The 51082-nt window shown below is 46.1% G+C and carries 31 protein-coding genes; 8 read left to right on the top strand and 23 right to left on the bottom strand.

The genetic code is table 11. The annotated features are described in order from the left end of the window. Positions 1–121: 121 nt before the first annotated feature. A complete protein-coding gene (locus QUF61_RS12165; RefSeq protein WP_289681919.1) occupies positions 122–1399 on the bottom strand; it encodes a cytochrome c3 family protein in 1278 nt (425 codons plus the stop codon). Between the two features lie 328 nt (positions 1400–1727). Beyond that, a complete protein-coding gene (locus tag QUF61_RS12160; RefSeq protein WP_289681917.1) occupies positions 1728–2690 on the bottom strand; it encodes a hydrogenase small subunit in 963 nt (320 codons plus the stop codon). A gap of 108 nt (positions 2691–2798) precedes the next feature. Between QUF61_RS12160 and QUF61_RS12155 the strand changes: the two genes are divergently transcribed. Further along, a complete protein-coding gene (locus tag QUF61_RS12155; RefSeq protein ID WP_289681916.1) occupies positions 2799–3317 on the top strand; it encodes a hypothetical protein in 519 nt (172 codons plus the stop codon). Between the two features lie 92 nt (positions 3318–3409). On the opposite strand, the gene glyS is transcribed toward QUF61_RS12155, so the two are convergent. The 9 genes from glyS to ubiH form a co-directional block, all read right to left on the bottom strand. Beyond that, positions 3410–5500, bottom strand: a complete 2091-nt coding sequence (gene glyS, locus QUF61_RS12150) for a glycine--tRNA ligase subunit beta (protein ID WP_289681915.1) — start codon at positions 5498–5500, stop codon at positions 3410–3412. Beyond that, positions 5497–6450 (bottom strand): glycine--tRNA ligase subunit alpha, encoded by a 954-nt coding sequence (glyQ, locus tag QUF61_RS12145; RefSeq protein WP_289681914.1) that lies wholly within the window; start codon positions 6448–6450, stop codon positions 5497–5499. The genes glyS and glyQ overlap by 4 nt, the downstream gene beginning before the upstream one ends. Before the next feature lie 341 nt (positions 6451–6791). Continuing rightward, entirely contained in the window at positions 6792–7904 is a 1113-nt protein-coding gene (gene thiO / locus QUF61_RS12140) for a glycine oxidase ThiO (RefSeq protein ID WP_289681912.1), read from the bottom strand. A gap of 47 nt (positions 7905–7951) precedes the next feature. Further along, positions 7952–9490 carry an exopolyphosphatase gene (gene ppx / locus QUF61_RS12135; protein WP_103919154.1) on the bottom strand — a complete coding sequence of 513 codons (1539 nt, stop codon included), beginning with the start codon at positions 9488–9490 and terminating at the stop codon, positions 7952–7954. Positions 9491–9766: 276 nt separating this feature from the next. Next, the gene (gene pap, locus QUF61_RS12130; protein ID WP_103919090.1) at positions 9767–11299 is read right to left on the bottom strand and encodes a polyphosphate:AMP phosphotransferase; all 1533 of its coding nucleotides are present in this window, start codon (positions 11297–11299) and stop codon (positions 9767–9769) included. 88 nt (positions 11300–11387) lie between these two features. Further along, on the bottom strand, positions 11388–18326 hold the full coding sequence (locus tag QUF61_RS12125; protein ID WP_289681910.1) for a beta-propeller fold lactonase family protein: 6939 nt from the start codon (positions 18324–18326) through the stop codon (positions 11388–11390). 127 nt (positions 18327–18453) lie between these two features. Next, complete coding sequence (locus QUF61_RS12120) at positions 18454–19068, bottom strand: hypothetical protein (protein WP_289681909.1); 615 nt, start codon at positions 19066–19068, stop codon at positions 18454–18456. A 13-nt stretch (positions 19069–19081) separates the two neighbouring features. Beyond that, positions 19082–20962 (bottom strand): MFS transporter, encoded by a 1881-nt coding sequence (locus QUF61_RS12115; protein ID WP_289681908.1) that lies wholly within the window; start codon positions 20960–20962, stop codon positions 19082–19084. Beyond that, positions 20962–22170: a 2-octaprenyl-6-methoxyphenyl hydroxylase gene (ubiH, locus tag QUF61_RS12110; RefSeq protein WP_289681906.1), complete on the bottom strand. Its 1209-nt coding sequence runs from the start codon at positions 22168–22170 to the stop codon at positions 20962–20964. The genes QUF61_RS12115 and ubiH overlap by 1 nt, the downstream gene beginning before the upstream one ends. A gap of 78 nt (positions 22171–22248) precedes the next feature. Here ubiH and hflD point away from each other — a divergent pair, with 78 nt between their 5' ends. Next, positions 22249–23028, top strand: coding sequence for a high frequency lysogenization protein HflD (gene hflD, locus QUF61_RS12105; protein WP_289681905.1), 780 nt, complete (start codon positions 22249–22251; stop codon positions 23026–23028). An 86-nt stretch (positions 23029–23114) separates the two neighbouring features. Continuing rightward, positions 23115–23492, top strand: coding sequence for a DUF7836 family putative zinc-binding protein (locus QUF61_RS12100; RefSeq protein WP_289681903.1), 378 nt, complete (start codon positions 23115–23117; stop codon positions 23490–23492). 4 nt (positions 23493–23496) lie between these two features. Here QUF61_RS12100 and QUF61_RS12095 read toward each other — a convergent pair whose 3' ends face one another. Further along, the gene (locus QUF61_RS12095) at positions 23497–23823 is read right to left on the bottom strand and encodes an ArsR/SmtB family transcription factor (RefSeq protein WP_103919049.1); all 327 of its coding nucleotides are present in this window, start codon (positions 23821–23823) and stop codon (positions 23497–23499) included. Positions 23824–24005: 182 nt separating this feature from the next. Between QUF61_RS12095 and recJ the strand changes: the two genes are divergently transcribed. Next, positions 24006–25742, top strand: a complete 1737-nt coding sequence (gene recJ / locus QUF61_RS12090) for a single-stranded-DNA-specific exonuclease RecJ (protein WP_289681900.1) — start codon at positions 24006–24008, stop codon at positions 25740–25742. Between the two features lie 167 nt (positions 25743–25909). After that, on the top strand, positions 25910–26416 hold the full coding sequence (locus QUF61_RS12085; RefSeq protein ID WP_289681899.1) for an LPS-assembly lipoprotein LptE: 507 nt from the start codon (positions 25910–25912) through the stop codon (positions 26414–26416). A 71-nt stretch (positions 26417–26487) separates the two neighbouring features. On the opposite strand, the gene QUF61_RS12080 is transcribed toward QUF61_RS12085, so the two are convergent. From QUF61_RS12080 to QUF61_RS12070, 3 genes are all read right to left on the bottom strand, one after another. Then, positions 26488–26700 carry a hypothetical protein gene (locus QUF61_RS12080; protein WP_103919052.1) on the bottom strand — a complete coding sequence of 71 codons (213 nt, stop codon included), beginning with the start codon at positions 26698–26700 and terminating at the stop codon, positions 26488–26490. 146 nt (positions 26701–26846) lie between these two features. Next, entirely contained in the window at positions 26847–27302 is a 456-nt protein-coding gene (locus QUF61_RS12075; RefSeq protein ID WP_103919053.1) for a YaiI/YqxD family protein, read from the bottom strand. 142 nt (positions 27303–27444) lie between these two features. After that, positions 27445–29022: an SEC-C metal-binding domain-containing protein gene (locus tag QUF61_RS12070; protein ID WP_289681898.1), complete on the bottom strand. Its 1578-nt coding sequence runs from the start codon at positions 29020–29022 to the stop codon at positions 27445–27447. Between the two features lie 222 nt (positions 29023–29244). Here QUF61_RS12070 and QUF61_RS12065 point away from each other — a divergent pair, with 222 nt between their 5' ends. Next, complete coding sequence (locus QUF61_RS12065) at positions 29245–30195, top strand: patatin-like phospholipase family protein (protein WP_103919055.1); 951 nt, start codon at positions 29245–29247, stop codon at positions 30193–30195. Between the two features lie 236 nt (positions 30196–30431). Then, positions 30432–32192: an AAA family ATPase gene (locus QUF61_RS12060; protein WP_289681896.1), complete on the top strand. Its 1761-nt coding sequence runs from the start codon at positions 30432–30434 to the stop codon at positions 32190–32192. Positions 32193–32631: 439 nt separating this feature from the next. On the opposite strand, the gene tssH is transcribed toward QUF61_RS12060, so the two are convergent. Continuing rightward, positions 32632–35400, bottom strand: a complete 2769-nt coding sequence (tssH, locus tag QUF61_RS12055) for a type VI secretion system ATPase TssH (RefSeq protein ID WP_289681895.1) — start codon at positions 35398–35400, stop codon at positions 32632–32634. Positions 35401–35557: 157 nt separating this feature from the next. Next, positions 35558–36430, bottom strand: a complete 873-nt coding sequence (locus QUF61_RS12050) for a metal ABC transporter solute-binding protein, Zn/Mn family (RefSeq protein ID WP_103919058.1) — start codon at positions 36428–36430, stop codon at positions 35558–35560. An 80-nt stretch (positions 36431–36510) separates the two neighbouring features. Here QUF61_RS12050 and pheA point away from each other — a divergent pair, with 80 nt between their 5' ends. Continuing rightward, complete coding sequence (pheA, locus tag QUF61_RS12045; RefSeq protein ID WP_103919059.1) at positions 36511–37608, top strand: prephenate dehydratase; 1098 nt, start codon at positions 36511–36513, stop codon at positions 37606–37608. 272 nt (positions 37609–37880) lie between these two features. Here the strand turns inward: pheA and QUF61_RS12040 are convergent, their stop codons facing one another. The 6 genes from QUF61_RS12040 to QUF61_RS12015 all read right to left on the bottom strand — a co-directional run. Next, a complete protein-coding gene (locus QUF61_RS12040) occupies positions 37881–39404 on the bottom strand; it encodes a class I SAM-dependent DNA methyltransferase (protein ID WP_289681893.1) in 1524 nt (507 codons plus the stop codon). A 453-nt stretch (positions 39405–39857) separates the two neighbouring features. Then, positions 39858–41267, bottom strand: coding sequence for a restriction endonuclease subunit S (locus QUF61_RS12035; RefSeq protein ID WP_289681891.1), 1410 nt, complete (start codon positions 41265–41267; stop codon positions 39858–39860). Continuing rightward, positions 41264–44068, bottom strand: a complete 2805-nt coding sequence (locus tag QUF61_RS12030; RefSeq protein WP_289681890.1) for a type I restriction endonuclease subunit R — start codon at positions 44066–44068, stop codon at positions 41264–41266. Before QUF61_RS12030 ends, QUF61_RS12035 begins: the two co-directional genes overlap by 4 nt. Positions 44069–44336: 268 nt before the next feature. Next, positions 44337–46856, bottom strand: a complete 2520-nt coding sequence (locus QUF61_RS12025; RefSeq protein ID WP_289681889.1) for a two-partner secretion domain-containing protein — start codon at positions 46854–46856, stop codon at positions 44337–44339. 15 nt (positions 46857–46871) lie between these two features. Beyond that, the gene (locus QUF61_RS12020; protein WP_289681888.1) at positions 46872–50822 is read right to left on the bottom strand and encodes a two-partner secretion domain-containing protein; all 3951 of its coding nucleotides are present in this window, start codon (positions 50820–50822) and stop codon (positions 46872–46874) included. Between the two features lie 15 nt (positions 50823–50837). Further along, positions 50838–51082 (bottom strand): hypothetical protein (locus QUF61_RS12015; protein ID WP_289681886.1); only part of this gene is annotated, 245 nt, incomplete at its 5' end.

The following is a 51082-nucleotide window of genomic DNA, read 5'->3' as shown; positions in this document are numbered from 1 at the left end:
GCGTTGCCCTTGGCTATATTAATGCGCCCCGTTGGGGCTAAACAACAGGGCTTGTCCGCCCTGTATCTCGGCTTTCAGCCGCCAAATGCTCTAACCCACCCGTCTTTTAGCGGGTGGTTGTTTAGTTATGAGGCAGTTCCTTGCCCGGTGAAACTTTAGGGGGGACAGCTTGTGGTTTGGAAGTAAAACCAGACTTGAGTCCGGGTAGATCTATACCCCGCCGTTTCAGTACATTTTGCTTGGTCAGGGGCAGTTTATCTGCTGGTACCCGCAGTTTATCGAGTTGCGTATTAGTCAGCGGGTAAACAAAATCTGGGAACATCTGCATCAGATCCGCACCTTTCTTGAGAAATTTCCACTTATCCTTTTGTCCTGGTTTGTTAAAGTTACCCGTGAAATCTGCAAAATCAAACTGTAAAGCACGTTGCCAGTCTGGAGGAATCGGGATCATGCCCTTGCTGACCAGAGGTTTATTTTTCTCTTTACTCCATTTGCTGACAGTAATTTTTCCGCTGTCATCATATTCCTTGAGGGCTTGACTATCATGGCAATATTTACATTCATGGGCTTCTTGCATGACGGTATGTGAGAAAAATGGCGCAATGGTATAAAAACTTTTACCCTGATACACCACTGATTGATAAGTAGCGGGGTGTACCTGATCATTACCGCGTGGACCGTAGCCACGCCGATTCACCAGCATGATAAAGTCACGCTCTTTGCCAGTGGCGCGTTTGAATTTACCTTGTACCGCAAGTTCAGTATCAAAATGACAGTTATTACAAGTAAATACCGACTTGATATGACAAGTCGCACAGGCAACCCGATCACCGTGCAAAGCATGGTTATCAGGCGTTAATCGATCCGGTTCGTGGCAATCCTCGCAGCGGGCATCATTACCGCGAGGATCTAACATGGAAAGCTGATTATCGGCACTGTCATGAAGCTGATCACCGGTATGGCAGGAAATGCAGGTCATGCCTTCACGAAAATGCACATCCTGCCAGTCCAGATCTTTGGGTTCAGGTAATTGTTTGAAATAGGCTAATTCTGAACGCTGTCGACTATGGCACTCCAGGCATACATCCGGTGATTTTACACTGGGATTTTCATAAAAATTATGGCAATCCTCGCAACTTGATTTATAGGCATAGGGCAAAGGCTTGCCATTAGGCAGCTTACCGGACTTATGATGACAGTTTTTGCATTGTAAATCCTCATAAGGTACGCCCGTTAATAATTCCATGCCACCATGTTCTTTATGATAAAACACCCCCATTCCATCACGGCTGCTATGGTGGGTGGTGGGCAGTGGCACATAGCTGATACCGGGACTGGCCCAGGCACTGCCAAAACTGATAAATATCATAATTAACCCCAATCTTGGTAAATATTTCATAACAATCTCCAGAAGTATAAAAATAAAAATGCTGTAGACAGCGTTTTATAAGGAATGAGGATGAAATAAGAACTGAAACTGGGCGCAGGATTTTTATTCATTTTCAAGGCGTGAAAACAGGCGCATAGCAAGCTATGTAACTGTTTTCACAACACAGAAAATGGAGAAAAAGACCAGCCAAGTTGCTGAAGTTATAAAATTCTCGCTCCTAAGTACAGAAATACAATAGAAAATTGTGCTCAAGCATCATTAGCAATATTTCCCTGATTTTACAAAATGTACTGAAAACCCAGTTTTCCAGTATTTCTGCGGTTTTAAATATTATGCTTTAGCTGTGAAGCGGAACATTGCCGCGAATGGGTTGATAAAACCCCTTGCTATCCCAGAAACCCGGTTCACTGCAACCAATGCAGGGATGCCCACTGTCAATGGGAAAACTTACGCCACCGTTCCATTTACAACTGGCGCAGGCATTATGTGTAGATGGCCCTTTGCAACCCAGCTTAAACAGGCACCAGCCTTTACGCGCACCTTCATCATCAAAACTTTCAGCAAATTGCCCATGCAGGAAAAAAGACAAACGTGAACAACGCGCATGAATCGTATTACCATAAAAAGCAAGTGGGCGATTTTCTCCATCCAGTTCAGGTAATTTACCAAATACAATAAAATGAGCCAGGGTGGCGCTTATCACAACAGGCAGTGGCGGACAGCCGGGCAGATTAATCAGTGGCTTTTTCATAATCTGACCATCTTGCATAAGCTCGGCAACACTGCGCGCCCCGGTAGGATCGGGTACAGCGCGGGCAAGTCCGCCAAAGCTGGCACAACTACCAATTGCTACAATCGCCGCCGCGCCTTTTGCCGCCTTGCTGAGTTGCTCCAGGCTGCTAAGCCCGTTACAAACCGAATATGCGCCCTTGGCACCCAACGGAATTGAGCCTTCAACCACCAGTACATAGCGCCCGTGATGTTCACGCATGGATTGCTCACAGGCTTGTTCCGCAGCTTCACCGGAGGCGGCCTGTAATACATCGTGGAAATCAAGCGAGAGATAATTAAAAATCAGGTCTTCCAGTGTTGGCGCATGTGCCCGACTCAAAGATTCCGTGCAACCGCTGCATGATTGGAAGGAATACCAGATCACCGGCAAGCGGGGTTTACGTTCTAATGCTGCGGCGATTTTAGGCACCAGCGAAGCGGGCAGTGCCAGGGCAGAAGCAATATAACTGCAAAACTTAATAAACCCCCGCCGACTGGTTTTGTTGCTGAACATAGATGATATGGACATTATTAACTCCTTTGTTCATCCTGATGTTGCATACTTAACAGCAATTCATGGTGGTAGATTTTTTAAAAGTTATCTTTGTCCTAATAAAATTAGACCATGCTAAAGTACTTGTCAAAATTCAAAAATAATGGCTATCACACGATTTTGAAGGAGAAAACCTACTTGAAGGCCACAGCAGGACAGGAATACGGTAGTCTGGATGCAGCGCGTGAACGCATATTAGAATTGCTGCATTATGAGGCGCACCGCAAAGCTTATCGAAAAATCACTGAGATAGCCGTTGATGTTGTGCGTCAAATTGAAGATGAAGGACATTTTCCAGATGCTGAATCTGGAAAGTTTGATTTTGCAGAAGGGCAAGTCACGCAAGGTCAACGGGAACGAAAGGTTGTCAAAGAAGTATTATCGGGTGTTATCGCTTTTGCGCAACAGGCATTGAATACCGGGAAGACCCAGATGGAGACTCTGGACATGCTCAGGCCACCGCTAAACGACATGCTGGGGCCGAAAAAGAAGCCTAAGGAGCGAGAATTTTATAACTTCAGCAACTTGGCTGGTCTTTTTCTCCATTTTCTGCGTTCTGAAAACAGTTACATAGCTTGCTATGCGCCTGTTTTCACGCCTTGAAAATGAATAAAAATCCTGCGCCCAGTTTCTGTATTTATTTTATCCTCACTCCTAAGCATGTCGATATAGGTGTGCAATGAGGCTTTAAATTATCACATTTGCAAGCGTGAAACATCCGCAATCTGTAAAAATACGGTGCTCAGATTCTGCAACAGTGCCAGACGATTATGACGCACTTGCATATCCTCATCCATGACCATCACTTCATCAAAGAAATTATCCACCACATCGCGTAAGCCTGAGAGTATACCCAGTGCCGCCTGATAATCATTGGCATCAATTTCATTTTGCACCTGCTGCGTAACATTTTGCAGGGCATCATAGAGATTGCGTTCCTGTGCAGTTTTAAACCAGGTGGGATCGGCCTGCTCAGGAATCGGATCCGTTACTTTTTTGAGGATGTTGTGAATGCGTTTATTTGCTGCTGCCAGACTGGTGGCTTCGGGTTTTTGGCGGAAATCCTCAACCGCGATAATACGCAGGTTTGCATCCAGCAAATTGCTGGGCAGACAGGATAAAACTGCATCAATACTGTCAGCGCCAGCCCCTTGCTCCTGATAATAACCACGCAGTCGATCCAGAATATACCTATACACCTGATCATCAACATCTGCGTGTAGACTGCCTTCGGCATAACTGGCAACTGCGCTGTCCAGCAGTTCCCGCAAATCCAAAGGCAGACCGCATTCAATCAGAATGCGCAGTACGCCAATCGCAGCGCGGCGCAGGCCAAAGGGATCTTTATCACCGGTTGGTGCTTTGCCAATGCCAAAAATACCCACCAGGGTATCCAGGCGATCTGCCAGGGCTACGGCTTGTCCCAGCCCACTTTCCGGCAGCGTATCACCCCAGTGGCGCGGCATATAATGCTGAGCAATGGCATTGGCAACGCGAGGGTTTTCCTGATCATGATGGGCATAATATTCGCCCATGATACCTTGTAATTCCGGGAATTCCCCCACCATTTCCGTCAGTAGATCACATTTACAGAGTTGTCCGGCGCGTATGCCCAGCAATTCATCCAGTTCCAGATGTTTGCTGATATAACCAGATAATTCTGCAATCCGCAAGGATTTGTCATACAGCGTGCCGAGTTTGTTTTCAAATACCACGGTTTTGAGTTTTTCCAGACGGCTTTCCAGACTGTTGGCGCAATCCTGTTGCCAGAAAAAACGCGCATCGGCAAGACGTGGGCGAATCACACGCTCGTTGCCTGATTGCACCACTTCCGGTTGCTGACTTTCAATATTACTGATGGCAATAAAATAAGGTAATAACTTTTGATTTTCATCGACCACATGGAAATATTTCTGATGGCCTTTCATCGCCGCAATCAAAGCTTCTGACGGCACTTCCAGAAATTCTTCAGAAAACTGTCCGGTGACGGCAACCGGCCATTCCACCAAACTGGTGACCTCGGTTAGCAAGTCTTCATCAATCACCGCAAAACCGCCGACTAATTCTGCGGCTTCCTGCACTAAAATACTGATTTTAGCCTGACGGGTGGAGAACACGGCCTGCACATGGGCTTCTCGTTCCAGTACCCGGTTATAATCGCTGGCATTATCCAGGGATATGGCTTGTGGATGATGGAAACGATGTCCAAAGGTTTCCCGCCCTGCTTTAATACCCATGATTTCGGTTTCAATGACCGTATCTCCGAGTAATAAAACAATCCAGTGTACCGGGCGTATAAATTCAAAATCATTACTGCCCCAGCGCATCCGTTTGGGAATAGGCAGTATTGCCAGGGCATCTTCAACCACGCCGGGAATCAGCTCTGCTGTGGCCTTGCCTGCCTCAACGCTGCGAAAAACCAGCCATTCACCCTTATCGGTTTTGATGGTTTCCAACGCTGCAACCTCCACGCCGCAGGAACGCGCAAAACCGGATGCCGCTTTGGTGGGTGCGCCATTGGCATCAAATGCTGCTCTGATGGCTGGGCCACGGCGCTCAATATCACGCGCCGCCTGCTGGCAATCAATACCTTTAATAATCACTGCCAAGCGCCTTGGCGTTGCAAACGGCGTTGCCATGCGGTAATTGATTTTCAGGTTTTCAAGACCGGTGCAAATCCCGTCAACAAAAGCTTCAGATAAATTTTTCAATGCTTTTGGCGGCAGTTCTTCGGTGCCGATTTCAATCAATAAATCCGTTTGTTGTTCGCTGCTATCATGCTTCATGCTTTTGCTTCCTGTTGCGAAGTCGTGGCTTGATTTTTTTGGCACATGGGAAAACCCAGCGTTTCCCGGCGGTCATAATAGGCCTGTGCTACGGCGCGCGACAAGGTGCGTACCCGTAAAATAAAACGCTGGCGCTCAGTAACGGAAATGGCATGACGCGCATCTAACAAATTAAAAGTATGTGAGGCTTTTAACATCATTTCATAAGCGGGCAGTGGTAAATCTGCTACGATTAATTTCTTGCTTTCAGATTCACAAGTATCAAACCAATTAAACAGGGCGGCGGTGTCAGCATGTTCAAAATTGTAGGTAGACATTTCCACTTCATTTTGATGGAACACATCACCATAAGTAATACGATTACCAATGCCGGAATCAGATTCATCGGTCCAGACCAGATCAAACACGCTTTCCACGCCTTGCAGATACATGGCGATGCGCTCCAGACCATAGGTGATTTCCCCGGTCACCGGGCGGCATTCCAGGCCGCCAACCTGTTGAAAATAGGTAAACTGGGTGACTTCCATGCCGTTAAGCCAGACTTCCCAACCCAAACCCCAGGCACCCAGCGTAGGTGATTCCCAGTTATCTTCAACAAAACGAATATCATGCACTGTCGTATCCAGACCCAGTGCAGAAAGCGATTGTAGATACAAATCCTGAATATTCAGCGGTGAGGGTTTCAGCACCACCTGAAACTGATAATAATGTTGCAGACGGTTGGGATTTTCCCCATAACGTCCGTCAGTGGGGCGGCGTGAAGGCTGCACATAGGCGGCGCTCCAAGGCTCTGGGCCAATTGCGCGTAAAAAAGTTGCGGGGTGAAAGGTTCCTGCCCCCACTTCCATGTCATAGGGCTGGACAATCACGCAGCCTTGCTTGGCCCAGAATTCCTGTAGGGCAAGAATCAAGCCCTGAAAAGTTTTTGGTGAGGTATTATCAGAAGTCAAAACACTATTCGCTTTAATTATGAGAAAGTATAAAAATACCCGTTTATAAGGTTTTCTGTTGATACAACGAAATAAGGCCCAAGACAACATTCTTAGCTGGGTATATCATTCATCACGCCTTGCAGGGACGAAATAAACAGAATCCATTAGAAACAGTAAAATAGGAATTATAAAGAATGCGCGCCATCTGTGCCAGTTTGAAACCATATTAAAGTTTAGCTATGAGTCTGACAGACTCCTGTTCCTTATGAGTAAACTTAAGCACTAATGCGCCTCAATGCTATGGGAATTCTACCGGCTTTGTCTCGATTAATTAATTTCTCACGGAAACCTGTCAGGTTTTAATAATGCTCGGAACGCACCACTCTGGGAGCCTCTAAAGCGTATGGCGCGGGGTCTAATATCGGTGGACGTTGCAAAATCATATCTGCCAGCAGACGGACGGAGGCCAGACTCAGCACCACGCCATTACGAAAATGCCCACTATTGACATACAGCCCCTGACAATGCGGATGTTCCCCGATATAAGGCACGCTGTTCGGCGAACTTGGGCGCAAACCGGCCCATTGATGTTCAATCGGATATTGGACTAACTCAGGCACCAGTTGTGCGGCAATTTGTTGTAATTTTGCTCTGGCATGGCTGGTGGTTTGTTTTTCAAAGCCCGCTTTTTCCAGAGTGCTGCCCACCAGTACCCGACCATCTTTACGGGGGATGACATAATGGTTTTCATGCAAAATAATATGGGAAATCAAACCGGCTGGGGCTTTATATAAAATTATCTGCCCACGCACCGGCTCCACTTTGATTGCGATACCCATTTCTGCCAATAACTGCCCGCTCCATGCCCCGGAAGCCACCACTACACAAGAACAAGACAGTTGTGCAGTCTCGGTTTTTACCCCTTCAATTTTTCCATTTTTATGCGTAAAACCAATGACCCTGGCATTTTCCTGAGTATTGATATTGGCATGTTCCAGTACCGCTTTACGCAGTGCTTTCACCAGTCGTGGATTTCTGGCCTGTCCGATTTCCGGCATCCACATTGCCTGCTGAAAATCAGAATTTAATTGTGGTTCACAATCTTTTAACCCCGATGCCTGTAATCGTTCCAGAGTGTATTGAAATTGATTGGCCCAGGTTGCAGCATCTGTAAATTCCCGTTCATCTAATATCAATAAACCACTGGGAATAAATTCGGGATCAATGCCCGTTGTTTCTGCCAGTGCCTGCAAGCGTTGTGGAAATCGTGCCTGTCCCCATTGTGCCAAAGCGGTAATTTCTACGGGATAACGCCAGGGATACAGGGGTGAGAGTATGCCGCCACCGGCCCAGGAAGACTCGCGTCCGATCTGTTGGCGTTCCAGCAAAACAACCTGTTGTCCGGCTTCTGCCAGTTCCAGAGCAGTCAGCATACCAATAACGCCAGCACCCACAATTACACAGTCTGTCATTATTCTATTCCTGTTATTTTAATGAACCTGAAGCCAACATAAGGTTTTTAAAGAAAATACTGATAGCTCTCTATAACTAATTCAATACCCGTATTACTCAAATAATGCTGCTCATTTTCCAATTCATCCTGCGTCAATGGATGCGCTTGCAGCCAGTCTTCTGGAAAGGCCAGATTGAGTTGTGATTTTTTGGCGGTTAAGTGAAATTCCGGCATGGGTGCATGACTGCGATTACGATTGAGCAATACCGCAATACGCAACAAAATACATAAGCGTAATGCCGTTAATTGGTCATTTTCCGGCAGGCTGTTAAAAGAATCAGTGGGAAGCTTACGGCGGTGCGCGCGTACCAGGGTTGCCAATAAGGTCTGTTCCTGACGTGAAAAACCGGCTAAATCAGAATGCAGCAACAAGTATTCACCGTGTTTATGATACTGGTTATGCGCTACGATCAAACCCATTTCATGCAATTGCGCAGCCCAGCATAATAAACGCTGTGGTGCTTCAATTTCCAGGTTCCAGTCTTCAGCGGCTTTTTCCAGCAATAAACGCGCAGTATCAGAAACGGCTTTAGCCTGTTCCGTATCGATATTATAGCGTTTCTGAAGGTGTTTAATGGTATGTGTACGAATGTCTTCCTGACGAAAACGCCCCAGCATTTCATAAACCAGACCTTCGCGCAAGGCACTGTCAGAAACCGTCATGTGTTCAATTTTTAAAGCTTCAAACGCACCGGATAAGACCGCAACACCACCGGGAAATACGGGGAAACGCTCAGATTTTAAATCTTTCAGGGAAATTTTATCAATCTCCCCCATATCAACTAAAGCTTCACGCAGTTTTTTTAATGCTTTTGGGGTAATGCCCTCATCACTCCAACCTTCCGCTTCCACCACCTTGCCAATGGCTTTAATCGTACCCGATGCGCCAATGACCCGCTGCCAGCCGCGCGCGCGATATTCTGCGGCAATCGGTTGCAGTTCTGACAGCGCGGAAATTTCTGCACGGCGCATATTTTTGGCTGTAATTTTGCCATTGCCAAACCAGCGTTGGCTCATGGTGACACAGCCCATGTACAAACTCTCACGCCGCCGCGTCTCAAAGCCTTCACCGATAATAAACTCGGTACTGCCGCCGCCAATATCCATCACCAGACACTGTTCTTGCGGCGGTGAGTCCATGCCATGCGCCACCCCCAGATAAATCAGACGCGCTTCCTCACGTCCGGCAATAATATCAATCGGGTGGCCTAAGGCGGCTTCAGCGCGGTTAAGAAATTCTTCAGCATTATGCGCGCTGCGCAATGTATTGGTGCCCACTGCACGCACACTGCCTGCTGGCATGGCGCGCAAACGCTGTCCAAAACGCTCCAGGCAGGCAATTGCTCTATCCTGGGCTTCCTGAGAAATATTTTTCTGTTCATCCAGACCCGCAGCAAGGCGCACCATTTCGCGTAATTTATCCACCACATGAATATTGCCATCACTGACATTGGCAACGATCATATGAAAGCTGTTAGAGCCTAAATCAACCGTTGCAACGGTTTCCAATGAGGCAGAACGGGGGGTGAATAAACGACTTAGCATAATAATCCTTTATATTTAGCGGTTATAGTTACATCGTTAATTAGTTTTCATCTAATTTTATTGTTTTGTTTTGTTTTGTTTTGTTTTGTTTTGTTTTGTTTTGGGAGTGCCTGTCAGGGATTTCCTGGAGCAAATTTGGAAAATATACCACCAGTTCATCGGGTAGGGTTATACTTAGTTGCATGATATGTCCTTCCAAGGGGTAACACCCATTTAAAGGGGTGTTATCCCTGAATCACGACTTATAGAGGACTATCCTATTACCTGGATAGTTTGCTATATTTCCCCATCCAGGCGTTTTTCCAGTTGCTTACAAACGCTTTTCAGTACCTTGATACGGGCATAATATTTATTATTACCGGGAATCAAAAACCAGGGTGCGTAATTGGTGCTGGTTCTGGCGACCATATCATTCACTGCCAGGGCGTAATCATCCCATTTTTCGCGGTTGCGCCAGTCTTCATCAGTAATTTTATGCTGTTTATAGGGTACTTTTTCACGCTCCTTAAAGCGGTACAACTGCTCTTCCTTGCTGATATGCAGCCAGAATTTCATCACTAATGTACCGTGTTCGACCAGCATTTCTTCAAAATTATTGATTTCCAGATAAGCACGCGCCCATTCTTCTTCGGTGGCAAAACCTTCCACACGCTCAACCAGCACGCGACCATACCAGGAACGATCATAAATCGTAATTGTGCCATCTAAAGGTACATGTCGCCAGAAACGCCATAAATAATGGTGGGCGCGTTCTTCATCGGTGGGTGCGGCAGTAGAAATCACCTGCGCCAGACGTGCGTCCGTGGCCTGGGTCATGCGCCGAATTGCGCCACCCTTGCCGCCTGCGTCAGAGCCTTCAAACACAAACACGCTGGAGATTTTGGCCTTATTCGCCGCCCATGACAAGCGGTTGAAATTACCCTGCCAGGTTTCCAGTTGTTTACGATATTCTTTTTTGTCCAGTGATTGGCTTAAATCCACTGTATCCAGCACGGTGCGCCGTGCATCTTCAGGCAGTTCCGAGCCGGTGGTACCGGCATCTTCAGTGACAGATTCCGTAATCAGTGCCTCGGCTTCCTTGGCTGCCGCAAGTGTCGCATCAGCGTCCAGATGTTTACGTAATACACTGAGTACGGTACGCCCGATTTCCAGGTTGCGATAGCGTTTATCCGTTGCATCAATCAAATTCCAGGGGGCTTCCCCGGTATCGGTATGACGAATGGTGCGCTCTGCGGCATGGCTGAATTCTTTATGCAGTTCAACATGCTTCCAGTCGCGTTTAGACACGCGGCGCATGGTGTTGGGGTCTTTTTCCATTTTTTTCAGACGCGATACCTGTTCTTTATAAGACAGGTGCATCCAGAACTTGATGATAATAGCATCATCATGTACCAGCATGGATTCAAAACGCCGCGCTTGCGACATCAATTCATCCATTTTGGCCTGGTCAATATTTTTATAGGCATAATCACGAATGGGATCGACATACCAGGCACCAAAAAAGACACCGATATGCCCACGCGCGGGCATTTTCTGCCAGTATTTCCAGAATTTTGGACGCTCGCGGTTATCTTCAGTAATACGTTCAAAAGAAACTGTTTTCATCAAACGCGGATCCAGCCATTCATTCAACACATTCACCACATCGCCGCGTCCCGCGCCATCAGTGCCGGATATGAGAATAATGACCGGGCGATTGGTTTTACTCAGTGCAAATTGTGCTTGTAATAAATCAGCGCGTAGCGCGGGTAACTGCGCTTTATAGTCTTCCTTGGCAATTTTTCTGCCCAACTCCAGTGCTTCAAACATCTTTTTATCCTTATTTGTGAACCAGAAAATTTTTTGAATTTAGCATATCATGAGCAATAAAGCGAGCGCAGCGCACACTGAAAGCTTTTTAGTTGAGACGATACAGTATCTGGGTACTGCCATCCAGATAATGAATCACAAAGTCCGCAATCGTATCACCATTGACATCGGGAATCGGGGTTAACTGCATGGCTCCCGGTGTACCGCTTTGGTTGACGGCATAGGTCAGCATGCCATTAACCGAACTGCTGCCGTTGATTTGCACTTGACCGTTGAGGATGAAATTAACCTCCGTCACGCCAGCCTGGGCGCTGAGGAAATCGGCTAGAGCTGTGGGGTTGTCTGAGGCCGGGAATATCAGTTGCTGGCGCAGGTGGCCTTGTTCATCGGCAAAAACCAGTTGCATGTTTTCTATGCCGGGAATGCCGCTGGGTTGCAAGGATAAGCCTGCGGCGCTGCCAACCGGTGCCAGAGTGGATACCAGAGTGGATAAGGGATCGGGGCGCGCCATCTGCCGATTGACCACGCCATCAGCAATTCTTAAGTTACCATTGCTGTCCAGCGTTGCCGGGCCTAAGTTTAAGCCACTCAGTGCCTGATTGAATAGGGTCAGGTTCTGCACCACGGGTTGCGCGCTGAATTGTTTCAGTGCGGGCGTGATAAAAAATAAACTGCCATCAAGGTTAATGGTCATATTCGGCACGCTGCCAGCGGGCGCATCAACCCGTGGGCCGGGGTTGAGCATATAACGATTGCCCGTGGCGGGGTGATCCAGTTGCAGATAGTTTTCCGCAGTGCGACTCACCTGCAAACCTAATTGCTGTACCACAGGAATGGCCTGCACTTCATCGGCTAAATCCGGTGGTGGCAGATAAAACAATATTTGTTGATCGCCATTGGGATAAATCACCATAAGGTCTGCCACGCCATCAGCATTGCGGTCGGTGATTGGCTGCAAGTCCACATAGGGTGAACCAGTGGCAACACCGGGCAAAATGGTGTAATCGAGTATGCCGCCGTGGCTGTCCGCGCCTAATAATACACTGAGACTGCCATTGAGATTCAAGGTCACGGCATCAATGCCGGGAATGGCTTCCAGGGCTGTCCAGGCATTATTGTCGATTGCGCTGCTGTATAAATTCTGTTGCCAGCGCGTACCGGCTTCATCGTTAAACAGCAAGGCATATAAAGGCACATTCGGCAGGGCGCTGGGCAGTATGGCGAATTCCCCCGGCATGATGCCGTTATCCGGTGCGGAAGGCGGCAATATCACTAAGTCCGGGCGCATGTGTAAGCGACTGCCCAGCACTGCTAAGGGAATATCAATGCTGCCATCAAACTGTGCCTGCATGGTCAGGCCAAACGGCGTGATTAAGGCAGACATGACTTCCGGGGAACGTAATGCGGATAATGCCAGCACGCTGCGTCCGGTGGGCGTGGTGAATATTACGCTGCCATCGCTGTTCACTTCAACCCCGGCAGGCGTACCAATGGGCATCTGGCTGACCAGTAAAGGAATCATGCTGACTGCGCCTGGTGGCAGGCTGGTGAGTAAATGCCCGTAAGGAAATTGTCCCAGCACCATGCCGTTACCGCTGAGCATGGGCAGCGCATTTATGGCATCCAGCAAAGGGGGATCGCTGAGGGTGACATCCTGGTTTAAATTCACTGACCAGGCCTGGGTGTAAGGTTCGTGCAGCAGGGAGAAGATGCCGTTAAGGTTAATTCCGGCGGGAATCAGACTGGCATCGGAGAAACGCACGCCAGCGCCCAGCACGGCAGCGGGATCAACCACCGAGCCGATGTTAATCAGGACATGGCTGAGCTGCGCACCAGCGGCAATCGTTGCCGTGACTGCACCAGGAGCATTGGCATCACCGGCAACTATGCCTGTGATAGTGCCGCCATTAATAACAGTATTGGCTGCCAGTCGGGCATTTTCAAGCGTGCCCTGGTTGTTGATAATGCCGCTGAGCTGCCCTGTACCCGTAATCAGGCCATCGGGTAACACGGTGACATTTTCCAGCAGGCCATTGTTATTAATATTACCGCTGAGGCTGCCATTACGCACGACACCGGTTTCGGTGATGGTGTAGTTACTCAGGATTTGTCCGGTATTGTCCACGTCAGTATCAATCACATTCAGCACCACTTCTATACTGGCAGTAGCGCGGTTGGGCAGGCTGGGATCATTTTGCTCGGATGTGACTTCCACGTTATTCAGCACCGTGCCTGCCTGTAGGGTTTTCAGGCGGATTTCCCCCAAAGCTTCAGCCTGAGTCAGCAGCATATCCAGAATACAGGTAACGACACCACTGTTATCAACACAAGCCTGACCGTTAAAGTTGCCACTGACAAAACTTAAGGAGGCGGGCAGGATATTCGTTAAAGTCACCTGGGTGGCGCTATCCGGGCCGCCGTTGGTGACGGTAATCTGATACGTGACATCGGCTTCCTGCGCGACGATAGCCGCATCTGTGGTCATGTTAATCATTAAGTTGGCAGTACCCAGCACATCCAGTGTCAACACGCTCTGATTGTTGGTTTCATCCGGGTCTACCTGGGTTGCATTAAGCGTGCTGCGCAGGCTTAATTCGCCCTGTTCTACCGGTGTTGCGGTGATAGTCACACTGGCCTGGGTGTTTTTCAGCAACGCGCCAATCTGACATAATACGTTTTGTCCAGCGATGGTGCAGGGCGCGCCTTTGCTGGATATTGCAGTGACCGGATTCAAGCCGGGATCGAGGCTGGCAGTTAATACCACACCCGTAGCATCATCCAGCCCCGTGTTGCTGGCAGTTAAGCTGTAGGTGATGTCCTGTCCCGTGCTGGGTTGCGCGGGTGCGGCTTCTGCGCTGATTTGCAGGTCTGCGCTGGGCAGACGGAACAAGGTAATGGCATGATCGATTAAGCCCGTAGCATACATATGTTGCCCGTCGCTGCTGGCAATCACACTGCGCGCACCGCCCAGACCGCTAACCCCGTCTTGCTGATTAAAAAACTGTGTGGTTAAATCCAGTTTTCCGCTTTGGCTGTCGCGGGTGAATACGCTGAGGCTGTTGGCATTGGTGCTGGCAGCATACAGGTTGCTTCCCGCAGGGTTAATAGCAAGTCCGGCGACACCAAATAATTGTCCGCTGGTATTGCTTGCAACAAAACTGAGGGTGTTAGCGGTCAAATCACGCTGGAATGCAACCACGCTGTTATCGTTGCCCCCGGCGACATAAATATGCCGGTTGTCCGGGCTGACCACCAGGCCATCAGCACCGCTTAAGCCACTGGCTCCGTTGCCGTTGCTGAATACCTGGGCAAAGCTGAGGCTGCCGCTTGCAGCATCGCGGTTAAAGACGACCAGCGCGTGATCCAGCATACTGACGGCATAAAGCTGAAGGCCGTCAGGACTGATAGCCAGGGTGTTAACGCCGTTCAGTCCTTGTCCACCCGTGCTGTTGTTATGGGTTTCCAGCAGACTTAAATCACTGGCCTGGAATACCAGCACGGAATCCGTGCCCAGGCTGGCAACATACAGGAAACCATCGCGACTGATTAAACTGTAAGGTGAAGTCAGCGTATCCGGCTGCACAACTTGGGCAAAGCTGAGTTGTCCCGTGCTGGCATTGCGTTCAAAGCGGCTCAGGGTATTGCCGCCAAAGCCGCTAACAAAGACCTGGCTGCCATCTGCGTTGAAGTCGATTGCTGCTGGTTTATTCAAGCCGCTGACACCATTCTCGCCTTCGCGCAGCACTTCAATCACCGTCAACGTGCCATCAGTGACATCTCGCGCCATGACCAGCAGCGCGTTAGCCAAAAAGCCCCCCGCATAAAGGTGTTTGCCATCGGGACTGAGCGCCACCGGGGTTACGCCCTGTAAGCCGGTAATCAGTTGTCCGTTACTATCCAGGGTGGCATCAACATAAGCGGCATAAAAACTCAGGTCTTTAGGCCCAAAAACCGTGCTGCTGACTGTTGCCGTGTTATTACTGAGATCGGGGTCGGTTTCAATGCTGTTGACGCTGATACTGGCTTCCAGCGTTGTTACAGTCTGTGACAAGGTGCGAATATCCAGCACCGCGCTGGCACTGCTGGCAAGGCTGCCCAGGACGCAGGACACAACACCGCTGTTTTCCAGGCAATTGGCATTTTGTTGATCTACCGTGGCGGCGATATATACCACATTCGCGGGTAAGTTCAGGGTGACAACAGCGGCGCTGGCGGGGTCTGGCCCCTGGTTGGTAATGGTGCTGTGATAAGTCAGCTCATCACCTACCAGCACTGGTTCCGGGGTGGCGCTTAAGGTTGCCGCCAAATCCACGCTGGGCTGACCGACATTGACTATCAGCGAAGCCGCATCATTCCCCGGATTGGGGTCAAAACTGGTGCTGCCGATCTGGGCGCTCAGTTGGATGGGCGTTTCAGTCAAGGGTTTCAGGGTGATTGCCACCGTGGTGCTGGTTTCCGGCGCGATGTCACCCAACACGCATTGAATTTGCCCGACATTTTCCGAGCAAGTACCCTGCGCAGGCAAGGCACCGATAAACTGGGTCTGGCTGGGCACGTTGCTGGTCAGAGTTAAACCGGTAATTGTGCCGTCAGCACTGGTATTACGAATGGTGGCAGTAAATACTACGGGATTACCGACAGATGCGGGGTTCGGCACGGCAAGCAAAGTGACTTCCGCGTCAGTGGCTTCGCCAGTGACGTTCACATTCAGGCTTTGTTCGTTATTGTCAGGCAGCACATCGGTGGCATTAGCACTTAAACCTGCCAAAGCCGACAAACTGCCGGGCAGAGTAGGCAAGACGGAAATTTGTAATGCAAAAGTGGGTGGGTTGCCCAAGGCATCCAGGGTACCCAGACTGCAATCAATATCCCCCTGTGCACGTTCCACGCAAGGAGAACCGGGATTAGGCGCATTGGGCGCATTGGTGTTGGAAGCTTGATAAATTACGCCATTAGCCGGGGTAAATACCTGACTGAGTTTGATAGAACTGGTGTCCCAGGTGCCAGGATTGGCAAACACAGCGGTATACAATAAGGTTTGCCCCAGCGCCACATCGGTTTTATCCGCTGTCAAACTGAGCAGTTCTAAATCAGTCTGTAAATTCGTGGCATCCACACTTAAACTGGCGCTGTTATTATTGGGGTCGGGATCGCTTTGATCGGCGCTGACACTGACGCTGGCTGCCAGTGTGCTACTTAAGGCTGGCGTAATCAGACGAAATTGAATATGGGTATCTACCCCTGACATCACCGTACCCAAAGTGCAATTAACCTGATTACCCACCGGTGACTGACAACTGCCCTGTTCGGCGCTGAAGCTGTCTAAGGTCGTGCCAGTAGGCAGGATAAATTGCAATTGACTGTTTTCCGCAGCATCCGGCCCCAGATTACTGATACTTGCACTGTAATCCAGCGCGCTACCGGCATTCACCGGATTGGGGGAAGCTTGCAGGCTTACTGCCAGATCAGCTAAGGGAATTTTACTCACCACCTCTATGGCGGCGCTTGCACTGTTATTATTCGGATTCACATCCGGTTCCGGCGCACTGACCGTGGCGGTGTTGCTTAAAGTCCCGGCAATGCTGGTATTTAAGGTCAGATTAATATCAATACTGCTACCCGCAGCCAGATTGCCCAGACTGCACACTAAAAGCCCACTGTTATGACTGCAACTGCCCTGGCTGGATGTGGCAGAAACAAAGTTCGCCGTAACTGCTAAGGTATTATTCACTGTCACCGCGCTGGCTGTTTCCGGCCCCAGGTTGCTGACTTTTAATAAATACACCAGTGGCTGATTGATTTCTCCCTGCACCGGGGCGCTCATGCTTAGTGATAAATCAGCGGCATTGGCGCTGAATAGTGCAACTGCCTGACTGATAATCGCCGAAGTATAGAGCTGAGAATTATCCGCCGTTAGCTGAATATCACTGATACCGGCAATACCTTGTACGCCGTTAATGCCATTGACCTGGGCTTCAATAAAACTCAGGTGTCCAGTGGTGGAAGCGCTACCCAGCACGTCAAACATCGCCAGCGCGTTACTGCTGTTACTACCCACATACACTTTTTGGTTATCGGTACTGCTGGTAATTGCGCGAGGACTGAGCAACCCCGTCACCCCGGCAATGCCGTTGTAATGGGTTTCCAGATAAGTCAGGCTGCCATCAGCGACATTACGCTGAAATACTACCAGTGCATTATCGGAAGAACCGGTGGCAAACAGATAAGTGCCATCGTTGCTGATGTCCAGATCATAAGCCCCACCCAAGCCATCAATACCGGCAACGCCATTGACATGACTGCCGACAAAACTCAAATCGCCGGAAGTCGTATTACGGTTAAAAGTTACAATTGCATTATCGGCTAAGGCAATCGCATAAACCTGTTTGCCATCACCACTGACCACCGCAGAATTAGCACCGCTCAGATTGGTAACCCCACCCGTACCATTTTGTTGCAGACTGATAAAGCTTAAAGCCCCGCTGCTGCTGTCACGGCTGAAACTTGATAAACCCACGGAGGAGGTGACATACAGATGTAAACCGTTGCTATCCATCGCCAGATGGTTGGGGGCGGTTAAACCATTTGCACCACGCACGCCATCTGTCACTGCTTCAATAAAACTCAAACTGCCAGTGCTGGTATCACGATTAAACTGGGCAATCGCGCTGCCCAGCAAGCTGGCAACATACACCTGTTTGCCATCCGGGCTGAGCAACACATGATTCGGCCCGTTCATGCCGCTGACACTGGCTATGCCCTCGGCATGAGATTCCTGAAAAGTCAGACTGCCCTGGGTATCACGGCTGAACACCACGATACTGTCACTGTTTAAGCCCGTGGCATACACTTGTTTTCCATCGGGACTTAAGGCCACGGAAGTCGCTCCCGCCAAACCGGAAACGCCATTTTGATTATGGATTTGTGCCTGGATAAATGTCAGCGCCTGCACCTGGGCGCTGAACACATAAAAAAATAATAAAATCAGGCATTGCCGTATAAACGGGAAGTTGATTGAAGCAGTCATTTTAGTCATCTTTATGTCAGTGAGATAAGTTACTGGATAAAAAGTATTACAGGGTTTTTTAAATTACGGATGCCGTAGTGTATCAAATTCACAAATAGTCAGACGAACGGAATCAAGGCAGCCTGTATTAAACCCCGGATTCCAGCATTTGCACGGGAAATCCTTGCAGTAGCAATATTTGTGGCAGATCTTGACGAAACTGCTCTAATATCTGACTTAAAGCATCGGCGGAAGCCTGCCTGAGTATATTGTATTGCACCTGATACTGAGCCTGTTGATAATAAGGCGCATCCAGGCTATGTCCTTGGGCTTTATAATTTTGTTGAAACAAAGGCGTGGCATAAAAAGGATGGGAAACTGTGATGTCCAGGTGTAAAAACACGCTGTTATCAGCATGATATTGATAGGATAAGGGGTTAAAAGAAACTTGCCAGTCTTTTTCCGGTAAAGGCTGCCGGGTGTAATACCACTGCTTTGACCAGGGTTTGAACCAGGGCAGCAAGGGTTGGTTTTTTAAGGCCTGATCCAGCACCTGAGCAAATACAACGGGCAGGGCATTTTTATCATTATCAGGTAACAACTGATTTTGTTGGCTGTTGGGTGTCAGATAAATTGCCAGTTCTCCCTGTACCAGGGGAATGCCCGTGCTGCTGCTGACATTGGGTTTGCAAGCTGATAAGCTGATTAGGCATAAACAGATAGTGATTGGATAATACAGTTTGCTTGCGTTGAAGCACATCATATCACTGCCCCTGCTATTTTTTATCCGCACGCAAATTTTCAACCTGGGTTTGTAAAAATGCTGCGCTGGCTTGCTCAGGTGCAACCACTTCACCCGCCTTCAGGGTGATTTTTGTCATCCAGTGACGGGGCAAATGAGACATGGCAGAACCACCTTCTCGACTGAAAAAAGTACCCCATAAACCACATAAGGCCATCGGCAAAATGGGAACCGGGTTTTCTGCAATAATCCGTTCAATACCGGGTCGGAATTTACCAATATTACCATTGCGGGTGATTTTGCCTTCAGGGAAAATACATAAGACTTCTCCCGCCTTCAGGGTTTGTTCTATACGCTCCCAGGCTTGCTTGAAAATTTCAGGATTTTCTTTGTTGCTGGCAATGGGAATCGCACCAGCGGTGCGAAAAATAAAATTCAAACCTGGAATCTGATAAATTTTATAATACATTACAAAACGTACTGGACGGCGGATGGAACCGGCAATCAGCAGTGGATCAAAAAAACTGACATGGTTACACACCAGCACCATTGCGCCTTTATCGGGAATTTTATCCAGGTTTTCTTTTTGCACCCGATATACCAGGTGGATAAATATCCACACCAGAAAACGCATAAAAAACTCAGGCACCAAAGTATAGATATAAATGGCAACCACAATATTCATTAAGGCAATGGTTAAAAATAATTGTGGAATATCCAGTCCGGCATTGAGCAGGAAAATAGCCAGACCTGCGGAAAACACCATCAGCAAGGCATTGATAATATTATTACCGGCAATAACGCGGGATAAATGCGCGGGGTTGCTGCGCTGTTGTACTAAAGCATAGAGTGGCACAATAAAAAAACCGCCAAACAAACCAATCATACCCACATCAAACAACACGCGAAAACTGCCGCTGGCAGCGAGAAACGCGCTGGCATTCATCAGGTTTTCAGGATTTGCCAGACTGACCTCGGCAAAACTTAAATCAATGCCAAATAAACTCAGGCCAATGGAACCAAATGGCACCAGACCCAGTTCAACCTTATGCCCGGAAAGCCGTTCACAGAATATGGAGCCTAAACCCACGCCTAAGGAAAACAGGGTCAGCAGCAAAGTCACAACCTGCTCATTACCGCCTAAATGCAGGCGCGTGTAATTGGGAATCTGTGCCAGATAAGTTGCGCCTAAAAACCAGAACCAGGAAATTGCCAACACGGATAAAAACACCGTGTGTCTTTCTGCGGTAAATTTTAGAATGCGCCAGGTTTGCAGCAAAGGATTCCAGCGGATTTGCAGCGTGGGGTCTACGGCTTTTGCCGTTGGAATGGCTTGACTGGATAAAAACCCCAATATAGCGATTAGTAAGACGGTACCTGAAATTAATAAAGCACCTTGTTCCAGACCAATTAAAATCCCGCCCGTGATGGTGCCCAGCAAAATTGCCAGAAAAGTCCCCATACCCACCAGACCATTGCCACCAATCAATTCATCAGGATGAAGTTGCTGTGGCAAAATACCATATTTTAATGGGCCAAACAGGCTGGATTGAGTCCCCATTAAAAATAAAACCAGCAATAATAAAGGCAGGCTACCCAGATAAAAACCCAGGCTTGCCAGCATCATAATTATGACTTCCAGGCCTTTAATGATACGAATCAGACTGGATTTTTCAAATTTATCAGCAATTTGCCCGGAAGTGGCGGAAAACAAAAAAAAGGGCAGGATAAACAGACCGGCGCTGAGATTAATCAGAGTGTGGCTGTTAATCTCGGTGTTGACACCCTGAAATGCAATTAAAATAATCAGCGCATTTTTAAATACATTGTCATTAAATGCGCCTAAAAACTGGGTGGCAAAATACGGGGCAAAGCGTCTTTCCCGAAGCAGGCGAAACTGGCTGTGTTCTGCCATCAGCGTAACCCCGATCCCATTAAACCTGCTGTGTGGCGTATAAACAGGCGTTTTAGCGGCGGCAGATGCGACAAGGCCAATAAGCCCAGATTACGCCCTACAGTGAGCAAGGGTTGCTCATTGGAGAATACCCGCACTAAAGCATCGGTTAAGCTCATAATGTGATCCTGGTCGCGGCTGCGGGCGCGGTCATAGGCTTTCAGCAGACTGTTTGCGCCAACATCAGTAGCATTTTTCTGTGCCTGTTGCAGCAGTTGGGCTAAGGCGGCAACATCGCGCAGCCCCAGATTTAAGCCCTGACCGGCTGCCGGGTGCATACTGTGTGCGGCATTGCCAATAACCACCACGCGCTGGCGAAAACTTTCGCGGGCCTGGCTGCGCACCAACGGGAAGGCGCTGCGCTGCCCCACTTGCAAAAATTTTCCCTGTCGCCAGCCAAAACGCTGTTGTAAAATTGCCAGAAATTCCCGTTCTGATAAATCTAATAAAGGCTTGGCTTGTTCACTGCCGACTGTCCACACCAAGGCCGCTTCCTGTTCATTTCTGGGTAACAAGGCCATGGGGCCGGTGTTGGTAAAACGCTCATAAGCCTGGTTGTGATGTGGCAGGCCCAGCGTGACATTGGCAATTACTGCGGTTTGCCCGTATTCGTAACTGTCCATGTCAATATTCAGTTGCCTTGCAATGGCAGACTGACCGCCATCGGCAGCAACCAGCAAACGGGTTTGAATGGTGTGTTTTTCAGCATTTTCGCGGTTAATGACGGGCAGTTCAACATAATCAGGCTGAATCTGTAACTTGCCTGCTTGCGCCGGAGAATAAATATCAGCATTGACTGCGGGTAACAAACCCACACCAATCGCGCGCGCCGCAATCACATAACCCAGTGCCGCCACGCCCACTTCATGGCTGTGTAAACGACAAAAACTGAAATGTCCGCGATCAGAAATATGTATATCTTTAATCGCGGTACTTGCCGGTTCCAGAGCAGACCATAATCCCATTTTTTCATAAATTAAGCGGCTGCCATAAGCCAATGCAATAACACGATCATCATAATGATCTGGCGCTTGCGTTGCCTTATCTTTGCTCAGGTTGCCCGCTTCAATCAAAGCGATGGACAAGCCACTGCCACGCAAAGCACAAGCCAGACTGATACCTATTAATCCACCGCCGACAATGGTGATGTCATAGTGTTTATCTGACATAAGCGACTTATCCTGTTATTGAACTGATGGAACCATTGCAAAATTTTGTTTGCAGGGGCTAAAGAGCTAAACAATAGGATGGATAATACCCTGAAAAAGTATTTTTTGGTAGAGATGACGCTGAGTTTGCTTTATCAAACAATCAATATTATTTCTCCCTATGTTAAAATGCTACATCTTTCTTTTTTACCAAATCCCCCAATTTCGATTATGTTAAATTTTTTACCCTTTTTCAAAAATGCTTCTGAAGAATCTACCCTGGCTTTAGCAGGCGTTATGCAGGCAGCCGATCTGGTGCGCCAGCTTGCGCGCAATGGCAAAATGGATACGCCTGTTTTTCAAACCAGTATTGGCAGTTTACTGAAACTGGAAGCTGACTCAACAGCGGATGTTTACGGAGGGCTTGCCGGAGTTGAAACGGGGTTAAATACCCTATTGCTTTATCTGAATAATACGCAGCAACGGGATATGGAAGTTATGCGTTATACCTTAGGCGTGATTATTCTGGAAAAACGTTTATCCCGGCGTGAAGACTTACTGGATGCGATAGGTATTGGTGTTGAGCAGGCCATTTACCAGACAGAGGTTTTTGGCAGTCCAACCCATGCCAATGTGCTGGCAAAACTGGCAGAAATTTATTCGCAAACACTCGGTACCTTTAATTATCGTATCCATGTGCATGGCAATCCTAATTATTTGCAAAGTACCGATAATGCCAATAAAATTCGTGCATTATTGCTGGCAGGCGTGCGTTCTGCAATGTTATGGCGACAAAAAGGTGGCGGCAGGCTGCAATTTTTATTTCACCGGCGTACGATTGTGTCTCAGGCAGAAGCTTATTTGCATCAATTAAAATAATTAAGCAAACAAGAAAATATCGATAAATCAGTATATCCTTTAAGTTAGGCATTGCCTTAAACCAGCGTCATAAGGAAATCATTATCATGCAAGTACAATGTCCTGATTGCCAGGCTCAATATTCCATTGATCCTGCACAAATTCCAGCCGGAAAAACCGGCTTTAAATGTAAACAATGCGGTGGTTTTGTACCCGTATTGACCGGGGAACTGCAAAATGAAAATAGTCAGCCCAGTGAAGCGGTACCGATACAGGGCGGACAGACACTTAAAAAGGAAAAAAAAGGTTTATCTAAAACTTTTATGCTGACAATGGTCACCATTTTATTGCTATTTATTGGCAGCGGTGTTTTTTTCTACCTGCAACTGCAAAATATTGGTCAGGGTGGACTCGGTTATCAAACGACAAGCTTAGACCAAACGCGCATGCAGGAATTATCTGAAAAAATACGCGCTAAACAATGAAGCTTTAACTGCTATGGCAAAAGACTTCCCGCACCATGCTGATAATGCGCAATGTACGTAAATCATTAATACGATAATACACCCGATTGGCTTCTTTGCGGGAAGTCAGTAAGCCTTGATCTTTCATTCGATTTAACTGCTGAGAAATATTGCTTTGTTTACTCCCCAGATAGGTAGTGATATTTTGTACATCTGCTTCACCATCACCGAGTTTACACAGAATTTTCAGACGTTGAGGGTTTGAAAGAATACGAATTGAACATGAAATACTGTCAAATTCCTGATCTTCTTTGGGTAAATTCCAATGAGGTAATATTTCGCTGCTGCTCATCAATAACGGTTCCTTGTTGGTTAAGGAATGAGAATTTTATAACTCCCGACATCGGTTTTCATTTAATTCCCATTCCTAAGCGTCTGGAAAAGTGGGGAGCTACCCTTGATTTTTTGGGAAGTTAAGTCCGTTTAATTTCCAAATATATAATAAAAAACCCGTAATTCTACCTGAAAATAACAATGAATACACTGAAAATCCGCCAACGCCCTACACCCGACACTTATCATTTTGACGATAGCTTACATCCGGTATTGCAACGTATCCTTGCTGCCAGAGGCATTACTTCTTTGGATGAGCTGGATCATCGCCTGCCCAGATTGCTGCCCTGGCAATCGTTAAAAGGTATCAACAGTGCTGTGGATCTCCTGGTATATAGCCTGCAACATCAGGAATCTTTATTGATTGTGGCTGATTTTGATGCCGATGGTGCGACCAGTTGCGCCGTTGGGATACGCGCATTACAGGCCATGGGTATTCAAAAAATTCACTATCTGGTACCGGATCGCGCCAAACACGGCTACGGTTTAACGCCGGTTATTGCTGATTTAGCTGCAAAATTACAACCAGATTTACTGATTACTGTTGATAATGGTATCTCCAGCATTGAAGGGGTCAAACAAGCACGCGCTCACGGCATGAAAGTGTTAATTACCGATCATCACTTACCAGGCGAGCAAACGCCTGAAGCAGATGCCATTGTCAATCCCAATCAAGTGGGGGATCAATTTCCCAGTAAATCCTTAGCCGGGGTTGGGGTTATTTTTTATCTGATGATTGCATTGCGCGCCCGCTTGCGTGAATTAAACTGGTTTGAACAACAAAGCCGGGCCGAACCTAATCTTGCGCAGTGGCTGGACTTAGTGGCGCTAGGTAGCGTTGCCGATGTGGTGGCGCTGGACCAGAACAACCGTATATTGGTCAATCAGGGACTGTTACATATCCGTAAAGGTCAATGTTGTCCCGGCATTGAAGGACTGATTAAAGTTGCCGGACGCGAGCAATCACGTTTAAACAGCAGTGATTTGGGGTTTTATCTGGGGCCACGCATCAATGCTGCCGGACGTATGGACGATATGCGTTATGGCATTGAATGTTTACTGGATGATGATCCAAAAACTGCCCTGGATAAAGCCTCGCAACTGGATATTTTTAATCAGGAACGGCGCGCAGTTGAAAGTGAGATGCTGGAAGATGCGCTGGAAATCTTGCAGCGCCTGGATTTGGAACAATGTGGTGAATTACCGCTGGGTTTATGTTTGTTTGATAAAAATTGGCATCAGGGCGTGATAGGTATTCTTGCCTCAAGGATTAAAGATCGCTGGCATCGTCCGGTGATTATATTCACCAGCAATGAAGAAAATCCTGAAGAGATTAAAGGCTCAGCACGCTCTATTCCGGGTTTTCATATTCGCGATGGTTTGGCGAATATCCACAGCCGTCATCCACAATTATTGAGCAAATTTGGTGGACATGCTATGGCGGCAGGCTTGAGTTTGCACGCTAGTCAATTGGAACATTTTCAAACTGAATTTGATTTAGAAGTGCGCAGACATCTCAATAAAAAGGCCTTAGAGGGTATTATCGACAGTGACGGCAGTTTACCCGCCAACGCATTTACCATTGAATTTGCCGAGTTACTGCGTGATTTCACCCCTTGGGGTCAGGCCTTTCCAGAACCGGTATTTGATGGGAATTTTGAAATACTGGAAAAGAAAGTGCTGAAAAATAAACACCTGAAAATGCGCGTACAGGCAGAGGATTGCCCTTATCCAGTCGATGCAATTGCCTTTGGCAAAACCGATGAAGACTGGCATCCTGATACCCACAGCGTACATCTGGTATACCGTTTGGATATTAATCAGTTTCGTGGATTTCAGAGTTTACAATTGATGGTGCAACAAATCGAGCCTTATTAAGGAGTGAGAATTTTATAACTTCAGCAACTTGGCTGGTCTTTTTCTCTGGCATAGGAAATTTTTATTGTAGTTGGTTAAAACTTTGTTATGTGTGCTTGCCACATTTTCCAATTTCAATAAAATAAGCTTCCTACACTATTTCTTACTTCTTGTTGTACAGGCAATTTATGTTTAAATCATACCTTACTATTCAATACACGCTGCTCTGCGGATTATTACTGTTGCTGACCGCTTGTGGCTTTCAATTACGCGGTGAAGTCAAGCTGCCTGAGACTCTGCAACCGATTTATGTCGCTTCACAGAATGCTGATTTACTGGCAGCGATGACCCGCCTGCGTTTACAAGAACACGCTGTCGCCATGACACAGACACCGGATCAAGCTGGCCTGCTGCTCACCCTAAGCCAGGAAAGCCAGGAAGAGCGGACTTTTACGGTATCGGCCCTGTCTGGCAAATTACAGGAAGTGGAATTGCATTATCGGGTTGCCTTACAAGTAAAAGATAGCAATGGTAAGTTATGGATTCCCGCAGAAACAATACACCTGCAACGTACCTTTGCTTTTGATGAGCAGGCCGTATTAGCCAAATATAGTGAACGTCAGGTACTCATTGAAGAAATGCGCCACGATATTGTCAGTCAGGTTTTAAGGCGTTTGAGTTATTTAACGGAATAATCAATCAGATATAAAAAACGCAGGATTTTTCATGAAGGTGCTATGAAAAATCCTGCACTATAAACGCCAGCTTATTTAAGCACTTTCTCACAATCAGCAATCAAGTCGTCCAGCAATTGTACCGTGCTTTTTGCTTCCTGTTTGATTTCATAAAGAAAATCCATCTCACTTTTAGAAATATGTCCATCTGCAAATAATTGCTCACGCAGAACATTAACTTCTTTCTGACTGATATGTCCATTTTCTAAAGCAAATGCTTTTGCTACTTTACGCCATTCCGCCATGATTTTTTACCTCTTTGTTATGGTTCTGATAAAGAGTATTAAAAGCATAGCGTATCTGCTACGCTCTTATAGCAGTATAGTCCAAGCTGCAAGTGATGTAAGCCTCTTTGCAGAAACACTTGCACCTAACTCAGCACAAAAAATCTTTATGTCGTGTTTACATATTTATTCAGCAGCCGATCTAATTGATCCGCAAAGCGTTTGCGATCAGCTTGATTCAGCGCAGGCGGCCCGCCGGTCTGGATACCGCTACCCCGTAAAGTATCCATAAAATCCCGCATCGTCAAACGCTCGCGGATATTCTCTTTTGAATATTGTTCACCGCGTGGTGACAACACATAAGCGCCTTTTTCAATAGCATCTGCCGCCAGCGGAATATCACTGCTAATCACCAGGTCTCCGGCATGTAATCGCCTGACAATTTCATTATCAGCCACATCAAAACCTGCGCCCACCCGTACGGACTTGATGTACTTTGACGGCGGCACTGAGAGTGCCTGGTTTGCCACCAATATCAATTCCAGCTTAATACGCTCTGCGGCCCGGAATAAAATTTCTTTAATAACCACCGGGCACGCATCCGCATCCACCCATATTTTCATAAAATATTACCCTTTAAAAACCTCAATCGAATTCAGAAGTTGCTATAGCTTTTCCGCATTCCCTGGGAGCGCTGGGGCGGGTGGCATTCAGCCGCCCGTGCCGACTGGAAGTCGGCGCTCCTATGGGGAGACTGAACAGTGACTACATACAACACTTTTTATATTTCTTACCACTGCCACAAGGACAAGGATCATTACGCCCTGGCTTTTCCTGCAAATTATCATTGGATACGGATGACTGTAGCGCATTACGATGAAATGGCGGGGCTGATTTTGCCTTCGCCGCTTTAATCGCCTGTTTGCGCAGTTGCTCCACCCCCTCGGCAAATTCCAGTTTCGCGCCTTCATAATAATTGCGGGTATCGGCTTCAATACAACATTTAAATAGATTTAAGGCTTTTACCGGGTCTACTTTCACGCCAATGCCGCGTTTATAAGCCAGTCCCAGGTAATAATAAGCACCGGGATGTTCCTGAGTGACTGCGCGTTGCAGCCATTGTACCGCTTGATACAAGTCTTTTTTGACTTCAATACCATTGGAATAATACTTAAATAAAACCAGTTGCGCATCGGGATAACCGCCTTGTGCGGCTTCTTTATACCAGTGAAAGGCGGTTTGTGGATTTTCTGCAACGCCCAGGCCTGCCTGATATAAATGCGCCAGCTTAAATTGTGCAGAAGGAAAACCCGCCAGGGCAGCTTTTTGCGCATAATAAAATGCCTCATCCAAGTCCTGAGCCACGCCCAGGCCTTCATAATACATTTGCACCAGTTGATTGAGCGCCCCCAAATGATCGTGCTGGGCAGCCTGCATGAAAGCTTCAAAAGCCTGACCATAATCCTGTGGGTGGGTTTGCTGCTTATGCATCGCACCGTACAGATAAAAACAACCCAGGGTATAAAGCGCATCGTTATCCCCCTGCGCAGCAGCTTGTTCCAGCAGTTGTTTGGCCTGTTTCATAGCGGCAGCATCACCCTCCTGGTTGAGGTGCCACTGCGCTAACTGAAACTGTGCGCCAGGGTGCTGCTGTGCGACAGCTTTACGAAACCAATAGAGCAAATCTTCCTGAATCTGTTGTAGTTGCTCAATTTCTGCGGCATTTTCCAATGCCATGTTTGACTCAGCCAGCTTTTGCAGGGCGCGGCGGCGTTGCTCATACTGTTTTTTATTCAGCAAACGCTGTAAATATAAAGCACGCTGGCGAAAAATCATACCCACGGCATATTGTGCATCCGCATCATTACGCATCAGCGCATCGCCATAAAGCTTATCGCTGTTAGATTCTGACGGCGGGGTAAAATCAGGAATCTCATGTACTTGCCCTGCATACAGGGTTTCATACAACCAGCAGGTAATCTCATAAGCGGTTTTCAACGCTTGCAAGGCGGTTTTACGGGTAATTGTAATAGAACGGAAAGCATTGCCACCGGGATGCGCCCCCTTATTCCCTTCCACCCGCAGAAAATTCAATGATTCGCGGATGTGATAAGGTGCTAAGTGCGCAGATTCCAGCGTATTAATCTGATCATACAAACTGGGATTGTCATATTCAGATTCTGCCGCCTGCATTTGATAATGCTCAAAAATCAAATCCACTAACACCTGCGCGCAGGCGCGCAACTTCACCAGCGTATTTTCCGGATCTTCATGCCAATGTCGATAAGCCAGTTCATAATGCCGGTGCAAGGTGGGCGAAAGGCTGTGAATAAAGGAAAGCATTATCTAAATATCCGGTTTTTTTCTTTATTAAAAAAACTTATGTCGGGTTCAGTTTACTTGAGCTTACTTGAGCTTACTTGGTAAGGCTTCCATTTTATCGCATCATTTTAGCTGATGTCCGATAAACTTTTCATCCGGCTTCAGCTTATCATTAGAGATTTTGGATATTCAGCTTCCCCTGTTAATATTGTGCTATAGAATCTGTAACTGGAGATATGGCACATGAAAAAAACAGTCAGTTTGATTTTAGGCAGCGGGGGCGCGCGCGGGCTTACCCATATTGGTATTATCCGTGAGCTGGAACAGCGTGGTTATGATATTCGCGCTATCGTAGGTTGCTCAATGGGTTCGCTGGTGGGTGGATTGTACGCAGCAGGTCAACTGGATGCCTATACCGAATGGGTTTCCGAACTGACGGAATGGGATGTCCTGCGCTTTCTGGATATTTCCCTGACCATACGCTCCGGCATGATGAAAGGCGATCTGATTATGGATAAGCTGCGTGAACTGGTCGGCGAGCAACAGATTGAAGATTTAGCGATACCTTTTACTGCCGTGGCAACCGACATCATTGCACGGCGCGAAGTCTGGCTGGGACATGGCGATTTATTTGAAGCCATTCGCGCTTCAATCGCAATTCCGGGTATTTTCACGCCGCAAGTTGTCGGCGGAAAGATGCTGGTTGATGGCGGTCTGCTCAATCCGCTGCCGATTGCTCCGGCAACCGATGACTGGACGGATTTAACCATTGCCGTGAGCTTATCAGGGCGCGCAGTTTCCGAACCCTTAGGCCCCAATCCTGTACCCCACAAAGAACACTCTATCGCAGCCTATCGCGCGCGGATTGATAACTTCCTGGGGGTTGTGCAAAAAAATCTGGGGCTGGAAGCCTCCGATGAACCCGAACCGCAGCATCTGAGCTTATCCAGCGTATTGATGAGCATGTTTGACACCATGCAAAGCGCGATTGCGCGTTATCGTCTGGCAGCTTATCCACCGGATGTCCTGATTGAAATTCCTGAAAATGTGTGTGCCAGCCATGAATTTTATAAAGCCGATCAACTGATTGCCGCCGGACATTACTGGGCGCAGCAGGCATTGGCACAGTCACCATCACCAGCGTCCCGGTCTCCAGCAGATTCAAGCGGACAGGGTACAGGGATACGAACCTAAATACTTTAGGAACGAGAATTTTATAATTCCCAAAACCAAGCTGGCCTTGAAAACAGATAAAAATCCTGTGCGCTACGGGGGTGTTATTTCTTGCGAGTTACTTAAGAAACTGCCGACATAAGAGAAAATTAATCGCTTTAAACTATAATACAAACAGTTCAACCGATTTCCACCCCTGCGTAATCGGGTTATGCTGCTTCGGCAATCGTTTTATTTGCGATTTTATTGAGGTTTTCATGAAATTTCCTTATGCAATCAGTAATTTTTACAAACTCATCGAAAACAATTATTTTTATGCGGATCGTACAGACGCTATAACACACCTTGAACAAGCTGCTGATCAGATCTTATTTCTGCGTCCGCGCCGCTTTGGTAAAAGCCTGTTGTTGTCCATGCTGGAAAACTATTACGATGTGCTGCATAAAGATGATTTTCAAAAGCTGTTCGGGCATTTGCATATCGGCAAAAATCCCACGCCATCACATAATCAATATCTGATTTTGCACTGGGATTTTTCCGTCGTTGACCCCAATGGCAGTAGTCAGGAAATCCATGATGCCTTGCATCGTTATATTAATGCCTGTATCAGGGTGATGAAAAACCGCTATGCTGATTTATTACCGGATTTTCCACTGGATGACGATGCGGTGATTTCTTTTTATAACTTAGTTGCCGCCAGCCAGCAAACACCCCACAAACTTTATTTATTCATTGACGAATATGACAATTTTGCCAATGAAGTTATGACGCAGGGAAAAAAGCGTTATACCGAACTGGTTTATGGTGAAGGACTGTTAAAAACCCTGTTTAAGTCGATTAAAACCGCCGCCACCGGGCAGGGATTGGATCGCGTATTTATCACCGGCGTATCCCCTGTGGTGATGAGTGATATGACCAGTGGTTATAATGTTTCTGAAAATATCAGTTTGTTAGCCGAATATCAGGATTTATGTGGTTTTAGAGAAACTGAAATTCAGTCACTGTTAGAAAAAATTGGGCAGGAATGGGACTTTTCAGTAGAAAAGGTGCAGGAAACCTTGATGATGATGCGCACCTTTTATAATGGCTATCGCTTTGGTAATGAAAATCAGCAAAAAATCTATAATCCTACGCTGGCGCTCTACTTCCTTAAGTATCTTTCACATTATGGCAAATACCCGCCCACCATTTTAGATGACAACCTGGCAATGGATAGAAACCGCATTCAATATATTGCGCGACTGCCGCACGGACAGGAAGTGATTACCAATGCCCTCAACCCCGACAATCCCATTATTATCACAGAACTGGCAAACCGCTTTGGCGTGGAAGACATGCTGCATATCCCCCGCGACCATAGTTTTCTGGCTTCTTTATTATATTATTTCGGGGTATTAACGCTAGGCGAAGAAAAAACCGCGCTGGGCAAAAGTACCTTACAAATCCCCAATCTGGTTATCCGCCGTTTATATGTCGAACGCCTGAAAGACGCCTTGTTGCCGGAGTATAAAGAACGTGAACAAATGGAACAGGCCGCCGAGGTGTTTTACGGCACGGCCAATCTCGATCCCTTATGTGATTTTATTGAGCAACGCTATTTTAAGGTGTTTGATAACCGCGATTACCGCTGGAGCAATGAACTGGTGGTAAAAACCGCCTTTTTAGTCACCCTGTTTGCCGATACCTTTTATATTATGGATTCGGAAACCGCAATCGATAAAGGTTATGCCGATTTAAGCTTGATAGTACGGCCCGACATGCGCCAATACGCCCTGCTTGACCACTTGCTGGAATTCAAATACATCAGCCTCAAGGATTTAGGCCTGAGCGGGGAACAGGTACGGGAGCAAAGCCGTGAAGAATTGCTCGCTTTACCTTTGGTAAAAAAACAACTGGCGGATGCCGGTGAACAACTGGGGCGCTATCGGGAAACCCTGGAACGGGTTTATGGTGAAAAATTACGCCTGCATACCCGTGCAGTGGTGGCGCTGGGGCTGGAGCGCTTGGTATGGGCTTAAAATTTTGCAAAGCAAAATTCTGATTATACCGCTTTGTGTGGGATACACCTGTAGCCATTCCTGGAAGCGGCTATCAGTAAATTATGCAACCAGTTGTCATGATATCTAAATTCATTAAGGAGTGAGGATAACGGTGAAAAGTTATGGATTAATGCATAACTACGGATTAAATTTTCAGCACTCTTATTTGTACTGATGATAATTGATATTTTATCCGTTAGGTATAGCGAATGGACAGCCTCCTAGGAGGCTGTCCGAGAACAGAGGCCGTAGCGAGGGAAAGCTGGTTTGAGGCAGATTTTTTCGTTATTTGAGGCGAATATTGGGTATATTTAACGAAAATAAGGGAGAAATCTGACCAAATCCAGCTTTTCCGCAGTAGGTCTTGTGTTTTCGGACGGCCTCCTAGACTCATTAGTCTTTTCCTAAACTTTGTAGCTCAAACATCCCCGGACTTCAACCAATCCAGCAGACTATCCAAATCCCCCAAAGGCCGGTCGCCGGGGCCGCTATCGACAATATCCGGGTTGGCCCAGTCTTCTTCCGTATCCATTTCCGGGTCAAAAGCATAGCTGAATTCCCCCTGTTCATCACAGGACAATTGCACGCTGGAAAAATGTTGTGCCTGCGCTCCGCGCTCTAAAATTTCTACGGATAAGGCCGGTAGCAAAGTGTGGGTGAGGATGTGGTCGATGTTGCGCGCGCCGCTGTCCACTTCGGTGCAGCGGCTGGTGACGGTATGCACCAGACCATCATCATAATGTAGATGGGCCTTGTGGTTGTCGGCAAAACGCTGTACCAGCTTATCCAGTTTAAGGCGCACAATCTGGCGGATTTCTTCATCACCCAGCGGGTAATAAGGCACTAACACCATGCGCCCAAGAAATGCGGGTTTGAAACGGCTTAATAATTCATTTCTTACCGCTTCCTGCAACACGTCAATACCGGGATCATGATGCAGGGCCAGACTCATCATGCTTTCCGTGCCGAGGTTGGTGGTAAGCAGAATTAAGGTATTCTTAAAATCCACCACCACGCCATCACCGTCTTCCATCACGCCCTTGTCAAATACCTGATAAAACAATTCCAGCACATCGGGATGGGCTTTTTCGACTTCATCCAGCAGCACTACGGAATAGGGGTTGCGCCGTACCGCTTCGGTTAACACGCCACCCTTGCCATGCCCGACATAACCCGGCGGTGCGCCTTTCAGCGAGGAGACGGTATAGGCTTCCTGGTATTCGGACATGTTAATGGTGATCATATTATGCTCACCACCGTATAAGAGTTCCGCCAGAGTGACGGCGGTTTCGGTTTTGCCCACACCGCTGGGGCCTGCCAGCATGAACACGCCGACTGGTTTGCCGGGGTCGTCCAGGTCTGCACGATAAGTCTGGATGCGGCGGCTGATGCTGTCCAGGGCATGACTCTGCCCGATGATGCGCTGTGCCATGTGTTGTTTGATATTAAGTATGGTATCGACTTCATCGGTGAGCATCTTACCCACAGGAATGCCGGTCCAGGCGGAAATTACCTGGGCGATGATGCGCCCGTCCACGCATAGCGGAATCATGGGATCGCCAGCTTGCAGGGTGGAGAGATCGGTTTTTAATGCAATTAAATCGCCTTGTGCCTCGCTGTTATCGGGGTTTTCTTCCAGCGTGGTTTCCAGTTTTTGTTCCTGCTCCCTGATTTTCTGTATCAGTTGCAGTTCATCCTGCCAGCGTTGGCGCAAGTCCGCTTGCAGGGTTTTCAGCGGCTCCATGCGGGTTTCCAGCGCTTCCAGGCGGGTTTTGTGATCTGCCGTGCCGGTAGCCTGCTCACGTTGCAGCAGTTGGCGTTCTTCGCGGCTGCGCTCAATCCGGCGGCGGGTGGCTTCCAGCACTGGCGGTTCACTGTTCTGGGCAATCGCCACCCGCGCACAGGCGGTATCCAGCACGCTGACGGCTTTATCCGGCAGTTGCCGCCCGGAAATATAACGCGCCGACAGGCGCACGGCATCGCGTATGGCTTCATCTAAAATCATCACCTGGTGATGATTTTCCAGACGCTTAACCACGCTGCGCAACATGCGAATGGCATCATCTTCATCAGGTTCACCCACTTTGACCACCTGGAAACGGCGGGTCAGCGCGGGGTCTTTTTCAAAATATTTTTTATATTCCGCCCAGGTGGTGGCGGCAATGGTGCGCAAATCACCACGCGCCAGGGCCGGTTTGAGCAGGTTCGCCACATCACCCTGTCCGACACCAGCCCCCGCGCCTATCATGGTATGGGCTTCATCAATGAATAAAATAATTGGCTGCGGTGAGGATTTAACTTCGCTGATAACTGATTTTACCCGGTTTTCAAATTCGCCTTTCACCCCCGCGCCTGCTTGCAGTAAGCCTAAGTCCAGGGTGCGCAGGCTGACATTTTTTAAGGTCGGCGGGACTTCACTACGGGCAATGCGCAGGGCAAAACCTTCCGCCACCGCTGTTTTACCCACACCCGCATCACCTGTGAGTATTGGATTATTCTGGCGGCGGCGGGTGAGTATGTCGATAATCTGACGGATTTCACCATCGCGGCCTTCAATTTCATCAATTTTACCCTGGCGCGCTTCATCGGTTAAATCAATGGTAAATTGATCCAGCGCCGGGGTGTCTGCGGCAACTTTGGTGCTGGCTGTATCCGTAGTATCTGCACTATTACCCGCAGCAGTGCTGGCAGTGTGGGCGGCAGTGGCTTTTTGCTCCGGGCTGTTTTTCAGCAGTTCGTGTATATCTTCACGCAGCGATTCACGGGGGATTTTAATCAGCGATGGCGCGGATTCCAGCAGCGTACCACGCAGCGTATCCTGGTCAATAATTGCCAGCAGCATGGAGCCGGAGCGCACTTGCTCTTCATTAAATTGCAAGGAAGAAATCAACCAGGCTTCTTTCAGCAGCGCCAGTATATAAGGCGACATGGTGGGGGTGCGGGTGTTGCCGCGTTTAAAACGTGCTATGGTTTGACTCAGTTCGCGGCTGACGCGCACCATATCCACTGAATAATAACTGAAAATGCGTTCCACATCAGTATCGGGACGCTCCAGCAGTTTCAGCAGTAAATGTTCAATTTCAACGCTGTAATGCTGATTGCTAACACATAACTCGGCTGCCAGTTCAAAAGCGCGGCGGCAGGTACTGTTGAGCTTGCCAATCAGAGGTTTTAATTCCAGACTCATTTGCCAGACTCCCGTAGATGATTAAGTAAGTATCCAAAAACTTATTATTGGGCTAATACATCAGCAAGCTCATTTTGACGGAAGTACAGACCTGACAGGTTTTAAAAACCTGTCAGGTCTTTGGTATGAAGCCCGACAATAGAATGTTGCTGATATACTAGGGTGATAAGGCAACAACAAAAGCATCCGCTGCCCTGCGCAGGTTTTCAGGATAATTTTCAGCCAGTGGATCAATGGCAATAACCTGTCCGGCAATCGCATCGGCGATACGCTGCGCCTGTTGCTGGCTGAACTGCGGTTGTACAAAAATGACTTTAATGGCTTCTTGTTTGGCCTGAGTGATTAACTGAACTAAGGCACGCGCACCCGGTGACTTACCTTCATGCTCAATGGCAAGCTGTTCCAGGCCATAAGCTTTTGCAAAATAGCCCCAGGAAGGATGAAACACCAGAAAACGCTGTTTGGCAAAAGGCATTAATTGTTTTTTCAGCACCTCATGTAATTGTAATAAGTTTTTTTCTAAATGCTGATAACGCTGCTGGTATAAGCTTTGATTGACAGGATCAATATGGCTGAGTTGATCACGGATGGTTTTTGCCATGATAATCGCATTTAAGGGATGTAACCAGATATGCGGATCCAAACTGGAACGTGATGGTTTGTCATGTCCATGTTTCTCCTGATGCTGATGATTGGGCAGCGGATGTAAGTCGATGCCTTCACGTAAATCGACAACGGGCAACTGCGGTACATTCTGTTGCAGGCGCTGCATCCAGACTCGCTCGAACGGTACCCCAATACGGAAATACAGGCTGGCATGGTTTAATTGGGCCATTTGCTGCGGCGTGGGTTCATAGGTAGCCGGACTTTGCCCAGCGCCCACCATCACCGAAACCCTTACCTGGGACTGCCCGATTTGTTCAACAAAATATTTTTGCGGAAAAATACTGACAAAAATTGATAAGGGCGCGGCAAAGGCACTTTGTAGTGGAAAATACAGGAAAAAAAAACATAAAAAATAAAAACGCATCGGTGACACCTGATTTGGCAATGTTACAATGTCCTAAGTATATAGATTGACCGCTACATTTTCACCAGGACTTTGCCGCCATGCCTCGATTAGATTTAAATACCGTACGCAACAAGATTGATACATTAGATGAGCAGATTCAAACTCTGGTCACGCAACGCGCTTTACTTGCCGAAGATGTGGCACGCGCTAAATACGCAGCGGAGGAAAACCCGGAGTTTTACCGCCCGGAGCGTGAAGCGCAGGTGCTGAATAATGTTAAAAAACGCAACCAGGGCCCCTTACCGGATGCGTTTATGACCCATTTATTCCGGGAAATCATGTCCGCTTGTCTGGCCCTGCAAAAACCGCTGGAAGTGGCTTATCTCGGCCCACGCGGTACATTTTCGGAAGCAGCGGTATTAAAACACTTTGGTCATGCGGTAAAAGGTCAGGCCACCCAAACCATTGAAGAAGTGTTTCGGGAAGTGGCATCCGGGGTGGTGGATTATGGCGTGGTGCCAATTGAAAACTCCACGGAAGGCGGGGTGAATCAAACCCTGGATATGTTCATGAAAAGCGCCCTGAAAATCTGTGGCGAAGTGGAACTGCATATCCATCAATGCCTGATGGCGCAAACGGGTTCTTTAGAACAAGTGAAAAAAACTGCGCAGCGGATTTACTCCCACCCCCAGTCGCTGGGGCAATGCCGTTTATGGCTGGATACGCACCTGCCCGGTATAGATCGGGTGACAGTGAGCAGTAACGCAGAAGCTGCACGCTTGGCAGCCAGCGAAAGTGATGCGGTAGCCATTGCCGGTAAGCTTGCGGCAGAGCAATATGAACTGAATTTATTGGCAGAACATATTGAAGATGAAATGGACAACACCACCCGTTTTGCGATTTTAGGCCGTAACAGCCCACCACCCACCGATCACGACAAAACCTCCCTGCTGGTGTCCTGCCCGGATACGCCAGGTGCTTTGCATCGCTTACTGGCTCCTATTACCACGCAAGGTTTCAGCATGAGCCGCATTGAGTCTCGCCCCTCCAGGCAGGGCATGTGGCAATATGTATTTTTTATCGATCTGGAAGGTCATATTGATAATTCCGGTATGCGCAACGTGCTGGAAGAACTGGAACAACACAGCCTGCTATTGAAACACTTAGGTTCTTATCCCCGTACCATGTCCACCTGAGTCTGCCGATATTGGAGACCGGGACTGGAATGGTGAAAATGCAGGGCTGGCAGTCTTTTATTTTCCATGCACAAGGTTAAAACCTTTGCCTTTCAGGTGAACAGATTTATCTCTGATGTTTAACGGTAAAACTTAGAATATGGGTTTTAGCACTAACACCCCAAAGGGGTATTTTAATGCACCCCGTTGGGGCTAAACAACAGGGCTTGTCCGCCCTGTATCTCGGCTTTCAGCCGCCAAACGCTCTAACCCATCTTTTAGCGGGGGGTTGTTTAGTTTTCAACCTCGTTCAAAGTTACTATTATTTCTTTAAAACTATTTAGACCTGATTCCAAATTTTCGATAATTTCTCCGGCTAACACATCAGGATCAGGTAGATTATCTAAGTCGGTTAGGCTTTTGTCTTTGAGCCAGAATATATCTAAATTGGTTTTATCTCTGGCCAATATTTCTTCATAGCTGAATTCACGCCATCTGCCTTCAGGTTTTTTTTCGGTCCAGCTTGGTTTTCTTTTGTTTCGGTTTTGGGGGTTGTAGCATTTAACAAATTCAGCTAAATCCGCTGTTGTCATCGGGGTTTTCTTGAGGGTGTGATGAATGTTGGTTCTGTAGTCGTATATCCAAACTTTCTTGGTATGTGCTGTCTTACTGGCTGGTTTATTATCGAAAAATAGCACATTTGCTTTTACGCCCTGGGCATAAAAAACGCCGGTGGGAAGTCTTAAAATAGTGTGCAGTTCAGTGGTTTGCATTAATTGTTTGCGTATTTCTTCCCCGGCACCGCCTTCAAATAATACGTTATCGGGTAATACTACCGCAGCTTCACCAGTAATTTTTAATTGGGTTTTGATGTGTTGTAAAAAGTTGAGCTGTTTATTAGAAGTGGTTTCCCAAAAATCCTGACGGTTATAGCTTAAATTTTCTTTTTCGATTTCACCTGCTTCATTGGTGATGGTCATACTGCTTTTTTTGCCAAAGGGCGGATTGGCGAGTACATAATCATAACGTGCATTATCATCTGAAATTAAGGCATCATTGGGGGATAAAAAGCTTTCTCCGTCAATTTCGCCAATATTATGCAAATACATATTCATCAGGCACATTCGCCGCGTATTGGCTACAATTTCATTGCCATGAAAAGTGGAATTTTTAAGAAATTCTTTTTCTTCGCGGTCTAAGCTATTGTTTTCTATAATATAATCATAGGCAGCCAAAAAGAAACCACCCGTACCACAGGCAGGGTCGGCAATTTTTTTCATTGGTTTGGGCTGAACACAAGCCACCATCGTTTTGATTAAGGCACGGGGAGTAAAATATTGACCTGCACCGCTTTTGGTATCTTCGGCATTTTTTTCTAAAAGTCCTTCATAAACTTTGCCTTTAACATCCGTGCCCATCATTGTCCATTGTTCGTTATTGATGAGATTGATGACTCTTAATAGCTTGGAGGGGTCTTGGATTTTGTTTTGGCTTTTAGTGAAGATTTGTCCTAACATGCCTTTTTCAGTGGAGAGGCTGCGTAGTAATTGGATGTAAAATGATTCCAGTTCTGCCCCGGTTTTGCTGGCTAAGTTTTCCCAGTTGCAAATTTCGCCATCTTCAATTTGTTTGCCTTCTACATCTTTGATTTGAGGGAATTTCAAAGCTTTGTTATAGGGTGGTTTATTGAATTCATCTGCCATTTTTAAAAATAGCAAATAGGTGATTTGTTCAAGGTAATCGCCATAACCGACACCATCATCACGCAGGACATGAGCTAAATTCCAGATTTTTGATACAATTGTTGAGTCATTCATTTTTTTATCTCGTTCTCTCGTCCCCAACGTCTCGTTGGGAATGCTTATCGCTCTGCTTGGCTAAATACGGGGCAAACCTGACAGGTCTTCAAGACCTGTCAGGTTTCTCTTGTTCCCAACGTCTTGTTAGGGATCTAGCGGGTGCAGGTTTGCAACCTGTACCCTAACGTTTCAAAATAATTAAAATCCAGGCAGGATTTTAGATAATCAAAACGTCAGGGTCGGGGTTACAAACCCCGATCCGCGAGTTATCGCTCTGCTTGGCTAAATACGGGGCAAACCTGACAGGTCTTCAAGACCTGTCAGGTTTCTCTCGTTCCCAACGTCTTGTTGGGAATCTAGCGGGTGCAGGTTTGCAACCTGCTCCCTAACGTTTAAAAATAATTAAAATCCAGGCAGGATTTTAGATAATCAAAACGTCAGGGTCGGGGTTACAAACCCCGATCCGCGAGTTTATTGTTTTGTTTTTTCTGCTTTTATTTTTTTGAGTAGTTCGGAGGCGGGTTCATAATTTTTATCCTGTTTACATTTTTCTAATTCAGCTTTGTTAAGTAATTTTCCTGCAAAGGCTTTTTTTAGGATGCTTTGACGCAGGGAATTTGATTTTTCAAGGCTTTCGGTGATGGTTTGTTCGAGTTTATCGCATACGGATAGGCGAGCTTCGATTTCTTGAACTATTTGATGTTGTTCTTTAATTCCAGGAATTTTTACTGGAAGCTTATACAACATTTTTCTATCTAAAGTAGGAACTGCTGTACTTGCACTATGAGATTTAAAATCAAATATTAAGAAAAATAGATATATATATTTTGGATAATTACCTTTAAAATCTTTTACGTGTAAAACAGTATTATGCGGCCAATAATATTCAACATCCAAAAAATGTATATTACCAACACCACCACTTCTTCCAGTAATTAGAGCGGGTCCATTTGCTCTGTATTCGTTATGGTATCCAGCAATTCCTCCTGAAGTAATAACAGGATGTTCGCCTTCAATAATATTTTTGAGTGGTAAATCATACCCTCTTTGTAGAGTAACAAAATCTAAGAAATTTATTATTGTCCAATTACAGCTAGGTATATCTGTTTTATATTTATATACAATATTTTCAACTTCATTCAATTTCTTAGGCTTCCCAGGCTTCTTCCCCTCTTTCCCATTTTCTTCCCATTTCTTAACCGTTTTTTTCCATTCTTCTATTTGCTTATTATAATGGTCTTCCCGTTCTTTTTTTATTTGCTCCAAAAGCTCATCAGCAGTTGGTAAATCGGTTTGTTTTTCCCGCCATTTTTTAGTCAACTCACCCTCAAAGGCTTTTTTAAGCACTGCTTGCCGATAGATTTTTAATTGTTCTTGAGCAGTTTTGAGGTCAGCAATTCCCTTGTCTAAATCACTGAATAAGGTTTCTATTTTGGCAACAATGGCTCGTTGTTCTGGGAGGGATGGAATTAGAATTTTTTGTGATTTTAATACTGTCCCTGAAATTGCTCTAAATGTAGTACCTGTTCCTTGTTTATCTAAGTATTGTTCAATTGATTTTAAATAATACCAAATAAATTTAGACGCATATTTATAAGTTATTGCAGCTAGACCCCTACCAATTGCACATTTTTGATTTGCAATATTAGTTGCTCCAACTGGTGCTCGAACTGATAACAATATATCATCTTTTTCAGCAGTTTTTTTCGGTTCACTACACCATTTTTTAACTATAGGATATAAGTCTGTAAATTCTGCTTTTCCTTGGAAAAATGGTAAACCTAAATTATCATTATTATATGTTGAAGAAGGAGGGGATTGTCCCATATTAATTTTACATATTTTCCCCAATTCACATTCCACCCAATCATCCTTAATCACGCCGCCAACACCTCATTTAATTCATCAATAATTTCATTCATATCATTACCAAACAACTGATACATTTTACCCCGTCCACCTTGGGCATCAAAAGGCGTATAATCCAAATCATCCACCTCAATATGATAACTACTCACCACATGATCTTTGATTAATCTTAACCAATCCAACTGTTCAGCGGTAAAGCGATTATGATCCCCAGAATGCTGTCTAAATATCCAGTTCTTAAAATTCTTATTAATGACTTTATCATAAGGTTTTAACTCGTTATCAATACCACAAACTAGCCGAATCAGAGAAACCAAAGCCGTCAACTCATCCTTTGGAGCTTCGGTTTGTACATCATCAATAGCAATATAAGCCGACCACACATTATGAGGGGCTAACAAAGGTCGTTCAAGTTTTATTTTTTCAAAAACCTCTTTTATCATTTTGAAAGTAATATTTCTGCGCTTATTCGGCTGATTATAAAAAATACTTAAAGCTTTAATTTCATCCTTATTAGCTTGCAAGTATTCGCTAAAATCTTTCACCATCGCATTAGCTTTATCCAAGGAAGTTTTATCCCATTCTGATTTAAGCACTTCATCAATATTAATACTATCAATAATCTGCTCATATTCCTTGCGTACATTCTCTAAATAATCATTAGCCTTGCCATTAAAACAACTGGCTGCCTCTGAAATTAACTGCTTTTTAGCCTCATCTTTTGCCTGTGTAATTTTCTCAGGTGTTTTTTCATCGCTGGGAATGACTTTTAAGATTTCTTCCGCTTTTTTATCTATTTCATCTGGATCAAAGGCAGAAAGTAATTGTTTAGTCATTTGTTTGAGATTTTTACCGCCAGTTTTAGTTAATAAATTATCTTTTTCTTGTTCTGTCATTTGCTTGTCTAATCTAATTAACCGATTAGCCAGCGATAAAAACAAATCCTCATCTTCAACACCCACTGTAACCGCACCCAGCAAATCCTTTAACGGTACTGAACGCTTACGCTCTAAAGGACGACTATCAGTTTTTTTCGATTTAATCGCCCCAACTGCATCAACTATCACAAAATGGGTTTTACTCCGTGCAGTTTTAGTCACAAGTTGCAAAGAGTCCTTAGAAATAGTCCGCGTACCACGACCTTTCATTTGCTCAAAATAATTGATACTTTTCACATCGCGCATAAACAGCAAAACTTCTAAAGGCTTAACATCCGTTCCCGTAGCAATCATATCAACTGTCACCACAATCCGAGGATAATAAGTGTTCCGAAAACGATTTAACACCGATTTGGGGTCTTCATCAATTTTATAAGTCAGCTTTTTACAAAATTCATTGCCATCAGCAAATTCTTTACGAATAATTTTAATAATATCATCAGCATGACTATCAGTTTTGGCAAATACTAAAGTTTTAGGCACTTCATATTCACCATTTTCATCAACTCGTTGAGGGAAAATTTCAGTTTTTAAGGCGCGTTTATATTCCTGAATAATATTCCGAATCTGACTGAGATTAACTACCTTTTTATCTAAATCATTTTTAGTGTATTTAGTATCTTCATCTTCCTGTTGCCAACATGTTGCACGAGTCAGTTTATCCCGTCTATCTACATGCCAACCCGCTTTAACAGTGTCCCCTTGTTGTGAAATCTGCGTTTCAATAGTGTATACATCATAAGGCACATTAACCCCATCAGTTACCGATTCTTCATAAGTATATTGACCCACCACATTTTCATCAAAAAAACCAAAAGTATGCTTATGTGGAGTAGCCGTTAAACCAATCAAAAAGGCATCAAAATAATCCAGAACCTGTTTCCACAGATTGTAAATAGAACGATGGCATTCATCAATCACAATAAAATCAAACTGCTCAACAGGCACTTTGGCATTATATTCTACTGGAATTGCTCCTTTATTTGCTTGCTGTTGTATCCAGGTATTTTCTTCAGGATTTTCATTTTCAGCGTCTTCGTCTAAATCCTTGCCTTTTAATATGGAGTAAAGCCGTTGAATGGTGGAAACACAAACCTGACTATCGGAAGATATATAACTGGAAGCAAGCCTTTGCACATTATACAATTCAGTAAATTTACGATTATCATCAGTAGGCTGATAGGTCATAAACGCTTGTTCAGCTTGTTCACCGAGGTTTTTAGTATCGACCAAAAATAAAACCCGTTTTGCACCAGCATATTTTAATAAGCGATAAATAAAAGTAGCTGCGGTGAAGGTTTTGCCTGCACCTGTAGCCATTTGGATTAAGGCACGGGGGCGGTTATTTTTGAAGGACTTTTCCAGGTTTTCGATAGCAACTATCTGAGCAGGTCTTAAATCAGTTTTGTCCAGATGGGGAATATCTAAAAAGCGTTTTCTTAAACTTTTGGGATTTTTTAACCAGTTAGCAAAGGTTGTTGGTTTGTGAAAACTGAAAACAGTACGAGACCTCGCCTTATTATCTCTGTAATCGGTAAAATTAGTTATCGTGCCAGTGCTTTCATAAACAAAAGGTAGGGGCGCGTTATCAAGGTATTTTAATTTTGCATTAGCGTATTTAGTTGATTGTTCTTCAACAACATTTAACTTATAGCCATCATCTGCTTTTTTTGCTTCAATGATGCCAACGGGTTTTTTATCAACAAAAAGGACATAATCAGCAGGCCCAACACTTGTTTGGTATTCTCTAACTGCCACACCTTTATTGGCACTTAAATCAATATCTTTTTTATGTTGAACCATCCATTCGGCTGCAATCAGCATCTTATCAATTTTATCGCGGGCTATTTGTTCGGGGTTTTGATTTGAAGTCATGTTATGTCCTAAAAAATTAGAATCAATTTAAATTTTTCTAAAAGTATATTTCGTTCCCATGCACCAGGGCAGGTAAAACAATATCTATTTTTGCATTTCTGGCAATGTAAAATCAATATTCTGGGCTTTAGTTATGCCATCAGTGTGAAGCATAATTCCATTTCCAGATTGTAATTTTAACTATCTGGGTTTCCTTGTGGGGCGGGGTTTGTAACCCCGCCCCTGTGGTTTTAATTATTTTGAAACATTAGGGAGTTTCTAAAGATGCTTATTGATACCATTCTGAATTCAGCCGCTGCCCTTGTGGATTTACATCCTCTTTGTAGCGGTTCAGTTGCTCCAGACTGGTGATTTTTTCGCATTGCTCCAGTGATAGTTTTTCATCACGCAGGAATTGGCCTTTGACTATAAATAAGCCACTGGATGTATTTTCCTCTGGAGTGTCTAATGCCACTTGACCGGAAATACCGAACTGGGAAGAGGCATCAATGGGGCTGGTATTTTGTGGGGGGAACTTAAAAACACCTTTGGTTTCTATGGCAATATTGCCACCGCTGCCTTCCACCGCACGGGCGATAATCGGTGCTTGATCCTGGACTAGAAATGCTGCGTCTATATTCAAATTACCACCGTTGCCCGTACCTTTCTGTACGCTGGTGGTAATTTGGCTGTGTTCAGCATGTAGTATTCCATCCGCTTGAATCTTAATTTGTCCACCGCCAGCGTTTAAGGCTTCGGAAGAAATTTTGCCGCCATTGTTTAACTTAATATTGTTGCTGCTGATATTGATACGTCCAGCATCGCCATCACCAATATTGCGGGAGATAATTGCGCCGCCATCGTGCAACACGATCTCCTCAGCGGTGACATTGATGTTGCCGCCTTTGCCAACACCATAACTGTCGGTGGAAAATGCACTATTGGCATGAACGTCACTACTGCCAGCAATATCAATTTGCTTTGCGGTAATGTCGAGATTACCACTATCACCAGCCCCCACCATAATACGTGCGGTTTCCTGAAAATTATCATTTTTAATCTGCGCTCCACCACGTAGCGTAATTGTATCTGCCGTCACGTTGATGTGTCCCTGTTGCTCTGGGGCTGTGTTTGCATAGCTGGTGGCTTTGATAAAAGCATTGGTATGCATGTCCAAAGTGCCTGCATTAATCTTGATTTGCCCACCACCTTGACTTTCTGGGTAAGCGAAACTGATAATCGACGTGTATCCTGTTTTATAGGCTTCTGGCGGATCGGGATCGTTCATCGCAAAAGGTACGTAAAAGGGTGTGATAGAACGCTTTTCCATCAGTAAGTTATTGTTCACCTGTACATCAATTGTGCCTGCTTTACCGCTACCGTGTGCAACGGAACTCATATAAGACCCATGTCGCATTTGCAGATCATCAGCACTTACGCGCAGATTACCGCCGTCACCACTGCCAAGTGAAGATACGGCAAAATAACCACCATTATCCATGTTGATATGTTTCGCTTCGATATACAGATTACCGCCTTGACCACCAAATGCTGGTGTAGATATCCCGCTGGGATATTCGCGTAATACCATACCCAGCGTGATACGCTCGCCTCTTAAACGTCCGCGCAATTCCAGTGTATCGGCATAGATACGTAAATCATTGCCGTAAGTGCCGGTCTTAAATGCGTTCATACTTAACTGTGCACCATTTTCTAATAAGAAATGGTCAGCATGAATATCGTAATTTGCTGTCACCCCATGTGATAGTTGCGTAGTGGCGAAGATGGATTCGTCCATATGCAAAAACGGTGTTTGGATTATCAGGCTACCCAAATAATCACCGCCATAACTATTCAGGGAAACTGTACGAAAAAAATCCAAACTGCGTATAAAAATTGATTCCTTGAAATCCATGCGGACACCAGATGTCAAACCCTCGCGCCCTGCCGTCCATAGCGTCGCATTGAGATAGCTTTCGCGCATATCTAAACGCCCACCACTGAGATCAAGCAAACCGCCCCCCGCACCGCTGCTGTCAATTAGGCTGCGTTCTAATTCAATCACACCATCATCTGGAGTGCGTAAATGAATTTCTCCACCAGATGCGGCAAGCCAGCTTGTTGCGTCAATTGGTTCGGTGACGGTGTTATTCATTTCAATTGCTGTATCGCCGTGAATGTGGATATTGCCTGCTGCCAATGCCAAAGTTTCACCTGCTGGCACTGCTAGTTTAGTGTTGTTAGCACTAATGGTGGCATTACCCAAAAAACCAAAAGCTTGCGGTGTTGTGCTACTAAATTTACTGGGTTGTGCTATATCGACATGAAATTCTGTACCATCGGTGAATGTCAAATTATTTGCTGTGGTAGCATGAAATCCACCTTGCACGTCTAATTGTGCATGTTCGCCAAACATTATCCCGGCAGGATTCATCAGGTAAGTATCCGCACCGGGGATGCTATTTCTAATCATGCCGTTGATATTGGATGGAGAACCGCCAGTAACGCGGGAAATGACATTTTCAATATGTGCTGCACCAGAAAAAGCCGCAGTTTCTCCTTGGTTTATATTGAAACTGTGGAAGGAGTGAAACAGGTTGTTGCCTGCTGTCACGCCTAAATCCTGGGTAATGGCGTACTCTCCATCATTTATTGATAATTGTTCATTGCCTATTGAAGAAAGGCTGATTTCAGCTTGAACAGGAAAAAACAACACAAGCGATACAAAAGACACAAAGGGCACAAGCGTTTGTGACTGTAGTGTCTCTAGTGACTTTTGTATTTTATTTTTTTCATAGTGTCTCATCATATTTCACCAACTTTATTATTGATACCATTCTGAATTCAGCCGCTGCCCTTGTGGATTTACATCCTCTTTGTAGCGGTTCAGTTGCTCCAGACTGGTGATTTTTTCGCATTGCTCCAGTGATAGCTTTTCATCGCGCAGGAATTGGCCTTTGACTATAAATAAGCCACTGGATGTATTTTCCTCTGGAGTGTCTAATGCCACTTGACCGGAAATACCGAACTGGGAAGAGGCATCAATGGGGCTGGTATTTTGTGGGGGGAACTTAAAAACACCTTTGGTTTCTATGGCAATATTGCCACCGCTGCCTTCCACCGCACGGGCGATAATCGGTGCATGGTTTTGCACAAGAAATCTGCTGTTGATGTTTAGATTGCCGCCATCGCCACTGCCATCCCAGACACTGCTGCTGATTTGGCTATGCTCTGAGCGCAACAATCCTTGCGCCTGAATATCTATTTGTCCGCCGCCTGAACTAATCGCTTCAGTAGAAACCGCGCTGCCATTCTGTAAAGTTAGGTCATTGGCATGAATGTAAATATGCCCCGCATCACCACTTTTGATTTGTTCATGCCATTGATTATCAGCATAAAAAAAATTGATTTGCCGGCCATTGCCTGCATCGGTCACTTTAACGAAGTCTCCTGCTTGTGGCATTAAGGTATCACGTTGAGCAAGGTCAGCCGCGTGCTGTGTGTGTCTCATCGGTAGCCAGTTATTGCCTGCATTGATAAATTGCGTTTGCCCATCGCTGTTAGGGGTTTCAAGTGTTAAGACTGAACCGACTGAAGGTAAAGTCAATTCGCTCATCGCTGGCAAATCAGCCACTTGTGCTTTGGGGTCTAAAATAAACCATGCTTCATAGTAGATGAAGTGTTCGCCATTGATTTCAGCAATGTCGGTATTTTTGAGAGTTTGTTCTAGGTTTGCCAGCGAGGCAACGCGATTGTAGTTAATCCGTGATAAATAACTATGCTTAAGTTGTTGGTCTACGGCTTCAACTTGAGTGGATACATAATCAGTAAACCCGCCATTGTCATCCATCAGTCGTATGCGCGTACCGGGTGAAAAAGTAGTTTGCGCATCAGTAAAGTAAACGTCGCTGTCGGCTGGGTTTGGCTTTGTAATTCGCTCATCTGAGGCGGTTAGAACGCGACTGGGTGTTTCATCGACTTTGACCCAGTTGGCAATTTCCATCACTAAGCCCAGTGTCTCGTAGTTAGTGCGCAAAAGGTCATACATAAACAAGGCAGACGACCCATCACCCACATCATCAACGCGCACCATACGTCCTTCATTGATGACAAACTCATTGGGTATGTTATTTAAATCTGCACGGCTTGCCACTTGGTAAACGCCTTGTTGAGTTGAATTCATGGCATTACCCGTATTGATATAATGCGCTGTCTTGCCTACGCCTGTGTCTGCAACTTCGATAAGTTCACCACGCAATATAAACTGTTGATCTCTGTCCGCTTGGGTAGCCACTTTATAGCGATTAATAAACACACTTTTAGAGAAAATTTGTGCGCTGTCATCCAAGCTAATTTGTTGGGCTTGAATGTTGATATGCCCTGCTGTGCCACCGCCTGCGCTATTGCTGGAAATTTGCCCTTGATTGCGTAAAGTCAGCGATCCTGTGTGCAAATCAATGTTTCCGCTATGACCTGCGGGAATGGCTTGGCTGTTTGAATCTGCATAGAGTCCACTGGCTGAATAGTTATACTGCCCTGGGGAGAATTGTTGCAAAAAATTATCTTGTGGGCTGGGTTGAAGCACTGGCAGAAGCGCATACGGATAAGGACGTAGTTCTATTTGGCTGGAATTACCTTCAATTAAAGTGTCTTCATGCACCATAATGTTAATTGTGCCTGCGGATTGTTGACTATTGGTGCTGCTTTCAATACGTGCGCCATTAGATAACCATAACGAACCTGTTTCGAGTTTAATCTCACCACCTGCGCCTGTATTATTGCCTACGCCCAGCACCCGCGCCGAAACCCCTGTACCAAAACCATTCACGGTTTCACCATAGGGGTTCACACCATCAAAATGACTGTCTCCAGCCACTTGAATGTCAATATTACCTGCCTGACCACTGTGCGTCTTAGCATCCGCTATAGTGCTGCTCTGTATTTGTGCGCCGTCGCTTAAAGCCAGATTACCTGCTTTAATCTCAATTTGACCTGCTGAACCTGTGTAGCCTCTAAAGAATGGAAATGCAGAATTGGCTTGAGAACTGGAGTAAATACTGCTGGGCTGTGCGATTGGAAACCCAATCGGATTGATGCCAGATAATGCTAGAGTGTCACTTGTCTGTATTGTGATATTACCACCATCACCATGACCATAAGTCGAGGTATTCAAAAAGCTCCCCGCGTTTAGCTCAATGGTATTCGCTTCTAGCGCGATAGTCCCGCCAGTGCCTGTGCCAAATGTAAACGCATCAACGCCTGCTTTTTCAAACACAATTTCGGGTGCAGTAATATGCAAATGGCCGCCATCTCCCGCATTGTCTAACGCAGAATTGGTTGTCAACGTAATCAAGCTGGGTGTACCGAATGTGAACATTGAATTTTCTGCCCCTTGAAATAGCACTCGATGACGTGCTTCAAGCTGAATATTTACCCCTATATGTGTGCCCCAATTATCAGAGAAAATACGTGCATCTTCGGCAACCGTAATATCATCGGCTTTAATGCTTAACTGCCCAATTTTCCCCGCATTTCCATCAGGCATTTTTTGTGTGGTGAGCGAAATAGAATTGACGGAAGTTAATGTCATGGAGGTTGGAAACTCTAACGGCATTGCCCCCGTAAATTGCACATTGTTTTCCGCTTCAAGGCTAATATTGCCTCCTGCACCCACATCTAAAGCATCCGCAGAAATCGTTGCCCCCTGCAAAAGAATATCGTTACTTGCATTCAACTCAATATCCGAACCTCTGCCTGACGCTTGTGTCGAAGCATTAATCACTGCACCCGCTTGCAAGCGGATAGTGTTAGCCTGTATTGAAACAATCCCGCCGTCTTCTGCACCCAGCGTTCTTGCCTCAATATCGCTGCTATCCATGGTTAACTCACCTGCGCGAATCGAAACACTGCCGCCACCAGCGCCACTGGTATTTAACAAACTGTGGTCAGAGATGGTGATACGCCCCGCCTTGATATACCCGGCATCACTTTCGCCAGTGCCTTGAATACTGGTTAAATTAATCCTGCCCTGTGGTGCAGTCAAGCTGCCCCATTTCTGCGTTCGTGGCATCCCGTCAGCATCCATAATATGACTATATGCGCCTTGGCTAATTTCAATATCGCCCCCCACTAAAGACAAATTTTCGCCAACATTAACCCGCAAGCCACTGTATAACTGTTCGCTCACCACGCTCCGCCCTGTCATCGAAATTTTGCCGTGAGCATTGTCCAAAAAACCAAATGCCGCTGGGCTTGCAGAACTAAATGAACTTGCTTGCTCTGCATTGGCATAATATCGCTCTCCATCTTCAAACTTCAAATAATCCGCTGTGGTGGTATGAAATCCACCCTGTACATCTAATTGTGCATGTTCGCCAAACATTATCCCGGCAGGATTCATCAGGTAAGTATCCGCACCGGGGATGCTATTTCTAATCATGCCGTTGATATTGGATGGAGAACCGCCAGTAACGCGGGAAATGACATTTTCAATATGTGCTGCACCAGAAAAAGCCGCAGTTTCTCCTTGGTTTATATTGAAACTGTGGAAGGAGTGAAACAGGTTGTTGCCTGCTGTCACGCCTAAATCCTGGGTAATGGCGTACTCTCCATCATTTATTGATAATTGTTCATTGCCTATTGAAGAAAGGCTGATTTCAGCTTGAACAGGAAAAAACAACACAAGCGATACAAAAGACACAAAGGGCACAAGCGTTTGTGACTGTAGTGTCTCTAGTGACTTTTGTATTTTATTTTTTTCATAGTGTCTCATCATATTTCACCAACTTTATTATTGATACCATTCTGAATTCAGCCGCTGCCCTTGTGGATTTACATCCTCTTTGTAGCGGTTCAGTTGCTCCAGACTGGTGATTTTTTCGCATTGCTCCAGTGATAGCTTTTCATCGCGCAGGAATTGGCCTTTGACTATAAATAAGCCACTGGATGTATTTTCCTCTGGAGTGTCTAATGCCACTTGACCGGAAATACCGAACTGGGAAGAGGCATCAATGGGGCTGGTATTTTGTGGGGGGA

Origin of the sequence: Candidatus Venteria ishoeyi (assembly GCF_030378065.1) — a bacterium.
GTDB lineage: Bacteria > Pseudomonadota > Gammaproteobacteria > Beggiatoales > Beggiatoaceae > Venteria > Venteria ishoeyi.
Note: the sequence above shows the minus strand (reverse complement) of the source record. Positions and strands in the feature narration are given on the sequence as shown.

Coding starts and splice junctions, on each gene's coding strand:
- QUF61_RS12065 (WP_103919055.1), top strand. CDS start 29,245: ATGAAAAAAACAGTCAGTTTGATTTTAGGCAGCGGGGGCGCGCGCGGG.
- QUF61_RS12165 (WP_289681919.1), bottom strand. CDS start 1,399: ATGAAATATTTACCAAGATTGGGGTTAATTATGATATTTATCAGTTTT.
- hflD (WP_289681905.1), top strand. CDS start 22,249: ATGGATAATACCCTGAAAAAGTATTTTTTGGTAGAGATGACGCTGAGT.
- QUF61_RS12115 (WP_289681908.1), bottom strand. CDS start 20,962: ATGGCAGAACACAGCCAGTTTCGCCTGCTTCGGGAAAGACGCTTTGCC.
- QUF61_RS12120 (WP_289681909.1), bottom strand. CDS start 19,068: ATGATGTGCTTCAACGCAAGCAAACTGTATTATCCAATCACTATCTGT.
- QUF61_RS12100 (WP_289681903.1), top strand. CDS start 23,115: ATGCAAGTACAATGTCCTGATTGCCAGGCTCAATATTCCATTGATCCT.
- QUF61_RS12085 (WP_289681899.1), top strand. CDS start 25,910: ATGTTTAAATCATACCTTACTATTCAATACACGCTGCTCTGCGGATTA.
- QUF61_RS12095 (WP_103919049.1), bottom strand. CDS start 23,823: ATGAGCAGCAGCGAAATATTACCTCATTGGAATTTACCCAAAGAAGAT.
- QUF61_RS12070 (WP_289681898.1), bottom strand. CDS start 29,022: ATGCTTTCCTTTATTCACAGCCTTTCGCCCACCTTGCACCGGCATTAT.
- QUF61_RS12080 (WP_103919052.1), bottom strand. CDS start 26,700: ATGGCGGAATGGCGTAAAGTAGCAAAAGCATTTGCTTTAGAAAATGGA.
- recJ (WP_289681900.1), top strand. CDS start 24,006: ATGAATACACTGAAAATCCGCCAACGCCCTACACCCGACACTTATCAT.
- QUF61_RS12020 (WP_289681888.1), bottom strand. CDS start 50,822: ATGATGAGACACTATGAAAAAAATAAAATACAAAAGTCACTAGAGACA.
- pheA (WP_103919059.1), top strand. CDS start 36,511: ATGCCTCGATTAGATTTAAATACCGTACGCAACAAGATTGATACATTA.
- QUF61_RS12075 (WP_103919053.1), bottom strand. CDS start 27,302: ATGAAAATATGGGTGGATGCGGATGCGTGCCCGGTGGTTATTAAAGAA.
- QUF61_RS12125 (WP_289681910.1), bottom strand. CDS start 18,326: ATGACTGCTTCAATCAACTTCCCGTTTATACGGCAATGCCTGATTTTA.
- QUF61_RS12030 (WP_289681890.1), bottom strand. CDS start 44,068: ATGACTTCAAATCAAAACCCCGAACAAATAGCCCGCGATAAAATTGAT.
- QUF61_RS12160 (WP_289681917.1), bottom strand. CDS start 2,690: ATGTCCATATCATCTATGTTCAGCAACAAAACCAGTCGGCGGGGGTTT.
- QUF61_RS12050 (WP_103919058.1), bottom strand. CDS start 36,430: ATGCGTTTTTATTTTTTATGTTTTTTTTTCCTGTATTTTCCACTACAA.
- ubiH (WP_289681906.1), bottom strand. CDS start 22,170: ATGTCAGATAAACACTATGACATCACCATTGTCGGCGGTGGATTAATA.
- tssH (WP_289681895.1), bottom strand. CDS start 35,400: ATGAGTCTGGAATTAAAACCTCTGATTGGCAAGCTCAACAGTACCTGC.
- ppx (WP_103919154.1), bottom strand. CDS start 9,490: ATGCTAAGTCGTTTATTCACCCCCCGTTCTGCCTCATTGGAAACCGTT.
- QUF61_RS12040 (WP_289681893.1), bottom strand. CDS start 39,404: ATGAATGACTCAACAATTGTATCAAAAATCTGGAATTTAGCTCATGTC.
- pap (WP_103919090.1), bottom strand. CDS start 11,299: ATGTTTGAAGCACTGGAGTTGGGCAGAAAAATTGCCAAGGAAGACTAT.
- thiO (WP_289681912.1), bottom strand. CDS start 7,904: ATGACAGACTGTGTAATTGTGGGTGCTGGCGTTATTGGTATGCTGACT.
- glyS (WP_289681915.1), bottom strand. CDS start 5,500: ATGAAGCATGATAGCAGCGAACAACAAACGGATTTATTGATTGAAATC.
- QUF61_RS12060 (WP_289681896.1), top strand. CDS start 30,432: ATGAAATTTCCTTATGCAATCAGTAATTTTTACAAACTCATCGAAAAC.
- QUF61_RS12025 (WP_289681889.1), bottom strand. CDS start 46,856: ATGATGAGACACTATGAAAAAAATAAAATACAAAAGTCACTAGAGACA.